Origin of the sequence: Jiangella gansuensis DSM 44835 (genome assembly GCF_000515395.1) — a bacterium.
Lineage (GTDB): Bacteria > Actinomycetota > Actinomycetes > Jiangellales > Jiangellaceae > Jiangella > Jiangella gansuensis.
Window position 1 is genome coordinate 1,507,013 of sequence record NZ_KI911782.1, and the last position, 57,198, is coordinate 1,564,210.

Below are 57,198 nucleotides of genomic sequence, written 5' to 3' on the forward strand. Positions count from 1 at the left end.
GGCCGACCTCGAACCGCACCAGTGGCGGCAACGGCTGGCCTGGGTGCCGCAGCGCCCGCACCTGTTCGCCCGGACCGTCGCCGAGAACATCCGCCTCGGCCACCCGGACGCAACGGCCGCCGCCGTCGCCGAGGCCGCCCGCCTGGCACACGCCGACGAGTTCATCGCCACCCTGCCACGGGGCTACGACACCCCGCTGGGTGAGCGCGGCGCCGGGCTGTCCGCCGGGCAACGCCAGCGCATCGCCCTGGCCCGGGCGTTCCTCCGCGATGCCCCCCTGCTGCTGCTCGACGAGCCGACCGCCGGCCTCGACGCCGGCAGCGAGGCCACCGTCGTCGACGCCACCGCGCGGCTGATGACCGGCCGGACCGTCGTCGTGGTCGCGCACCGCCCGGCCATGGTGCTCGACGCCGACCGGGTGGTGCGGCTGGAACGCGGGCACATCGTCGGCGGCTCGGACCGCGCCGCGGTGGGTGTCGGCTGATGACGGCGACGCACGGCCCGATCCGGCGGATGCTCGGCATGCTGCGGGCCCACCTCGGCCGGCTCCTGCTCGCGGTGTCCGCGTCGGTCGTCACCGAGCTCGCCGCGCTGGCGCTGATGGGGACGGCCGCCTGGCTGCTGGCTCGCGCCGCCCAGCAGCCGCCGCTCGCCGCGCTGTCCCTGGCCATCGTCGGTGTTCGGGCGTTCGCCACCGCGCGCGGCGTGTTCCGTTACGGCGAGCGGCTGGCCAGCCACGACGCCGCGCTCCGGGCGCTGGCCACGCTGCGCGGCCGGGTCTACGACGCGCTCGTGCCGCTGGCGCCGTCCGGGCTGCCCGCCTACCGCAGCGCGGACCTGCTCAGCCGCATGGTCTCCGACGTCGAAGCCGTCCAGGACCTCGTGGTCCGGGTGCTGGTGCCGGTGAGCACGGCCGTCGTCGTGGCCGGCGTAGCGGTCGGCGTCACCGCGCTCGTGCTGCCGTCGGCTGCGGTCGTGCTGGCCGTCGGGCTGGCGCTGGCCGGCATCGTCGTGCCCCTGCTCATGGTCCGTGCGGCTCGGCGCACCGCCCGCCGGCTCGCCCCGGCCCGTGCCGAGCTGGCCGCCCGGCACACCGACCTGCTGCACGGCAGCGCCGACCTCGCGGTCTTCGGCGCGACGGAGCAGGCCCTCGCAGACGCCGACCGTGCCGGCGACCACCTGGCCCGGCTGGAACGCCGCACCGCGCTGAGCACCGCGCTCGGCGGCGCGGGCGCCATGCTCGTGCAGGGCGCCACCACCGTCGCGGTCACCGTCCTGGCGCTGAATGCCGGGTCCCTGGCGGCGGTCATGGTCCCCGTGGTGGCACTGGTCGCGCTCATCTCGTTCGAACCGGTGCTGCCGCTCGTGCCGGCCGTCCAGCGGCTCCTGGAGGCGCAGGCGTCCATGCGGCGCGTGCTGGCGGTGCTCGACGCGAAGGCGCCGGTGGCCGAACCGCCGTCGCCGCTGCCGGCCCCGGGGCGAGACGTCACGATCGAGCTGCGCGACGTGTCGGTGCGCTACCCGGGCGCCGAACACGACGCCGTCGACGGCGTGTCGCTACGGCTCGCCGCCGGCCGGCGGGTGGCCGTCGTCGGCGCCAGCGGGTCCGGCAAGAGCACGCTGCTGGCCTGCCTGATGCGGTTCATCGAACCGTCCGCCGGCACCGTCCTGCTGGGCGGCCACGATGTGCGCGACTACGACGGCGACGACGTGCGCGGCGTGATCACCGGCGTCACCCAGGACGCCCACCTGTTCCACACCACCATCCGCGAGAACCTCCGGCTGGCCCGGCCGTCCGCCACCGACGACGACCTGCTGGCGGCGCTGGAGCTGGCCCGGCTGCGCGACTGGGTGTCGTCGCTGCCGGACGGCCTGGACACCGAGGTCGGCGAGGGCGGCGGCCAGGTCTCCGGCGGTCAGCGGCAACGGCTGGCGCTGGCCCGGGCGCTGCTGGCCGACCCGCCGGTGATCCTGCTCGACGAGCCCACCGAGGGCCTGGACCCGCAGACCGCCGACGAACTCGTCGCCGATCTGCTCGACACCACCCGCGGCCGCACCACGGTGCTGGTGACGCACCGGCTGGCCGGCCTCGACGGCGTCGACGAGATCGTGGTGCTGCACGCCGGCCGGGTCGTCCAGCAGGGCACCCACGCCGACCTGGTCGCCGTCGCCGGCCCCTACCAGGACCTCTGGTGGGCCTCCCACCCCGCCGCCACCTCGAAATGATCACGTCCCGTTGGGGTGTTCCCGCTTCACCATGATTGCTTGCCCCGGGCGGCGGGAGAACGCCTGGGGCGGGCGCCCGCTCCGGACGCCGGACCCGTCACGCGGACGCGGCCTCCAAGGCCCCGGCGAGGTCCGCCCAGAGATCGTCGGCGTCCTCGATCCCGACCGACAGCCGCAGCAGCGACTCGTCGACGGTTGGGCTCTCGGTCGGCCAGCGGCGCCGGCGCTCCAGCGACGACTCCACCCCGCCGAGGCTGGTCGAGTGCACCCACAGCCGCACCCCGGCGACGACCTTGTCCGTGGCCGCCGCGCCGCCGGCCACCTCGATCGAGCACATGGTGCCGAAGCCGGGGTAGCGGACCTTCGTGACGGCGGGATGCCCGGCCAGCCGGGACGCCAACAGCGCCGCCGTGGTCTGCGCCTTCTCGAGCCGGACCGACAACGTCCGGAGCCCGCGCAGAGCAAGGTAGGCCTCCATGGGACCCGGGATGGACCCGTGCAGCCGGCGGTGTGCGTCCAGCCGCTGGTACAGGTCGTCCGATCCCGCGACGACGGCGCCGAGGACGAGGTCCGAATGGCCGGCCAGCAGCTTCGTGACGCTGTGCACCACGAGGTCGGCACCCAGCTCCAAGGGCCGCTGCAGGAGGGGAGTGGCGAAGGTGTTGTCGACGACGGTGACCGCGCCGGCCGCGCGCGCCGCGGTGGCAGCGGCCGCGATGTCGGTGACGTCGAGGTTCGGGTTGGTCGGCGACTCCAGCCACACCATGGTGGCTCCGTCCGCGGCGGCGGCCACGGCAGCGGCGTCGTCCACCGGGACCTGCCGCAGTGTCGCCCGGCCCTGGGCGGCGCGCTCCCGCAGCTGGTCGAGAACCCCCAGGTAGGCGCAGTCGGGGGCAACGACGACGGCGTCCTCCGGCAACAGGGACAGCACCGCGCTGGAGGCCGCCAGCCCGGAGGCGAAGGCGAGCGCCCGGCCGCCTTCGAGGTCGCCGAGCACGGTCTCCAGCGCCGTCCACGACGGGTTGCCGTAGCGGCCGTAGCCGACCTCGCCGCCGGCGTGGTACGTGGAGGCGAACGTGACCGGCTCGTTCAGCGGTGCGTCCGCGGCCCGGTCCGGCCGGCCGGCGGTGACGACACGCGTGGCCGGGGAATCAGTGGAGGACATGAGAGCAGTATGCCCCTCCCCATGATCATCAAGACTTGACCCGGTCATAGGCGGGTCAAGTCTTGATGATCATGGGGAGGCGGCGAGCGTCAGCGCCACCGAGGACGTCCGGCTCTGCCCCGGGTCGATGGTGATCTGCGTTCCGGTGGTGGCGCGCACGGTGGCGATCCCGCGACCCGGCCAGCTCGTGGCGGGCTCCAGCGCCAGCACGTAGGCGTCGGAGTACCACGGGAACCCCGTCCGGCCGCCTGCCTCCAGCCAGTACCAGGCGTACGGCATCAGGCTCGTGTCCCAGCTCAGGTCGGCGCGCAGGCCGAGCTCGTCGTTGACGACGCCCGCCCGGCCTTCGGCGAAGTCGGCCAGGTAGGCGAGCCGGCTGATGCCGGAGCGCTCCTCCGGCAGGCGCGCGAGGTCGGTTCCGTCCGGCAGCATCGGCCATGGCGCGCTGGTGCCCGGGGCGACGTGGGCGGTGCGCGCGTCGGTCTCGACCCGCGCACCCGGCCCGACCAGCGGCGCCCCGAACGCGGGATGCTGGCTCCACATGACCTCGATCGGCTCGGCCGCCTCGTTCGTCACGGTCTCGGTGACGGTGACAGTCGGCCCGGTGACGGCGATCCGCTTCACCACGGAGAACGGGCTGCGCACCAGGTGGGTGCGCAGTTCGATGGATGCCGGGCCGTTGGCGTGCCAGTCGTAGGAGGCCAGCCACGCCTCGCCGTGCATGCCCCACTCGACGCCGTGCTCGGTCGTGGCGTCGCCGCCGTTGGGGAACACCGTCTGCCAGCCGCCGGGGTAGGCGTGCATGAGCATCGCCTCGCTGGAGCCGACCGTGCCGGTCTCGCCGCGGGCACGCAGACCCCAGCGGGTGCGCCACATGACGTCGACTCCGAGCGGCCGCCAGCGCACCGAGGTCACGTCGCCGCCCTTGCCGGGCAGGACGTCGACGTCCAGCTCGTCGGAGCCCAGGTGGACGACCTCCCAGCCACGGGACGTCGAGACGCGGATGTCGGGCACGTGGTACCTCCTCGGTTCGCGGGGTCGCGGGCTCGGCCGTAGCGCGCTGCTCCGGTGCTGCCCACCCCAGGCGTGCTCCCGCCGCACCAGGTAAGCATTCGTGGTGGAGCGGGAGGAGCCCAACGTAACGTGATCATTTCAGGGGGTGGGATCCAGGGCGTCGTAGCGAGCGAAGCGGCGCTGGGTGAGCGCGAGCGCCACCACCACCGCGATGCACAGCAGGCCACCGGCCACGGCGGCCAGCGCCTCGGAGCTGATCTCCGCCATGGAGCCGAGCACCAGGTCGCCCAGCCGCGGCCCGCCCGCGACCACCACGATGAACACGCCCTGCAGCCGCCCGCGCATCTCGTCGGGCGTGGCGGCCTGCAGGATGGTCATCCGGAACACGGCGCTGACGGTGTCGGCGGCGCCGGCCAGCGCCATGCAGAACACCGCCGGCCACAACGCCCAGTGCGCCGCGCCGCCGTCGCCGGAGACCGCGCCGTCCGTCGGCGTCAGCAACAGCACCACCCCGAACGCCGTGACCGCCAGCCCCCAGCCCACCACCGCCACCAGCACCGCCCGGCCCTGCCGGCGCACGTGGCCCAGCGGCCCCGAGAACAGCCCGGCCAGGACGGACCCGGTGGCCATCCCGGCCACCAGGATGCCCACCGTCGTCGACCCGCCGCCCAGCAACGTGGCCGCGATGGCGGGGAAGAGCACCCGGGGCATCGCGAGGATCATCGCGGCCATGTCGACGAGGAACGTCATGCGCACGTTGGGCCGGGTGCGCAGGTAGGACAGGCCCTCCAGGACCGAGGTCAGCCCGGCGCGGCGGATCCGGCCCTCCGGCGGCAGCGGCGGCAGCGACACGAGCGTCGTGAACGCCACGACCAGCAGCACGGCCTCGATGCTGTAGGTCCAGCCGTAGCCGACCTGGTCGATGAGGACGCCGGCCAGCAGCGGCCCGATGGTGAGGCCCAGATTCGTCGACATGCTGGCCAGCGCGTTGGCGGCCGGCAACAGGTGGGTCGGCAGCAGCCGCGGGATGATCGCCGTCCGGGCGGGGGAGTTGACCGCGAAGAACCCGTTCTGTGCCGCCACCAGGACGTACAGGAGCCACACCTGGCCGGCGTCGGACCACGCCTGGACGGCGAACGCGACGGCGACCGCGAGCAGCCCGCTGGACGTGACGAGGACCACGCGCCGCCGGTCGTGCGCGTCGACGATCGAGCCGCCGTACAGCCCGAGCACCACCAGCGGGCCGAGCGCGAACAGTCCGACCAGCCCGACGTTGAAGGTCGATCCGGTGAGGTCGTAGACCTGCAGGCCGACGGCGACGGTGGTGAGGTGGGTGCCGATCCCCGAGAGCGAGATGCCGATCCACAACCGGCGGTACGGGACGCTGACCCTGAGCGGCGTAAGGTCCAAAAGCAGTCGGCGCACCTGCACATCTTGGCAGTGCTGTTTCCTCATCGGGCCGACGGGTGGCAAGGTGTCCGTCATGAGGTCGGACCACAGCGCTGAGTGGGGTGCCGTCGACGACGGCGTGGTCGAGAAACTGCGTGGCATCGTCGGGCCGGAGCACGTCAAGACCGACGACGGCGCCGTGGCCGCGTTCTCCCGCGACGCCACACCGCTGTTTGCGGCACGGCCGGACGTCGTGGTGCTGCCGGGGTCGACGGCGGAGGTGGCCGCGGTCCTGCGGCTGGCCACCGAGCGGCGCATCCCGGTGACACCCCGTGGCGCGGGCTCGAACCTGGCCGCCGGCACGCTGGCGCAGGACGGCGGCATCGTGCTGGTGCTCACCCGGCTGGACCGGATCCTGGAGGTCGACGCCGACGAACTGCTCGCCGTCGTACAGACCGGGGTGACGACGACGGAGCTGGCGGCGGTCGCGGCGCAGCAGGGCCTGCTCTACGTGCCGGACCCGGGCAGCAAGACGGTGTCCACCGTCGGCGGCAACGTCGCCACCTGCGCCGGCGGCCTGCGCGGGCTGAAGTACGGCGTCACCCGCAATTACGTCCTCGGCCTGGAGGCGGTGCTGCCGACCGGTGAGATCATCCGGACCGGGGGGCGGCTGTGGAAGGACGTCGCCGGTTACGACCTCACCCGGTTGTTGACGGGCTCGGAGGGCACGCTCGCAGTGGTGACGGAGGTGACGGTCGCCCTGGTGCCGGCGCCGGCGGACTCCCGTACCGGGGTCGCCTACTTCCCGGCGCTGGCCGACGCCGGCCGTGCCGTCGCGCGGGTCATCGCCGACGGCGTCGTCCCGGCCACGCTGGAGTTCCTGGACACCAAGTGCATCAACGCAGTCGAGGACTTCGCCGGCCTGGGCCTGGACCGCACCGCCGGCGCGCTGCTGCTCTTCGGCGACGACGGCGATCCGGACACCGTCGCGCGCAACCTGGAGCGGATGGCGCAATCGTGCGCCAAGGAAGGCGCGACCGGGGTGACCCTGGCCCAGGACGTCGCCGCGTCCGAGGCGCTGCTGACGGCGCGGCGGTGCTCGCTGCCGGCGCTGGCGCGGCTGGCACCGGTGACGGTTTTGGAGGACGTCGGGGTGCCGCGGCCGCGGATCGCCGAGATGGTCGGGCGCATCGACGAGATCGCCGACCGGCACGGAATCAGCGTCGCCACGTTCGGGCACGCCGGGGACGGCAACCTGCACCCGACCGCCGTCGTCGATCCCTCGGACGACGGAGCCATCGAGCGGACGAAGGCCGCCATCGGCGACATCTTCTCCGCGGCGCTGGAGCTCGGCGGCACCATCACCGGCGAGCACGGGGTGGGCGCGGCGAAGTTGCCGTGGCTGGCCGACCGGCTCGGCGCGGACCAGGTGGCGCTGCTGTCCCGGATCAAGGCAGCGTTCGACCCGGCCGGCATCCTCAACCCCGGGAAGACCGGCTCACCCTTCCCATGATCATGTCCTGTCGCGGTCGCCCACAGGCCGCCAGGGAACATGATCACGGGGACGACACGGAGGAGTGTGCGTGACCGAACTGCCGATCGTGCCGCGTGAGCCGGGCGCCGTCGACGAGGGCGACCACGGCGTCCACGCTCGCGGCATCTTCGACGCCGGCCTGTTGGACCGGTGCATCTCGTGCGGGTTCTGCCTGCCCGTGTGTCCCACCTATGCCTTGGAGAAGGACGAGCAGTCCTCGCCGCGCGGACGCATCACGCTGATGCGCGCCCTCGAGGCCGGCCGGTTGGAACCAGACGACCCGACGCTGCAGCACGAGGCCTCGTTCTGCCTGGGCTGCCGGGCGTGCGAGACGGTCTGTCCGGCAGGTGTCGAGTACGGGCCCATGCTCGAGCAGTGGCGCGATCACCAGTGGCGTCCCGGGCACGGCCCGGCGCCGGCGCGCTGGCTGCGCTGGGGAGTGGCCCGACGGGGTCTGCTGCGGCTCGCTGGGTTGGTGCGGCGGGCGGCCCGAACCCGTCGCGGCGGGCGTGCCGTCGACGCCACCACCCCGCACGTGATGCTCGGCTGTGCCGAGCGGGTGCTGTTCCCCAAGGTCAGCCGGGCCGCGGCGGCGTTGGTCGACGGCGCCGATGCACCCGACGCGCAGGGCTGTTGCGGTGCGCTGCACGCACACAACGGCGACTCCGAGGGCGGCCGGGCGCTGGCCGAACGGCTGGGAGAGGACCTGCCCGGCACCATCGTCACCACCTCCGGCGGCTGTGCGGCGCACATGTCCGACGTGCTGGGCCGCGACCGGGTCGTCGAGATCAGCGACTACCTGGTCCGCACCGGTTGGACGCCGGGGGCGAAGCTCATGACGCGGGGTGCCGACGGCCGGCCGCGGCCGATCCGGGTGACCCTGCAGGACTCCTGCCACCTGCGCAACGGCCTCGGCGTCTTCGCCCAGCCGCGGGTGTTGCTGAAGCAGATCGCCGACTACGTGGAGCTGCCGTCGGCGGCCTCGTGCTGCGGCGCGGCCGGGTCCTACTCGGTGCTGCGGCCCCGTGACAGCCGGCGGGTGCTGGCACCGAAGCTGGCCGAGATCGAGGCACTGGACGTCGACTACGTCGTAGCGGTCAATCCCGGCTGCCTGCTCCAGCTCAAGCAGGGGTTGCTCCGCTCGAAGGTGAAGGCCGTGCACTTGGTGGAGTTGCTCGCCGAGGTCGAGGCCGCCCGGCCATGAGCTCGCACTGATCTGAGCCAGCGAATGGTAGAACTCTGCCATGAAAACTGCCATCGACTCTGGTGGCCGCGTCGTCATCCCGAAGGCGCTACGTGATGCCCTCGGTCTCACGGCCGGTCAGTCGTTGGACGTGGTGGAGCGTGACGGCCACCTGGAGCTGGTGCCGTCGCCGACACCGATGCGGCTGGTCGACGACGGTGACGGAGTGGTCGCCGTGGCCGATGTCGAGATGCCGGAACTGACGGCTGACATGGTCCGTGATGCCCTGGAGAAGACACGGCGATGATCGTCGTCGACTCCAATGTCGTCATCGCGGGATTCGCCAGCTGGCACGAACACCACGCGGTCGTCGTGAAGGCGCTGGCCAGGCGGCCGCGGCTGGTCGCCCAGGCAGCTGTCGAAGCGTATTCGGTACTCACCCGGCTGCCACCACCGCACCGCGCCCAGCCGGAGATCGTCAACGCGTTCCTCACGCCTCCGGAGGGCAGGCGTATGACGTGCTCATCGCCTTCACCGCCGCCGAGCACAGCGCCACCTTGCTGAGCCTCGACCGGCGCGCCGCGACGATCTATGAGGCCATGGGTGCCGCCGCGGAACTGCTCGCCTGAACGGTGTCAGCGGTCCAGGTCGGTGCCGCGCGAGACGGACTCCCAGGCGGCGAACTCGACCCGGTGCCTCTCCAGGCTCGCGCTCACCGCGTCGGCGGCGTCGGCGCCCAGGAGGAGCCGCAGCGGAGGGTCGTCCGCCGCCAGAGCGGTGCGGATGGCCGCTGCCGCCTTGGCCGGGTCGCCGGGCTGAGTGCCGTCGAAGCCGGCCTGCATGGCCCGCACCGGTCCGACCACGTCGTCGTAGGCCGGGTTGACGGTGGTCATCCGTAGTGCGCCGCCGTGCAGGCCGGTGCGGAACGCGCCCGGTTCGACGATGAGCACCCGGACGCCGAACGGCGCCACCTCGGCTGCCAGGGCCTCCGAGTAGCCCTCCAGCGCGAACTTGGTGGCCGAGTACGCCGACACCCCGGCGAACGCCATCCGGCCGCCCATGCTGCTGATCTGCACGATCACCCCGGAGCGCTGTGCTCGCAGCACCGGCAGCGCTGCCCGCACCAGCGCCGCCGGCCCGAAGAAGTGCAGGTCCATGAGGTCACGCAGCTCGGTGTCGGTGGTCTCCTCGGCCGCCCCGATGAGCGCCCGGCCCGCGCTGTTGACGAGGACGTCGATCCGGCCGAACCGCTCGACGGCGGCCGCGACGGCGCCCGGTGCCGCGGAGGTGTCGGTGACGTCCAGTTCGATCGTGGCCAGCCGATCCGGGTGCCGCTTCACCAGGTCGTCCATCGCGCCGGGCCGGCGCACGGCGGCGGCCACGGCGTCACCGGCGGCGAGCACGGCCTCGGTGATCGCCAGGCCCAGGCCGGAGGAGGCTCCGGTGATCAGCCAGACGCGCGGTGCCGTGGAATCGTCGATGCTCATGCTCGTGTCGTCTCCAGGAGTTCGGGAGCGGATGGTCCCGACCCTAGGAGGCGCTCACCGTGCGGGGATGTACGTTCTTGCTGTGCCGGCCAGCCGCGCGTAGGTGCCCGGCGGCACCCCGACGAAGCGCTTGAAGTGGCGGGTGAAGTGGCTCAGATCGAAGAAGCCGGCCTCGTGCGCGGCGTCGCTGACCGCCCATCCGGCCAGCAACAGCCGCTTCGCGTGGTCGACCCGCAGCTGTAACTGGTAGGCGTGCGGTGGCATGCCGACGGCGGCGGTGAAGAGCCGCGTGAGGTGATAGGGGCTCAGGTCGCAGGCCCGGGCGAGGTCGGCCAGTGACACGGTGCCGCTGCGGTGCGCGTGCAGGAAGTCGCGGGCGAGCCGCACCGCCCGGTGGGCCGCACGGGCGGGTCGTTCACTCACGCTGGCGTGCCGGCGCAGTATGCCGGCCAGCAGCGTGAGCAGCTCGACGTCGCGCTCCAGTGCCTCGGACGACGCCGCCAGCGCCGCGTGCGCGGTGGCGAACCGGCAGACGGTGTCATGGTCGGCGATGGCGACCTCGCGGAAGAACGGGGTCCCGGACGGCGAACCGGACACCTCCGCGGTGACCGCGTCGATCGCATCGGCGTCGACGTAGAGAACGAGATGCCGGGAATCGCGGTCGCGCTCGCCCGGGTCGATGGGTGTGTGCGCTTCGCCGGGCATGACGATGGTCAGGGACTCAGCGGGCACGACGTGGTAGGCGCCGCGGTACCGGACGCCGCCGGGGAGATCCAAGTTGAGGTTGAGCTGGTAGGTCTCGTGAGTGTGGCGCGGGATGGTGACCGGGGGACCGGGCGGGTACTCGTACCACTCCAGCAGGACGCCGCGGTGCAGCAGGCCCGCGGCGTCGGGCGCGGTGATCACGGCTCCAGCCTAGAGCGGGGCGACCTCCGGACGTACCAGTCGAGATGACCGCGCGGCAGGAGCTGCGGCGCGCCGTCACTCTCAGTCACGGCCGTCGTGTGGAGCCGGCGGCGGAGAAATCGGACAATTCGCTACATCACGATCAGGTAACCATTGAGCGAGGCGCTTCGAAAGGACAGTCCGACCTGACTGGTGAAACGACTGTGGCCCCGATCCCGCGAGGCGGAACCGGGGCCACAGTGTCGAGCTAGGTGGTGCTCATGCCTTCATCAGGCGGTGGAGCCGCTGCGACGGGCCCGGATGGCGATGGCAGCGCCACCGGCCACCAGCAGCGCGATGCCGCCGACGATCATCCAGGTGGTGCCGGACGAACCCGTGTCGGGCAGGTCCTCGTCGCCGTTCTCGGAGCCGCCGGCGTCGCCGCTGTCGTCGCCGTCGTCCTCGTTCGCGACGGTGAAGGTGGCAACCGCCTCGGAGTCGGACAGTTCGGGGTCGCCGCCCTCGAGGGTGGCCGTGGCGGTGATGGTGTACTCACCCTCGGCCAGGTCCTCCGCCGGGTCGAACGTCCAGTTGCCCGCTTCGTCGATCTCGAACTCGCCGGCCCACTCCTCGACGTCGTCCTGGCCCTCGGCCCGGATGCCCAGGCGCGGCTCGGCGGCGTCGTCGGCCGCCGTGGCGCCCTCGAGCAGCAGCCCGATGGTGGCGTCCGCGAACGAGGTGCCCTGGAAGACCACGTCGCCGGCGACGGTGGAGCCGTCCTCCGGAGCCGTGATGGTGACATCCGCGGCGTTGATGCCGAGGCCGGCCACGGTGACGTCCTGGGTCTCGCCCTCGGCGGACTGGGTGACGACGGCGTCGAACCGCACGCCGACCGGCAGGTCGCTGCCCGGCGTGATGCTCCAGGTGCCGTCCTCGGCGACCTCGACCTCACCGTAGGCGGTCTCGCCCACGGTCAGGGCCACGGTGCCGCCGGGGTGGCCGGTACCGGTGAAGGTCGGACGAGCGTTGTCGGTGGTCTGGCCCTCGGTCGGCGACTCGACGGTCAGGTCCTCGACCTCCGGGCCCTCCTCGACCACGAAGCTGCCGGTGGTCTCGCCGGAGGTGGTGGCCTCCGACGCGCCGTTGGCGGTGTGCGAGGCGGTAGCGGTGTAGCTGTACTCGCCCGGCTCCAGCGTCTCGGTGACCTCGGCGCTCCAGCTGCCGTCGCCGGCGACGGTGCCCTCGACGGTCGGGCCGTCCTGGATCTCGACCGTGACCGTGGCGCCGGCAGCGGCCTGGACCGTGCCGGAGATGGTCGGGGTCTGGCCCGTGGTGGCGCCGTCCTCGGGAGCGGTGACAGCCGGGGTGCCGACGTGGATGGCCAGGCTGAAGTCGTCACCGAACAGGGTTTCGGCGTTGATCGAGCCGCCGGTCACGGCGAAGCCGCCACCGATGTTGCTGCCCCGGTCGATGAAGCCGCCCTCTTCGTAGGTCTGCGAGGGAACCCAGTTGCTCGAGTCGCAGGTCTCAGTGGTGGCCGCATTGGAGAACGAGTCCACACCCAGCGCGTAGTTGCCCGAGACGATCGAGCCGCCGCTGTCGCCGGACAGCATGCAGGCGTTGAAGATGAACGCCGTCACCGCGGCCGTCTCGTCGCCGCCGACGCCGATCTCGAGGGTGTCCTCCTCGAACAGCACCTCACCACAGGTCCAGCCGGAGGTGGCGCCGGACTTGCAGGCGGGCTGACCGACAATCGGGTCGGTGGAGTCGTAGACGTTCACGGCGGTGCCGTCGTCCGGGGCGCCCGTGCCGCCGCCCCAGGTGACGACCTGCGGCGGAGTGGTCCAGCCGGACTCGGTGATGTTCAGTAGGCCGCCGTCGGCGCCGTCACCGAGGTGCATCGGACCGTTCTGGCCCAGCGGGCGGGTCAGCAGGTCAGGACCGGCCCAGTCTTCGCTGTCGAACAGAGGGGCGTCCGTCTGCAGGTGGAACCACGGGTGACCCTCGGGGAAGTCCGAGCCGCAGTGGCCGGCGGTGTAGTTCACCGGGTCGCCGTTGGCGGCGAAGCCGTTGAAGCCTGCCGAGCAGCGGTTGGCGGCTTCCGGATCCTCGACGTTGTCGACCGTGGCGTAGCCGTAGCCGCCCTTGAAGTCGTCCTGCGCGTAGTAGTCGGGACGCTCGAGCGAGCCGGTGTCGGTGCTCTCGGGCTCGCCGACCACGACGGTGGCGCCCACCGACTCGACCAGCGGGACGTCGGCCTCGGCGTCGACGTAAACCGTCAACTCCTGGCCGTTGATGATGGAGGCGTTGATGTCCACGCCGCCGGCCTTGAGCTCGGCGACGACGTCAGCGGCGACCTTGGCGGCCGCCGCGTTGGCGAGGTACTCGGCAGCGGACAGGCCGAGGTCGCGCTCGAGGGCTTCGACCAGGCCGGAGGGGAGCTCGTCGGCCTGGGCGGCGAACGCCTCCGCGGCGAACGTCTGCAGGGACGCCGGAGCGGCCTCCTCCTCGGCGAAAGCCGCCGTGGTGGAGGCGATGACGCCAGTGCCGGTGAGGGCGCAGGCAGTCAGCACACCGGTGACCCGTGCAGCGCCACGACGGCGCAGCAGGGCTGTGCTCACAGTTACTCCAAAATAAATGTCATCGACATGGAATGACTCCGGCGCTTCGTGGGTGGGGGGCCACCCATGAGGCTCCGGAACCGTGAGTCACCCTACAGCACCGTTCGGACGCATATTCAAGCACTCGCCACCTATCAGGATGAATGTCACTCATGGGCCGACGTGTCCAGATATTTGAATCCTGAACGGCCAAAACGTGAGAAGTGGACACTCTGCGTGACATTGCCTCGACGTAGGGATGTCGGCCGAGGTCAGCGGAAGATCATCGAGGCTGTTCAGGTCATCGCGGGGGCGAGGTGAACAGCCGCGGGTAGCCCGTAGGGGACTTCGCGGGGGTCGTCGGTGGCGTGTCGCGCAGCTGCGCGTCAGCGCTGCAGGCCGCGGCGCCAGCCGGCGGCGGCAGCGCCACCCGCGACCAGCAGGAGTCCACCGGCGAGCAGCAGCCAGCTGGAAGCACCGGTCTCGGCCAGGTCGGCATCATCGTCGTCGCGGCGGCCGCCGCCGAGGTCGCCTCCGGTGCGGGCCTGGGGCTTGGTCACCTCGAACGCGACCGACCGCGACGGTTGCGACCGGACGTCGTCGACGGTCTGGGTGGCGACGACGACCTGCTGGCCGGCGGGCAGCGGCCCGTCGAGCTGGATCTCCCAGACGCCCTCGTCGTCGGCCTGCGCGGAGACGGTGGACGCGGTGGTGGTGCTCACGCCGCGGTCGTCGTCGGCGCCGCTGACGCGCAGCGAGACCGTGGCGCCGGCGACGCCGACCCCGGTGAAGGTGTGCTCCATGCCGACATCGTCGCCGGACTGCGGGCTGGTGATGACCGGCGGCCCCGGCGCGACGCCGACCTCGCCGACCGTGACCGAGCTGGCGGTTGCGCCGGCCTCCTGGGTGAGGATGGCGTCGAAGCGGCCGGCGCCGAGTTCACCGTCGGGGGTCAGGGTCCAGGTGCCGTCGTCCTGGACGGTGGCGGTGCCGCGGACCTCGTCGCCGACGGACAGCGTGACCGTGGCTCCGGGCTCACCGGTGCCCTCGAACGTGGGCCGGTCGGTGCTGCTGACGTGCCCGGCCGACGGCCAGCCGACGCTCAGGCCGGCCTCCTCGGCCACTTCGAACGAACCGCTGACCGGCTCGGAGGTCGTCGTGGTGGCGCTCGTGGCGGTGCCGTGGGAGACCGTCACCTCGTAGTCGTGGGTGCCGGCTTCCAGGGGTTCGTCGGCGGTGGCGCTCCACCGGCCGGCCGGGCCGACCGTGGTCTCCAACGTGGGGCCGTCGTCGATGGACACGGTGACGGTGGCGCCGGCGGCGGCCTGTGCGGTGCCGGTGATGGTGGGCGTCGCGCTGACGGTGGCGCCGTCGGCCGGCGACGTCACGACCGGGGCGCCGACGTGGATGAGCAGTTCCCACTGGTCGCCGTAGAGCGCCTCGGCGTTCTCGGTGCCGCTGGAGACGGCGTAACCCAGGCTGACGTCGGTGCCGCCGGAGGCTGAGCCGTCCGCGCAGGTGGGGCCCTGCCAGGTGGAGCCGGAGTTGACCCCCAGCGCGTAGTTGCCGGCGAGGACGGCGCCGCCGCTGTCGCCGGGAAGCACGCAGGCGTCCAACATGAAGCCGGTGACCTCTTCGCCGCTGACCGGCACGGTGGTCTGCGCGTCGAGGATGCGGCCGCACGTCCAGCCCGACGTGACGCCTGCGGAGCAGGCCACGCCGCCCGCGATCGCGTCGATCGAGTCGTAGACCCGCAGCGGCTGCTGGTCGGCGTCGTCGGCCGGGCTCCAGGAGGCGACCTCGGCGGCGACATCGGCGTCGTCGGCGGTGAGTTCGATGAGACCGGCGTCGCGGCCGCCGCCGAAGACGAAGCTGTCCGCGGCGTACTCGCCGACCTCGGGTCCGATGAGCCCGACCCAGCCGCCGTCGGCCTCAGCGCCGAGCGGTGCCGGCGGTGCGAGCTCCTTCACCGGTGAGGTGAACAGCCCTTCCGCGCCCGCGCCGCAGTGTCCGGCGGTGAGCAGAAGCGGCTCCCCGTCGGCGCCGGTGCCGGTGAACCCGGTGGAACAGAAGTAGTCGTTGAGCAGGTCGGCGACGGCAAAACCGGAACCACCCTGGTGCTGGCCGTCCTGCGTGAACAGCCGCAACTGGCTGACCGGCTCGCCCTCGACGGCGGCCTCGACCGGCACCACTCGCTCGGCGGCGCGGTCGATGTAGGCGACTTTGGCCTGTGCCCGGGCCGCGGCCAGGGCGTCGGCCAGCGGGTCGCCGACCCGGGCCTCGGCGCCGGCAGCGCGGGCGGCGGGCAGGTCGGCCCGGTCGGCGACGGTGACGTGGAGCGTCTGGCCTTCCAGCCAGGCCGAGCGGACGGTGTCGCCCAGTGAGTCGACCACGAGTCCGGCGTGACGGGCGGCGGCGGCACTGGCCAGATACTCCGCCGCGGACAGGTCGAGGTCACGCCGGACCGCCTCGACCAGTCCGGTCGGCAGCTGGGCGGCGGCGTCGGTGAAGGCGGAGGGGTCGAAGGTCTGCATGCGCACGGCCGGCTGGGGCGGCAGGCTGCCGATGTCGAGGCCGGTGGCCGGGAGCGTGCCGACGATGCCGAGGCCGGCCGCGGAGACCAGGGCCAGAACGGCACGACGCCCGAACAGTGGTGCGCTCACGGACGTCTCCCGGTCCCCTTCTGTCGTTTACAGCCTCGTGACGGCACGGAGAGCCGTCCCGCTGCGCGAGTCTACCCAGGCGCGCGGCGGGCCGAACGTTGACGTGTCAAAGGTCACCCGTATGGCCGGGTGGCATCGGCCGTCCGTCCCCATGATCATCAGCGATCCACCACACCATGGCGGGGCGGATCGCCGACGATCATGGGTCAGTGATGCGACGGCGCCGGCGGTGCTCCCTCGACCTCGAACGCCAACTCGTCCTGATAGCACCACCACCAGTTCTCGCCCGGTTCGAACGACCGGATGAGCGGATGGTCGGCGTTGTCGTGCCAGTGCGCGGTGGCGTGCCTGCCGGGGGAGTCGTTGCAGCAGCCGACGTGCCCGCAGCTCATGCAGATGCGCAGGTGCACCCAGCGCCCGCCGTCGCGCAGGCATTCCACGCAGCCGTCACCGGACGGATCGACATCGTGGGCGGCGCCGAGGTGCTCACAGGTCTGGGCCATGGGGCGTGGCTCCTCCTCGCGATGCGGGCGTGACACGCGTCACGATAGCCGCAGCCGATGACTTCTGGCCGGACGCGTGGTCCATCCATCGGCAGCTACCCGGAGGAGTTGGCATGCGGAAGATCTTCGCGTTCCTGATGGTCACGATGGACGGCTACGACGAGGGCCCGGCTCAGGAGTTCGACTTCTGGAACCTGGGGCCGGAGTTCTACGCGTTCTCCGTCGAGCAGCTCGACGAGGCCGACACATTGCTGTTCGGGCGGGCCACGTATGCGGGGATGGCCGAGTACTGGCCGACGCCGGCGGCCCGGCAGGATCTGCCCGGCATCGCGGAACGGATGAACGACTACCCGAAGCTGGTGATGTCGCGCACGCTGCAGCGGGCCGACTGGCCGGAGACGACGATCCTGCGCGACCCGGGCGAGCTGGCGGAGCTGAAGCGGGGACCCGGGGGAGACATCGTGGTGATGGGCAGCTCGGCCCTCACCTCGAGCCTGATGGAGTCGGACCTGCTGGACGAGCTGCGGATCATGGTGAACCCGGTCACGCTCGGCGCCGGTCGGTCGGTGCTGGCCGGCGGCGGCCACCACCGGTTCCGCCTGCTGCGCACCCGGGTGTTCGACTCCGGCAACGTGCTGCTTACCTACCAGCCGCTGCCGGACGCGGTGGGCTAGGACCGCACGGCGTCCGGCCACCCGGCACCGGGAGCTGGTGATCAGGTGACTCTCCGGCGCTGATCGGCGCGTCGAGGTCGTCTGATCGTTTCGTGTCCACATGTTGGCGACGATCAGATGTACGACGCGCACTGGTGCCGGCGCCCCGGTCCCCTGATCGTCCGCACCACGGCGATCAGGTGAGGCAACGGCGATCAAGTGTGGCAACGACGATCAGGTGGCGCATCCGGCGCCGGACGCCCCCTGGGAACGACCTGTCCCGCGCGGGCTCTCAGTCACGCAGCGCGAGTCCCGCCAGGCCGTCGCCGGCCAGTTCGCCGCGGGCGAAGCCGAGCCAGTGCGACCGCTCGCGCTCGTCGGGTCCATCGAGGACCGCGGTGGCCAGCTGGGCGATGTCGTCCAGGGCCCGGATCCCGCGGTAGTAGGACAACAGCTCCTGGTCGAGGTCGGCCGGCCCGTACCCGGCGAAGAACCACTCCTGCTCGCGTTCGCCGACCGGCGCGAACCCCGGCAGCCCGCCGACGACGAACATCAGGTCGCGTTCGCGCGGCGCCACCGCGGCGTCGTCCCAGTCGATCAGCCACACGTCGCCGCCGTCACCGACCAGGACGTTGCCCAGGTGTGCGTCGGTGTGGCAGACGACGGCGGGCCGGCCGGGCCGCTCCCGCACCGTCTGCTCGAGTGTCGTGACGCGGCCGCGCAGCTGCGTCAGCAGGTCGGTTCCGGCCCGCCAGGCGAGGCCCAGCTCCCGGACCAGGTCGTCGTCGCGGTGGCCGTCGCCGCCTCCGTCCAGCCGATGGCTGACCGCGTCGACCGCGGCGATCACGGTGGCGGCGGACTCGGACGTCGCGGACGCGGCGACGGCGTCGGTGCCCGCGTGCGCCATCGTGTCGTCCACCCAGGTATCGCGCACCCTCGCGTCGTGCACCGCGGCCAGCAGCCGCCCGAACGACTCCCAGTGCACACGGGTCATGCGCCCGTCCAGGCCGTCGTCGTCGGACACCCACGGCAGCAGCGATAGCCGCCGGCCGTCGTGCTCGGTCCACAGCTCGCCGGTGCGGGTGGGCAGGGGCGCGGCGACTCCGGGGACGCCCAGGGCGGCCAGCCGGGCGGGCACGCGGAGGCCCTCCGGTGACCCGCCGCCGGTCCACTTCACCGCGTAGCGCGCTCCGTCGGCCGCGGTGCCGCGCCACACCGCCGCGGCGATGTCGGCGCCGGCATCGACACCGTCCAGCGCGACCAGGTCGATGCCGAAGTCGTCGCGGATCCAGGACCGCAAGAGCTCATGGGCGGTCACACCCGCGACCCTAGGCGGGAACCAGCGGTTCAGGCCCGAACCCGCACCACGGGTTCGTGCCGGACCGGTGTGCGCACCGAGGACGCGATGAAGCACAGCTGATGCGCCTTCTCGTGCAGCGCCGTGGCCTGGTCGACCATGGCGGCATCGGTCACCGTCACCTCCGGGCGGAGCAGCACGCCGGTGAAGGAGCCACCGCCGTCGGGGGTGACCTGCATGGTGCCGCGGGCCGTGTCCTCGTAGCCCACCACGACGATGCCCGCGGCGGCGCACAGGTGCAGGTACTGGAGCATGTGGCATTCCGACAGGGCCGCCACGAACAGCAACTCGGGGTTCCAGCGGTCCGGTTCACCGCGGAACATCGGATCGGCACTGGCCGCCAGCGCCGGCCGGCCGGACGTGAGCACGTCATGCGACCGGGAGTAGCCGCGGTAGCTCGCGGTACCGGTGCCCTGGTCGCCGGTCCACCGGACCGTGGTGACGTAGCTGTGCTCGGCCATCCGTCCTCCTGTCGAATCGCTGTGAGTACGCTGCCAGGATGACAGGCTCCCGGGTCGTCGCTGTCGGTCACCACCAGCCCGAACGCGTCCTCACGAATGACGAGTTGGCGAGCATGGTGGACACCAGCGACGAGTGGATCCGGTCGCGGGTGGGCATCGAGACCCGGCGGATCGCCGGCCCGGACGAGTCCGTCGCCGAGCTGGCCGCTCGGGCTGCGGAGAAGGCGCTGGCGAACGCCGGGTTGACGCCGTCCGACGTCGACTACGTCTCGGTCGCCACCTGCACCGCGATCGACCGCTCGCCGAACACGGCCGCGCGAGTGGCCGACCGGCTGGGCATGGGCACCCCGGCCGCCCTCGACGTCAACACCGCCTGCTCGGGCTTCACCCATGCCCTGGCCACCGCCGACCACGCCATCCGTGCCGGTGCTGCCCGATGCGCGGTGGTGGTCGGCGCCGAGAAGCTGAGCGACTTCACCGACTGGACCGACCGCTCCACGTCCGTCCTCATCGGCGACGGTGCCGGAGCGGTGGTGCTGGTGGCCGCTGACGAGCCCGAGGTCGGCCCGGTGACGTGGGGGTCGGTGCCGGAGATGTCCGACGCGGTGCGCATCGAGGGTCGGTCCGGCACGTTCGCTCAGGAGGGCCAGGCGGTGTTCCGCTGGGCCACCACCGAGCTGCCGAGGATCGCCCGGCTCACGTGCGAACGCAGCGGCATCGCACCGGACGAGCTGGGCGCCATCGTGCTGCACCAGGCGAACCTGCGCATCATCGAGCCGCTGGCGCAGCGCATCGGCGCCACCGGGGCGGTGGTGGCCCGCGACGTCGTCGAGTCCGGCAACACGTCAGCCGCCAGCATCCCGATCGCGCTGTCGAAATTGGTGGAGCGGCGGGAGATCCCGGCCGGAGCGCCGGTGCTGCTGTTCGGGTTCGGCGGCGGCCTCTCCTACGCCGGCCTGATCGTCCGTTCCCCATGATCATCAAGAGTTGATCCGGCCATGACCGGGTCAACCCTTGATGATCATGGGGCGGTGGGCTCCGCGGCCAGTGGTACTGCCGCCGGCCGCTCGGCCGGGTTGGCGATCTCGCGGGCCGCGCCGTCCCCGGCCGATTCCAGGACCGACTCCATGATGTCCAACACGTGCAGGGCGAGCCGGCCGCCGGCCCGCGCTTCGGCCGCCGACGGTGCTGTCATCAGCTCCGCGACGCCGAGGCCGCGGCCGCCGGTGGTGTATCCGGCCGCGACGGGCAGCGTCCCCCAGTCGGTGCTCCCCAGCCGCCGGTGATGCACGTCGCCGTCGAACCGGTTCGGGTCCGGGACGGCGAGCGAGCCTTCGAGGCCGTGGACCTCGATCGGCGGAGCCAGGGTGGCGGTGGCGTCGAAGCTCATCGTGATGGTCGACAACGCGCCCGAGGCGTGGGTGAGGATCCCGGTGACGTGCGTCAGGACGTGGACCGGGACCTGCTCGCCGGCCCGGGGCCCGCTGCCGATGGTGCGGGCGGGCCGTGAGGTGCTGCCCCGGCCGACCACCGAGACGACCGGCCCGAGCAGTGTCACGAGGGTGCTGACGTAGTACGGGCCCATGTCAAGCAAGGGCCCGCCGCCGGGCGCGTAGTAGAAGTCCGGGTTCGGATGCCAGCGTTCGTGACCGGCGGACAGGAAAGTCGCGGTGGCTGCGGTCGGTGTCCCGATGAGCCCGGCGTCGATGGCGTGCCGCGCGGTCTGCACTCCGGTGCCGAGCACGGTGTCCGGTGCGCCGCCGACGCGCACCTCGGCCCGCTCGGCGGCCCGCAGGATCTCGCGTCCGTCGGCGACGGTGGCGGCCAGCGGCTTCTCGTTGTAGACGGCCTTGCCGGCAGCGACGGCCGCGAGCGCGACCGGAGCGTGCGCGGCCGGCGTGGTGAGGTTGACGACGACGTCGATGCCCGGGTGGGCGAGGAGGTCGTCGGCGGCACAAGCCAGCACGCCGTCGTGCTCGGCGGCGACGGCCCGGGCACGCTCAGCGTCGAGGTCGGCGACGGCGACCAGCCGCAGCGTCGTCAGCTCGTCCAGAGCGCGCAGGTACTGCCCGGAGATGGCGCCCAGACCGACGATGCCTACTCCTACCGGCTCGCCCACAGCAGTCCTCGCTCGACGATGGTGCGCACGGCAGGGTGTTCCAACACCGACGGCTGGTGTCCCGGCGTGGCCACGAACACCCGGCCCTGGCCCCAGTCGCGGGTCCACACCGCCGGGCAGGTGACCTCGCGGTGCCACGGCTGGTCGTCGCGGGCGGGATGGGTGGTGGTGGCGAGGACGTCGTTGTACTCGTCGGTGAGCACCCAGTACTGCTCGGTCACCAGGTCGAAGTCGTCGAGCCCCGCCACGATCGGGTGGTCGGCGCGTTCGGGCCGGATGGTGATCCGGTGCGGGAGGAAGTTGTTCTCCGCCGCGCCGGGTGTGCACTCGGCCGCTGGCTTGCCGGGGTGCGCGGCGAACTGTCCGCCCACCAGGTGCAGGTAGTCCGATGAGGCGCGGAAGGCGTCGGCGATGCCGCCGTGCCAGCCGGCCAGGCCGGTACCGGCACGCACCGCCGCGGTGAGCCCGGCCAGCTGCTCCTGGCTGATGCTGCCCATGGTCCAGCACTGGACGACGAGGTCGGTGCCTGCCATCACGGCGGCGTCGGTGAGGACGTCCAGGGATTCCTCGACCCGGACGTCGTAGCCGGACGTGCTCAGGAACGGCACGAACAGGTCGGTGGCGGCGACGGGCGAATGCCCCTCCCAGCCGCCCCGGATCACCAGCGCGTGGCGGGGGGTGGAGCTCATCGTGGTCCTCACTGGGCGACGGTGGCTCGGCCGGTTCGGGACCGGAGCCGGCCTGGTCCGTCGGACCCGACCGGACAGCGATCCTCACCCGCGCCGGACGGCGGGGTCAAGCCACCCCGGCTCAGTCCGAGCGGACCACCGCCACCGGACGGCTCGCGTGCTGCAGGACCGAGCGGCTGACCGAGCCCAGGACCACGCTGCGAAACTCGCCGCGGCCACGCGACCCGACCACCGTCAACGCGGCGTCACGGCCGGCCTCGACCAGCACCGTGGCGGGGTGCCCGGCTTCGACGCGGGTGGTGACCGTCACGTCCGAGCCGGTGTCGCGCACTGCCTGGTCGACCGTCGCCTGGACCGTGGCGACGGCCTTCTCGTGCTCGGCTTCGGAGATGCGGGTGAGGGCGGTGGGGTCGAAGACCGGCATCAGGGCGGCGGCGGGCCTCGGCGGCGGCCCAGTCCAGGGCGATGCCGCTGGCGGCCGAGCCGTCGACACCGACGGCGATGGAGGTGGGCACGGATTGGCTCCGATCCGGTGATGGGCATGCGTCGTGTAGCAAGGATCGGCCCGGACGGCCCACTCCGCCAGGGCCGAACGACCGGAGATCGTACGAACGTGCTGGACCTGCACCCCTACACCGACCCCGAACTTCCGCCCGGCGACAATCGCGGCTGACCTGCCGCGCCAGGGCACACCTCCTGCGCCGCGCGGACGCACCGCGCCCGTTCCGGCCGATCCTGCGGCCGCCGCGCGAGTGAGGTGCCCCGACGCGCAGGACGTCACGAGAACCCACGCACCTCGAAGCCCGGGGTGGCGATCGCGCCGACCACGTCCGGGTCGAACAGGATGTAGGGCTGGTACAGCTCCGGCGGGCCCACGTAGTCGGTGCGCAGCCGGCACAGCGAGGCGTTCAGCGAGCTCAGTAGGTTCTTGCGGCCGTTGCCGGTGGCGTTGGGGTTGCCGGGCTCAATGGCGCCGGTGAACTTCGTGGCCAGCACCACCCGGTCTCGCGAGTTGGTCTCCTCGACGAACGTCCCGAGCAGCTCCTCGCTGCGGCCGTCGGCATAGCCGTCGGCGGTGTTGACGAAGTTGCCGCCGGAGTCGAGATAGTGACGGAAGAGGACCCGGGCGGATCCCGCGGTCTTGCACATCCTTGCCAGCCCGGTGATCGACAAGGCGCTGACATCCCTGGACGGGTAGAGACCGCCTGTCGATCGCGGGACGGTCAGCGGGCGGCCTCGCGGCGGTAGGTCAGCGGCGTGACGCCGAAGCGGCGGCGGAACGCCGTGGTCAGATGGCTCTGACTGGACAGCCCGACGTGGCCGGCGATCTCGCCGATGGGCGGGCCGTCGGGGGCGCGCAGCAGCCGCGCGGCCCGTTCCAGCCGGCGCTCGGTCACGTACCGGTGTGGTGGCAGGCCGGTCCCGGCCACGAACGCCCGGCTGATGTGCCGCGGAGACACCCGGGCGACCTCGGCGAGCGTGCGGATGCGCAGGTCGTCGCCGAGGTGGGCATCGATGTAGTCCAGCAGCCGGCGAAGCGCCGGGCCGGTCAGGGGCTGGGCCCGTCCGCGGTCGGGGCGGACCAGGTTCGAGTACCTGTGCGCCAGGTGCACGCTCAGGGTGGTGGCGATGCTGTCCCCGTACAGCCGGCCGGTCGCGCCGCCGCTGCGCAGCTCGTCGCGCAGCGCCGCCGACAGCGCGTGGACGACGGGGTCCGGCCGGTGGGTGAAGCCGCGGAACTCCAGCCGGCCCGGTTCGGAGCCGAGCACGGATGCGACCTCGTGCGGGCACAGCCTCAGCGCGACGTATTCGGTGAGGCCGCCGCCGTAGTAGGAGCGGCGCCGGTGCCGGGCCGGGACGAACGTGACCGCCCCGGGGTGGTCGCTGCCGTCGTAGCGGCCGTCGTCGGTGGTCGCGATCGTGCGGCCGGCGCTCCCGGAGAGGGTCACGAACAGCAGGTGGTCGGCGCGCTCGGTGACCCCGGTGGTCCCCTCGGCTGCCCGCCAGCGGACGAGGTCCACGTCGAGCCCGGGCCACGACCGGCCGGTGCGGGCCAGGTCACGGCCGCCGAACGCATGCACCGCGGTCATGCCGGCAGTGTCGCCGGCGGATCTCACAGACTCCTCAGAACGTCAGCGCCGGGGCGGCGCCGACGTTCCGAACGACCTTGCTTATGCGCATTGACACCTCGCTGTGAATTGCTAGGTTATGGGCATAAGCAGTCGGCGACGCCGTCGTGGCCAGCTCGAGGAGGAGCATTGCGGTCGAAGGACCAGAAGGGCCGGGCCCGGCCTCGGCAGGCCGACATCGCCAAGGCCGCCGGCGTGTCCCAGGCGACCGTCTCGATGGTCCTGTCCAACCGCACGACGACCCGGATCTCCGAGGAGACCCGGCGCAAGATCCTGGAGCTGAGCGGCGATTTCGGCTACTCGGCCAACCCGGCGGCCCGCCGGCTGGCCGGGGGCAAGAACCGGATCCTGGGGGTCTTCACCTACGAGCCCACGTTCCCGATCGCCGGGCTGGACCAGTACTACCCGTTCCTCCTGGGCATCGAGGCGGAGGCGGAGCAGCTGCAGCAGAACCTGCTGCTGTTCACGAGCGCCAGCGGCGAGGGGCGGTCGCGCAGCATCTACGCCGACGGCGTCAACCAGCTCGGGATCGCCGACGGCAGCATCCTCCTCGGCCGGGGGGAGAAGCGGGACGAGGTCGCGCGTCTCGCCCGGGAGGGGTATCCCTTCGTCTACATCGGTCGCCGTGAGATCCACGGCGCCGACATCTCCTGGGTCACGGCGGACTACGAGAGCGCCACCTACGACGTCACCCGGCGCCTCCACGATCTGGGGCACCGCCAGCTGCTGTACATCGGCGTGGAGCGACCGGAGGAACCCAACCTCGATCGCTTCGCCGGGTGGGAGACCGCCCGGGCCGAGCTGTCTCTCGACGGGTCCGTGCGCAGGCCGGCCGCGGATGCCGACCTCGGGCCGCTCATCGCCGAACAGGTGAGTAGCGGCGTCACGGCGTTGGTCATCGAGACGCCTGACGACGCGCCCCGGGTGTTCCGGTCGGTGAAGGAGCTCGGCCTGAACGTGCCGGGCGATCTGTCCATCGCCGTGCTCGGCGACATGTCGCTGCCCCGTGCCCGCAAGCGCTCCTGGTCGGGTTTCGGCATGCCCTACCAGGAGATCGGCGTGGCGGCGGTCCGCCTTCTCGTCGAGCTGATCAGCGACCCCTCGGTCGCGCCGCAAACCCTGAAACTGCCGTGTCACGTCAACGTCGGCAAGACCGTCGCTGCGCCGAACACCTCCGAGAACGCGCCGGCGGCGAGCCCTTCGCGGCCCCTCTGAACCCCACGCATGCAACCGACCGGGTTGCGAAAGGAGCACCGTGCCTCAGTCCGTCGCTCTTCACCTCGACGCCCCCGTGCGTGCCAGCGTCGACGTCCTCGTCGTCGGCAGTGGCCCGTCCGGCCTGGCCGCCGCCATCAGCGCCGCCCGCAGCGGGGCCACGACCATGCTGGTCGAACGGTTCGGCTACGTCGGCGGGAACCTCACCGCCGGGCTCGTCGGCCCGTGCATGACGTCGTACAGCCTGGACGGCAGCACTCAGCTCATCCGCGGGGTCTTCGAGGAGATGATCCTGCGGATGGAGGAACAGGGCCAGGCGATCCACCCGTCCAAGGTTCCCGCGAACAGCCCGTACTGCGGGTACATCACCTACGGCCACGACAAGGTCACCCCGTTCGAGCCCGAGGCCGTCAAGGTCACGGGCCTGCAGATGCTGCGCGAGGCCGGGGCCGAGGTCCTGCTCCACACCACCGTGATCGAGTCGCGGGTCGAGGGCAACGCCGTCACGGGTGTCTTCATCGCGAGCAAGTCCGGGGTCGAGGCGATCGACGCCACGGTCGTCGTCGACTGCTCGGCGGACGCGGACGTGGTGGCGCGGGCCGGCGGCGAGACGGTGTACGGCCGCGACGAGGACGGACTCGCCCAGCCGATGACGTTGTTCTTCCGGGTGGCGGGTGTCGACGACGCCGCAGTCGACGACTACGTCACCACCGCCCAGGAGCGTCGCCCGTTCGCCTCGATCGTCGAGGAGGCACGTCGTGCCGGCGAGTTCACCATCCCGCGCAAGGGGATCGGCCTGTACAAGACGCTGCGGCCGGGGGTCTGGCGCATCAACACCACCCGCGTCCTCGGGGTGAGCGGCGTCGACGTGGCCGACCTGACCACGGCGGAGATCGAGGGGCGGGAGCAGGTCCACGACCTCATGGCGTTCCTGCGCCGCCGTATCCCCGGGTTCGCCGAGGCGACGTTGCTCGACACCGCCGCGACCATCGGTGTGCGCGAGACGCGCCGCATCGTCGGTGAATACACGCTGACCGCCGACGATCTCGAGACCGGCCGCCATTTCGACGACGTCATCGGCACCTGCGGCTACCCGATCGACATCCACAGCCCGGTCGACGCCGGCGGAAGGCTCGAGGAGGACCCCACCGCCAACGTGTACGAAATGCCATACCGGAGTCTGGTGCCGAAGGACCTCGACGGGGTGCTGGTGGCCGGCCGCAGCGTGTCCGCCACGCACGAGGCGCTGGCCGCGATCAGGGTGATGCCACCCTCCTTCGCGATGGGCCAGGCCGCGGGGACGGCGGCGGCGCTGGCGGTGAAGGCCGGCGTGCAGCCGCGGCACGTTGACATCGCGGCGCTGCAGCGCCAGCTGCTCGAGGACAACGCCTATCTGGGGCCGCACAAGGTCCCGGAGACAGTCGGCTGATCATGGGGCCGCTCGTCCTTCGGCGCATCGGGCAGGCCGTGCTCGTGTTGTGGGGAGCACTCACGATCATCTTCCTGGTCGTCCGGTTGGTCCCGGGTGATCCGGCCGCACTGCTTCTCGGACCCACCGCCTCGGCGGAGCAGGTCGAGGCACTGAGCCGCGACCTCGGGTACGACGAGCCGCTGATGGTCCAGTACGTGACCTACCTGGCGGACGCGGTCCGGATGGACTTCGGAGAATCCGTCCGGCTGCACGTGCCGGCCATGGAGGCCGCCGTCGACCGGCTCCCGGCGACGATGACCCTGGCCATCACCGCGATGCTCCTCACCATCGCCATCGGGTTCCCGCTGGGCGTGGTCTCCGCACGCCGGCCCCGGAGCCTGGCCGGCCGGGCCATCAGCACGGTCTCCCTCGCCTTCCAGGGGATGCCGCAGTTCTGGGTCGGGATCGTACTGGTGATCATCTTCTCGGCGTCCTTCCGGCTGCTTCCGTCGTCCGGGTTCACGTCGCCGCAGAGCTTGATCATGCCGGCGGTGGCGTTGGCGCTGCCGTACGTGGGGTGGCTCACCCGCTCGGTGCGCAACTCGGTGATGGAAGAGCTGGACCGTCACTACGTGCGCACCGCCAAGGCGAACGGCTTGCCGAGCCGTCGCATCTTCTACGGCCACGTGGTCCGCAACACGTTGATCCCGGTGATCACCGTGATCGGGCTTCTGCTCGGAGTCTTCATCGGTAGCGCTGTCATCGTCGAGCAGGTGTTCGCCTGGCCCGGCGTGGGACGACTGATGATCGAGGCCATCACCTACCGCGACTACTCCGTCGTCCAGGCCGCGGTCCTCGTCATCACGGCTCTGTACGTCGTGATGAACCTGGTGGTCGACCTCCTTTACAGCTACCTGGACCCGCGCGTCCGGTTCAAGAACCCCTGAGGAGGCCCAGTGTCCGCACAACCGCTGCCCGCGACGGCGAACCGGGTTCGCCGTCGCCGGGTACCGAGCGCGAAATGGTTCGCCTGGGGTGTCATCGGGGCGTACGTCCTGATCGCGCTGGTAGGGCCGCTGTTGGTTCCCTACGACTCGACGTCGACCAGCACGATCGACAGGCTCCAGCCTCCGGGGTCGACGCTGAGCGACGGTTCGGTGAGCTGGCTCGGGACCGACCAGGTGGGGCGTTCCATCGCCGCGCAGGTCATCGCCGGCTCGCGGATCTCGATGCTCATCGCCGCCACGACCATCCTGGTGGCCGGGGCAATAGGGCTCGTCCTCGGGCTCATCGCCGGGTACTACGGCCGCTGGGGCGACTCGGTGATCATGCGGCTGGGCGACATCCAGCTCGCCTTCCCGAGCATCCTGCTCGCGATCCTCATCGCCGGCGTCCTCGGTCCCAGCGTCACCAACGTGATCCTGACCCTGGCGATCACCCGGTGGGTGATCTTCGCCCGCGTGGTGCGAGCCTCCGCCCTCGTCGCGAGCAGGAGCGAAGCGGTCGACGGCGCGCGGGTGCTCGGTGTCTCCGACCTCTCGATCATCACCCGTTACGTGCTCCCTCGGGTGCTCGGCCCGGTCGCGGTGGCCGCGACGGTTCAGGTGGGACTGATGATCATCGCCGAGGCCTCGCTGAGCTTCCTCGGGCTCGGGGTGCCGCTGGACCAGGCCTCCTGGGGTTCGATCATCGCCAACGGGCGCGACTACCTGTCCTCGGCGTGGTGGATCGCCGCCATCCCCGGAATCGCGCTGGTGTGTCTCGTCATCGCCACCGGCATGGCCACGGACAACGGCAAGAGGGCAGACCAGACCATGTGAGGCACCGCGCAGGTGCCCTAAACCAGACGCCGCTCGCTCGAAGGAGAGAGAGATGCCTACGGATAACCGCGCGGGGCCACCGCTGCGCCGGGTGACCAGACGACGATTCCTCGCCCTCGTCGGCGCGGGCACCGGCTCCCTGGTCCTCGGATCGTGCGGGATGCAGCGGGCCGGTGGGGGTGACGGCGAGTCCGTCATCAGGGCCGCGTTCGACCGTCCGATCCTCGACCTGAACCCGTTCGGCTCCGCGAACGTCGAGCAGGCCACGCTGATGGCCGCGAAGCTGATCTTCGACACGCTCGTCGTGCACGACGGGGAGGGGATCCGGCCGAGTCTGGCGACCGAATGGTCCCAGCCCGACGAGCACACCTGGGTCTTCTCGCTGGGCGACGTCGCCTTCCACGACGGCAGCCCGGTGACTGCCGCGGACGTCAAGGCCAGCATCGAGAGCATCGCGGCGGGCGAGACCCCGCAGGCGGCGCTGTGGGGTGCGCTGGAGAGCGTCGAGGCCACCGATGACAAGACCGTGACCATCAGAACCACCACCCCGCTGGGCACCATGCTGGCGAACCTCTCCCTGCTCGCCATCGCCCCAGCCGACAAGATCGGCGACGAGAGCTTCTTCGCCGCCCCGGTCGGCAGCGGCCCGTTCGAGGTGGAGTCCTTCACAGCTTCGGACCACCTGCACCTGCGCGCCGTGGAGGGGTACTGGGGAGGCACACCGGCTTCCTCGCGGCTGGAACTGCCCTTCATCCCCGAGAGCTCCACCCGCCTCACCGCCCTGCGGACCGGCGAGGTGGACCTCACGTGGTCCATTCCGCCGGACCAGATCGAGGAGATGTACGACCCCACCATCGACGTCGTCTCGGTGCCGAGCTTCATCAACTACTTCAACTGGTTCAACGCCAGCAGGGAGCCGTTCGGCGACGCACGGGTGCGGCGCGCGATGTGGATGGCCATCGACATCGAGCAGATGGTGGGCGACCTGTTCGGCGACAGTGCCGAGGTGGCGACCGCGCCGATCACGTCGTCGGTCTTCGGTTACGCGCCGCAGGAGCCCTACCCGTACGACCCCGATGAAGCGCGCCGGCTCCTGGCCGACGCAGGACTACCGGACGGGTTCTCCACGCACGTGATGTGGGCGCAGGGAGTCGCCCCGCAGGCGCGAGCGATGGCCGAGACCTTCGCCTCCTATTGGAACGAGATCGGGGTGTCGGTCGAGCTGCAGGAACTGGAACAGGCGCAGTGGCTCGACCGGCTCCTCGCCCTGGACTGGGACATGAACCTTCAGAACGCCGCGACCGCCACCGGCGACGCCGACTACAGCCTCGGGCGCCTGTACACGACGGACGCCAACCGGATCGGCTACTCCAACCCGGAGCTCGACACGGTCCTCGAGCAGGCTCGGGCTGTGACCGACCAGGATCAGCGCGCCGAGCTCTACGCCCAGGCATGCAAAATCATCTGGGATGACGCGGTGGGGATCTTCCCGCTCCAGATGCTCGCCACCTACGGCGTCCGCGACGACATCCGGGGGCTCGAGCCCGCGGCGAACAACCAGCCGGACTTCGTGCCGGTCGGGCGGGAAGCATGAGTACGCGCTCGGAACGGTCCCGGACACCGGTCGCCGCGGTCGAGGACGAGGTCGCCGCCCTCGAGGTGAGCAACCTCGAGGTCGCCTACCGCAGCGGAGGGAAGCTGGTTCAGGCGGTGCGCGACGTCTCCTTCGACGTCGGGCGAGGGGAGACGGTCGCGCTCGTCGGCGAGTCGGGAAGCGGCAAGAGCACCATCGGCTTCGCGCTGATGGGTCTGCTCCCGGACGGCGTGGGTGAGGTCACCGGGGGGACCGTGCGGTTCCTCGGCGCACCCCTCGACGTGACGGACGACAATGCGCTCGGGCCGATTCGCGGCCGGAAGATGTCGATGGTCTTCCAGGACCCGCTGACCGCCCTGAACCCGGTCCTCACGATCGGCAAGCAGCTCGCCGAGCTGTTCGTCCACCATCAAGGGCTCTCCGGCCGCGAGGCGCGGCGCAAGGCCGTCGACTTGCTGAAGATGGTCAAGATCCCGGACCCCGAGCGTCGCGCGCGGCAGTATCCGCAGCAGCTGTCGGGCGGTATGCGCCAGCGCGTCGTCATCGCGATGGCGCTCGCGCTCAACCCGAAGCTCGTGCTCGCGGACGAGCCCACCACCGCCCTGGACGTGACAGTCCAGGCGCACGTGATGGAGCTGCTGGACCGCCTGGCCAGCGAAACGGGCGCGGGGACCCTGCTCATCAGCCACGACCTGGCGGTGGTGGCCTCCTACGCGCGGCGGGTATACATCCTCTACGCCGGCCAGGTGATGGAGCGTGGCCCGATCCGGCCGATCTACGAGCGCCCCGCCCACCCCTACACCGTCGGCCTGCTGCGCTCGGTGCCCCGGGTGGCCCAGGACCAGCGCGACCTGCAGCCCATCCCGGGCAGTCCGCCGCACCCGGCCGAGCCGGTGTCAGGGTGCCCGTTCCATCCCCGCTGCCCGCTGGCCACCGAACGCTGCAGCGAGGAGAAGCCGGTCATGCACGAGGTCGGAGAAGGACGCGCCGCGGCATGCCACTACGCGGAGGAGGTGCACGACGGTGTCCACCGAGAGATCCTTGGCACTACGCGCGACTGACGTGGTCTGTACGTACCGCCTGCCGGGGCGGCTGTTCCGGCGCGGGCGGCCGGAGGTGCACGCGGTGGACGGCGTCACCCTCGACGTCGGTGCCGGCGAGGCCGTCGGCCTCGTCGGAGAGTCCGGCTGCGGGAAATCCACCATGGCGCGGGCCGTGGTGGGGCTCGAGCGGATCGCATCGGGGACGGTGGAGGTCTGCGGGCAGAGCGTGGCCGGCCTGCCCCGCAAGGCCAGGCGAGACGCTCGGCAGCAGGCCCAGCTGATCTTCCAGGACCCGTACTCGTCGCTGAACGACCAGATGACGGTGCGTGAGCTGCTCAGCGAGGGATGGCGGGCCCATCCCTCGCTGCTCGACCGCAGCCGGTGGAACGAGCGGATCGCCGAACTGCTGACGATGGTCGGCCTCGATCCCCGACATGCCGAGCGCAAGCCGTCGGAGTTCTCCGGCGGACAGCTCCAGCGCATCAGCATCGCCCGGGCGCTGAGCGTCGAGCCTCGGCTGCTGATCGCCGACGAGGCGGTCTCCGCCCTCGACGTCTCCGTCCAGGCACAGGTGCTGAACCTGCTCGACGACCTCCGGCGCCGACTCGGCCTCGGGATCCTCTTCATCTCCCACGATCTGTCGGTGGTACGTCATCTATGCGAGCGCGTCGCGGTGATGTACCTCGGCAAGATCGTCGAGTCCGGGCCGACGGCGCAGGTGTTCGCGCGCCCGACGCACCCGTACACGCAGATGCTGCTGGACTCGGTACCCGATCTGTTCCCCTGGGAGAGCGGCGGGACGGCGCGGCTACCGGAGTCGGGCGAACCGCCGTCGCCGATCGACCCGCCGCCGGGATGCCGCTTCCACACGCGCTGCCCGCTGGCGGCAGAAGTGTGCTCTCAGGACGAGCCCGTTCTCGAGCCGTCGTCGCTGCCGCAGCACCACGTCGCCTGCCACTTCGCGGACCGCGCCGTGCACGGCGCCTGGTCGGGTACCCCGGTCTCCCCATGATCATCAAGAGTTGCCCCGGTCATAGCCGTGTCAACTCTCGATGATCATGGGGACTGGGTGACCTCAGGCGGCGAGCATCATCCCGTGGGCCCGCTGGCAGAGCCGTTGAAGAGATCGTCGCCCAAGTAATGGGCCTCGATGCCCTCCGCAGACGCGGGATGGTGCGGGTGAGAGGGCGGGCGTAGGCGGGCGGTGCCGCGGGGGTTCAGCTTGGCGACGCCGAGGACCGTGTCACCACGGCGGAACTCCACGAGCCCGGTCGGAACCGCCTGGCTGGTGCCCAGCGGTTCGACCGTGGCGGAGACATGGGTGACCCTGTTGCCGCGGGTCTCGACCGACAGGGACGTCTCCGTGGTGCGGAAGACGACGCGCTTCAGGAAATCCTCGAGGAGCGGACGGGCGGCAACCCAGGTATGGGTGCCGTCCACGTTGTGTTCCACGACGTCCAGGCCATGGCTCCGCAAGGTCGCCGCCCGCGCTATCGAGTTCGGGCCGATGTTGCCGACGAAGTCCTGCAGACCCGTGCCCATGTGGATACCGCCGCGCACACCTCTCATGTTCTCGACCTGAGTCGCGTCGGGATTGCCGCCCCCAGCGGCTGCCCACAGGCCGTAGTAATGGAAGGCGGGTGTGTAGTTGTACAGCAGGGCGATGCCTCGCTGCCCACCCATCGACTGCCCGCCGAACGCCCTGTCCTCCGGGAGCGTGGACACGTTGTACTCCCGCTCGATGAACGGGATGACGTTCTCGATCAGGTCCCGCGCATAGCCTGCGTCGCCCTCAGGGATCCCGTTGAAGTTGGTCGTGACGATGACCATCGGCTGCACCTGGCCGCCGGCGACGAGGTTCTCCATGATGTAGTTGGCGAGAGCCTGCACGAAGAAGTGAGATTCGTTGCCCCCGAAGCCGTGGCTCAGATAGAGCGTGGGATAGGGCACTGGACGGTTGGCGTCGTAACCGGCAGGCAAGTACGCGACGAGGTGGTGCGTGCCCGGCGGATTCGTCGACGTCGGCGAGACGTACTCGCGATGCTCGAACGTCCCCGTGAGCTCTGGCGGCGTCGGTGCATGGTTGCGGTTGTCGTAGGTCGGGAAGTCCGGGTGCTCCGGCACGAAGACGGTGCTGAGTGTCTGGGCGCCCGTGGGGGTCAGCCCAGCCGACCACGGCGGATTCGCCGGATCGTAGTGATACGTGCAGCCGTCGATCCCCGCAGGCCCCCCGCAGTCATGGACGAAGCGGTAGGAGTGCATCCCGGACGGCAGCGGCGTCGTCCAGGTCCAGACGCCGTCCTCGCCCAGCGCCATGTCCGACGCCGGGAACGCGGGAAAGAACCCGGGACCGGCAGCGGCCACAGTGTCGCCCGGCCGCCAGTCCCATCCCATGCGGCCGTCTGAGGTGCCGGTGTTGACGAGGGACTCGACGCTGGAGAACTGCCATTCTCCCCAGATCCGCACCTGCTCGACATCGTCGGGTGCCTTGTATCGGAACGTGACGGAGTACCCGGTCGGTCCCTCGTCCGTTCGTGTCACCTGAGGGCCGAGGTCAAGGTCGTCGGTGGTGTCCGCGGCGGCTGGGGCGACGGCTCCGGCCAGGAGAAGACTGCAGCCGACTGCGACCGCCGCAACACACTGCGCGCGACGGTTGCCGGCTCTCACCCTTCCCCCACCAGGGCGCTTCCGTGCAGTGGAGGTGCGGGCCGACTCGATACGAGCGACCAGCCTCGTGATGATGCTCCGACGTTCCATGAGTCCCTCTCTTTCTGGACGGACCTGACGGGCTTCGATGAGTCCACGTGCCGGGAGTGACCTGGCCGCTTCATGCACCGTGAGCCTGCTGACCTGAAGCTGATCGGCGAGCTCGGATTCGGAATGACCAGCGTCGCGCTTCGCCGAGGATCGGCCGCTCGAACTCACCCACGGCACATCGATGCGCGAAACATATCAGATAGGTTGCTCACCTCCGAGCTCATCGGTGATGGCGCCACGCCAGCTCAAGTCGGCGTGACGGGCCGGTTGTCTCGACGGAAACCGCAAGCTAGTGCCACAAGCGTAACGAAGGGGTAACAAGACTTATCAGATGTCTTGACCGTGACGTACGTCACGGCTAGCTTCGACCTGTCCGACGGATCGGATGGCATCCGTGTCGTCGGACGGAGGTCGTGCAGCTTCCCTCCGCAGCGAACTGCGCTCCCGGTCAGACCAGACTCAACGTCGAGAGGATCGAGCATGTTAGCGATCACAAACATCGGTCGCCCTCGGTTTCGATGGGGGGCAGTCCTGATCGCCGGACTGCTCGTTGCCGCAGGCTGTGGGTCAGGTGACGACGGCTCCGCCGCCGACGGAGGCGGTGGGGCGCCCGGCGGCGGGCCCCAGGACGTCGAGCTCGAGTTCTGGACGTTCGTGGACGCTCATACCGACTTCATGCAGGCGCGGGCGGACGAGTTCAACGAGCAGAACGACGAGTACAACATCATCCTGAACGCCTCGACCGCCGACTTCGAGGACATGCACGACCGGCTGCTGGTGGCCCTCCAATCCGGCGCCGGCGCTCCGGACATCGTCGACATCGAGATTCAGCGCTTCGCGACGTTCCTGCGCGGAGAAGTCCCGCTGCACCCGCTGACCGACATCATCGACAACCACCGCAGCGAGCTGGTCGAGGAACGGACCGCACCGTATCGGGCCGATGGCGTCGAGTACGGCATCGACTATCACCTCGGCGCGTGGGTCATGTACTACAACTCCGAGATCCTCGGCGAGGCTGGCGTCGACGTCGACTCGATCGTGACCTGGGACGACTACATCGCGGCCGGGCAGCAGGTCGTCGAGAACACCGATTCCTGGATGGCGTCGATCGAGACGACCGACCGCTTCTCCGTGCTCGGCCCCATGTTGCAGAACGGCGGTGGGACCTACGACGAGAACAACGAACTCATCCTGGACAGCGCGGAGAACATCGAGGCGCTGCAACTCATCTCCGACATGGTGCACGAGCACGAGATCGCCACGGCCAGCGCCGGCGGCCAGCACCACAGCGAGGCCTACTACCAAGCATTGAACGACGGCGAGTACGCCTCGGTGTGGATGCCCTTGTGGTACGTGACGCGCTTCAAGGACTTCATGCCCGAAACCGAGGGCAAGATCCTCATCCGGCCGCTGCCGGAGTTCAGCTCGGACGGGTTCATCAGCACGATGGGCGGCGGCACCGGGACCGCGATCACCCAGCAGATCGACGAGGACAAGCTCGACGCGGCCAAGGCGTTCCTCGAGTTCGCCAAGCTCACCTATGACGCCCAGGTGTCGTTGTACACGGACCTCGGCTTCGACCCGTTCCGCAATGACGTCTACACCGACGACGCCCTGACCGCGCCCGACCCGTGGTTCGGCAACGAGCCGGTGATGACCAACGTGCAGGCGATGTTCGACCGTCTGGCGCCGGAGTTCACCGGGCCTCGGTACCCGGAGTCCGTGCTCCAGTTGCGCGACGTCGTCGCCTATCAGGTCGTCGAGGAAGGCGCTGATCCGGCCGAGGCGCTTCGCCGAGCAGCTGACGAGATCCGCTCGCTCGATTAGCGGCGGACGACGCTGCACGACCTCCATGTCCGTCCGTGGCTCGTGGCCAGGCCGCGAGCCACGAGCGCGGACGGCATCAGCGGGACGGAAGGAAGCAGTCGATGGCGACAGACACCGCACACGCCGATGCGCGATCCGGCGCACCTGCGCGCAAGCGCAAGAGCAAGCCGAAGAGGCCGTTCCTGCACCGTCCGGCGGTCGTGGCGATGGTGTTCCTCCTGCCGTTCCTCGTGCTCTATGTCGTCTTTCGCGTCTACGCGGTCGGCTACGCGGTGGTCCTGAGCTTCCAGGAGATCCAGGGAATCGGCGGCTCGGCTGAGTGGACGGGCGTGGACAACTACCGGCGCCTGCTGACGGACCGGACAGGCTTCACGGCACTGCGGAACACCATGCTGTACACGGTCGGCACGCTGTTGGTGCTGATCCCGGTGCCGTTCGTCCTCGCTGCGATCCTGCGCTCGCGCTGGGTGGCACGACAGTCGATGTTCCGTTCCATCCTGTTCCTGCCCGTACTCACCTCGCTCGTCGTGGTGGGCGTGGTGTTCTCCCTGCTGCTTTCCACGAACGGCTTGCTGAACAGCTTCCTCGGACTGTTCGGAGTGCCCGCGCAGGCATGGCTGGAAACCCAGCATCTGGCAATCCCAGCGATGATCATCATGGCCACGTGGCGGTGGACCGGGATCAACATCATCTACTTCACCACCGGCCTGTCCAACATCCCGAACGAGCTCTACGAGTCAGCTGCTGTCGACGGTGCCGGACCGATCCGGCAGTTCTGGCATCTGTCGGTGCCGCTGTCGAAACCGATCATCCTGTTCGTCACGGTCCTGACGATCTTCGGCGGATTCCAGCTCTTCGTGGAGCCGCTGATCCTCTGGGGCTCAGGCGGCGGGCCGGGCCAAGGTGGGCTGAGCGCTGTGGTGCACCTCTACCGCACGGCGTTCACATCCTTCGATCTCGGATACGCGTCCGCGATCGGGGTCGTCCTGGCCGCGATCATCATGGTGTTCTCGTTGATCGTGCTGAAGGCGTTCGGCTTCTTCGCAAAGGACGACGAACGATGACCGTTGCCCAGCGCAAACCTCTCGCCCGCAGCGGTACACCTCGTCGCCCGACGGCGAAGAAGATCGCCATGACGTCGGTGGTCGCGGTGGTCGCGATAGCGTTCCTGATCCCGTTCTACTGGCTTCTGGTCAGTTCGCTGCGCGAGCCGCAGCGCATCTTCGCCGACGCAGGTGAGTTCTTTCCGTCGTCGCTCACGCTGCAGAACTTCCGGACCGTGTTCAACGAGACGCCCGTCGTCTCGTGGTTCGCGAACTCGGTGATCCTCACCGTGGGGTCGACAGTCGGCTCCCTGATCGTGGTCACGATGGCCGCCTATGCGCTGGCGCAGATCAGGTTCCCGTTCCGCAACACGATCTTCGTGTCCATCCTCGCCTCGCAGATGTTGCCGTTCCATCTGTTGCTGATTCCGTTGTTCCTGCTGATGATCCAGCTCAACCTGATCGACACGCATCTCGGGGTCATCGTGCCGATGCTGGCGCATCCGTTCGGACTGTTCTACATGCGCCAGTACATGCTCGGCCTGCCGCAGGCGGTGTTCGACGCGGCGCGGGTGGACGGAGCGTCCGACTACCGGATCTTCTTCCGGATCGTGCTCCCGATGGTGAAGCCGGCGCTGGCAACGCTCGCGATCATCTTCTCGCTCGAGCAGTGGAACGATCTGCTCTGGCCGCTCATCGTCATGCGATCCGAGGGCAACTACCCGCTGGCTGTGGGCATGACCACGCTCGTCGGCCTGTACCGGCCGCGATGGGACCTGGTGATCGCGGTCGCGGTGATCGCCGTAGTGCCGATCATGATCATGTTCGTGCTCCTGCGAAAGCAGTTCATCAACGGGCTCGGGCAGTTCGGCACCGGCAGCAAGTGACCCTCCCCCCACAGAAGGAGCCCAGTACGGCCCGGCGCGACCTGCCTGCGGCGCTGGCTGCCCTTCTCCGGCCGCCACGATCCAGCCCGAACGACGAGGAGTGACGCTCAGTGCACAGCGCGATCCTGACCATCGATCCGGAGTTCCGCATCGCCGAGGTGCCGCCGCGATTGTTCGGCTCGTTCGTGGAACATCTGGGCCGGTGTGTGTACACCGGGATCTTCGAACCTTCGCACCCGTCTGCCGACGACGACGGGTTCCGTACCGACGTGCTGGACCTGACCCGCGAGCTCGGGGTGTCCGTGGTGCGGTACCCAGGTGGCAACTTCGTGTCCGGCTACCGCTGGGAGGACGGCGTCGGCCCGCGGGAGGCCCGGCCGCAGCGGTTGGACCCGGCATGGCGTTCTACCGAGACGAACGCCTTCGGGCTCGGCGAGTTCGCCGCGTGGAGCCGTCGAGCGGGGATCGAGCCGATGATGGCTTTGAACCTCGGAACCCGCGGCATCCAGGACGCTTGCGATCTGCTGGAGTATTGCAACCACCCGGGGGGCACGTACTGGTCCGACCTGCGTACCGCGCACGGCCAGGCGAAGCCGTTCGACATCCGCCTGTGGTGCCTCGGCAACGAGATGGACGGGCCGTGGCAGATCGGCCACAAGACAGCCGCCGAGTACGGCCGGCTGGCGGCGGAGACCGGCCGCGCGATGCGGATGATCGATCCGTCGCTGGAGCTGGTCGCATGCGGGAGCTCCCATTCGGGCATGCCGACCTTCGGCGAGTGGGAGGCCACGGTTCTGGAAGAGGCCTACGACCAGGTCGACTACATCTCGCTGCACGCGTACTACCACCTGCAGGACGGCGACCTGGCCAGTTTCCTGGCGTCGGCTGTCGACATGGAGGCGTTCATCGACGACGTGGTCTCCACCGCCGACCATGTGCGTGCCAAGCGACGGGCGACCAAGCGCATCAACCTGTCGTTCGACGAGTGGAACGTGTGGGACCAGACCGACTGGCGTGAACAAGGGCCTCCGGAGGGCTGGCCCGAGGCGCCACCGTTGATCGAGGACACCTACACGGTGGCGGACGCTGTCGTGGTCGGCAGCCTGCTGATCGCGCTGCTGCGACGCTGCGACCGAGTGACGGTCGCCTGCCTGGCCCAACTCGTCAATGCGATCGCGCCGATCCGTACCGAGCCGGGCGGACCGGCATGGCGACAAGCGAGCTTCCACCCGTTCGCGCTCACCGCCCGGCTGGCCCGTGGCCGCGTCCTGCGCGTCGACCCGGTGGCACCTGTCATCGCGACCGCCCGATACGGCGACGTGCCGGCGGTCCACGCCGTCGCCACCTACGACGACGACTCCGGCGACGTGGCGATCTTCGCTGTGAACCGGAACCCGACCGAACCGGTCGAGCTCACGGTACGGCACCACGCATTCGCGCAACACCGGATCACCCAGCACACCGTGCTGTCCGATGACGACCTCGGAGCAACCAACAGCAGCACCAGTCCGGACCGCGTGATCCCCGTGTCCATGCCCGTGGATACGTCCGGCCACGGATCCGGACGGGTCTACCTGAAGCCCGCGAGCTGGAACGTCATCCGGCTCACCGATCCAGACCGGCCGCGTGACCGAGAGGAGTGAGCTGAGCGTCAGAGACAAGGCCATGTACGCGCTGGGCTGCCGTTGAACGCATGACGAATGACCGGGCAGGCCAACGCGGCAGATCAGGGAGGTAGCTGGTAATGCTGGCAGAACACGATACTGCGGGACCGCGCCGGCGGTGGCACACCCAGGCCGCGGCGATCCTGGCGGCGGCCGCGATCCCGGCGGCGCTGCTCACCCAGACCGCGACAGCCGCGGAACCGCCGAAGGCGACGGCCGAGGCGTCACCGGCGGACCAGGCCGGCGATCTGATCGATGAGTCACGGGGCCAGATCCCGTTGACCGGGTCCACCTCGCTGCACGACCCGACCTTGTGGAAGGACGACGACACCTACTACGTGTCGGCAACCGGAGGCCTGGTGCGCAGCGCCCCGAGCCTCGAGGGGCCCTGGACCAACCTCGGCAGCGTGCCTGCGGCGGGCTGGGCACCTCACGTCCAGCGCATCGAAGACACCTATTACTACTACTACTCGAGTTCGTCGTTCGGCACGAACAACTCGTCGATCAGGCTCAAGACCACGAAGACGCCCGAAGACCCGTCGAGTTATGTCGAACGCGGCACGGTGATCAGATCTGGTTCACAGGACCCCGACCACGCGACCTTCAATGCGATCGACGGTGCGATCTGGCCTGATGAGAACGGTGACTGGTGGATCGTATGGGGCTCACACTTCGACGGCATCATGATCCAGCAACTGGGCGAGGACATGGCATCGGTCGTGGGTGAGCGCCACCTGGTCGCTCATCGGGAGAGCGAGCTGTTCCCCATTCTCGAGCCGGGGTGCCCGTATCCTCTGGCGAGCTGCCCGAACTTCAACCGCATCGAGGGGCCGTCCATCTTCGAAAAGGACGGCTACTTCTACCTGATGGCCGCGTGGGACTGGTGCTGCCGTGCGAACGGAAACGACAACACATACAAGATCGTCGTCGGACGGTCCGAGAACATCTACGGACCGTACCTCGACAAGAACGGTGTGGACCTCGCCGAAGGCGGCGGCAGCATCATCCTCAACAGCAGGACGGCTGCGTCCGGTGTGAGCCCGTCGGGGTTGTACCGGGCGCCCGGAGGACCGGACATCTTCGTGGAGGACGACGTGTACCACCTCGTCTACCACGCTTACCGGCCGCAGAACACGCTGGGTATCTGGCCGATGAGCTGGCACGACGGCTGGCCCTACCTGAACGAGACGGACGGCGGTCCGTACGACCTGGAAGACGGCGCCCACTACCGGCTGGTCAACCAGGACGGAATCATCAGCGACCCGGACAGCTTGCAGAATCCAGTGGCCAGTGATCGGTGCCTCACGGCTGACGACGGCGCGGTGATCCAGGCGCGGTGCGACGACTCCTCGCCGCAACAGATCTGGGAGATGCACGCTGCCCCTGACGGCACGTGGCGCTTGCGGGGAATGGGCGCCGGCGGCGAGTTCTGCCTCGCCATGGCGGACGACTCGGGCGCAATCGGCACGGAGGTGGTGACTGCACCGTGCGACGAGTCGACAGATCTGCAGAGGTGGAACCTCGACGACACGGGCCACGGCTTCCACAGAGCCGTGTCCGAGGGAACCAACCTCGCCGTCGAGGTCGAGAACCACTGCGACCCGGCCGCGTCGTACAACTGCGACGGCGTGATCGGCACCGATGTCGTCGGCGGCATCCGGCGCGACGGCGACCACACCGCGGGCAACCTCACCCAGGCGGCGAAGTGGCCGCCGCAGCAATGGCGGTTCTCCCGGGTCGACGAGCTCCCGTGCTTCGATGTCGTGACCGGACGCCATGCCGGCCCGGTCACCATCACCCACGGCGTGACCTGCCTCGACGGCGCGACGGTCCACGGACCGGTTACCGTCACGGCGGGCGCGGGACTACGCTCCGTGGACTCCCGCGTGTCCGGACCGGTCCGCGCCACCGGTGCGCTCGAGATCGAGTTCTGCGGTTCACGGATCACCGGGCCGGTCACTATCGCGGGCGGAGCCCGCGCAGCGCTCGGGAGTCCCCAGGACGGCTGCGACGGCAACATGGTCACCGGCCCGGTCAGCGTCGCCGGGGTCCGTGGTGTCACCGTCATCGCCGACAATCGGATACTCGGCCCACTGGCGTGTTCGGACAACGAGCCGGCGCCTGTCGACCAAGGCTTCGTCAACGTCGTCCGGGGCCCGACGAGCGGACAGTGTGACGACCTGTGACAGCCGGCGACGAGTGATAGGCGAGAGTTGACGGGTGGGGACCCCGTCGGCGGATCGGCCGGCCGCGGTGTGTGTACGCACATGCGGCCGGCCGATCGTGGCCGGTTGACCGTACCGGCCAGCGATACGCGTGGTGCGTGGGGGCTGACGGGCCACCTGGGCGAAAGGCGGTGAGGATGACTGGACCAGGACGTGAGGTGCCCGCAGTCGCGCGGGCGCTGGATCTGCTGGGTCTCTTCCTCGACGGGCAGGGACCGCGATCGGTCCCGGAGATGACGGCGGCGCTGGGGCTGCCGCGTAGTACGGCCTACGAGCTCGTGCAGACTCTCGTGGCTCGCAACTGCCTTCGCCCGACGGACTCGACCGGGCGCCGATTCGACCTCGGGTTGCGTCTGTTCGAGCTCGGAAGTGCCTACGCCGATGGGGTCGACCTGACCGAGCAGGGCCAGCAGGTGGCGCACGACGTCGTGCGGCAATGCGATGAGACCGTCCACATCGCCGTCCTCGACGGCACCGAGGTGATCTATCTCGTCAAGGTCGACAGCCCGCACACGGTGCGCATGGTGTCGGCCGTGGGCAAGCGTCTTCCAGCCCATTGCACCGCGGTGGGCAAGGCGATGCTCGCCGGCTTGAGCGACAGCGACGTGGCGGCGCGCTACGCCGACCCGTTCGAGTGGGTTCAGATGACCCCGCACACCATCACCGGGCTCGACTCCCTGCTGGCCGAACTGGCCAAGATCCGCCAGCGCGGCCTCGCCTACGACGACTGCGAGTCCAATCTCGATGTGCGCTGCGTCGCCGCCGCGGTCCGGGATGCCACCGGAGCGGTCGTGGCCGGATTGAGCATTTCCGTCCCGGTGCACCGGTCCGAGCCGCTGGAGACCGCGCTGGGGCAGTACGCCGCCGTCGCGGCCGAGGACCTGTCGAGGCGGCTCGGACACCGGGCAGCTGTCGGGCGCCACTGATGGCGACCACCTCGGGGTCGAGCAGTGGCTGCTCGACCCGCTCGTTCGTGGACGTGAGTCGAGCGTCGATGACATCGGACGTCATCAGCTCCGGCCGGACGCCCGACCCGGCGGCGGACCCGCCTCTGCCTGGCGGTGGCTGACGCGCACCATTCGCGCCGCGTCAGAGGCGGACGTTCTCTGGCCGGACCAATTCTGTCGTCTCCAAGAGACGTCAACCTATCAGATGTGTTTGTGCCCATGCCCTGGGGAGTGGCCGCCAATTGCCTGCGCCCATCATGGCCTCGGTGTGGCTAATCGAGGCGGCAATCCCGGCTCCGCCAATGGCCATGGTGCGTACAACCCTGCGGGCGACGGCTCGAAAATCTCGACCGAGACTTGGATGCTCATCAGATATCTGTCATAGTGACTGCGTGGCTGACGCAGCGACGAACAGTGAGAACGGCGAGGGCCGAGCCGAGCCGTTGACCGACCGAGCGGTCCGGCACCTCGAGGACCTGATCTTCGCCGGGCAGGTCCAGCCGGGTTCCGCGCTGCCCTCGGAGGCCGAGCTCGCGTCCGAGCTGGGCATCAGCCGGCTGACTGTCCGCGAGGCGGTGCGCAACCTCAGCGCCCGGGGCCTGCTGGAGGTCCGCCAGGGCCGGCGTCCGACGGTGGCCTTCCCCAACGCCGCGCCCGTCAGCGGGTTCTTCACTGCCGCGCTGCGCCGCGACCCGCGGGCCCTGCTCGACCTGCTCGAGGTACGGATGGCCATCGAGGTGCACGCGGCGCAGCTGGCCGCCACCCAGGCCAGCCGTACCGATCTGACCGCCCTCGAGCTGAGCCTGGAGTCGATGTACCGGGCCGAGGGCGAGGAGGCGCTGAACCTCGCCGACGTCCGCTTCCACGCGGCGGTCGCGGCGGCCAGCGGCAACCAGATGCTGAGCTTCCTCGTCGAGGGCATGGAGGAGCCGCTGCACAGCAGCCGGCTGGAGAGCCTGCGTGGCTACCTCGTGCGTGGCAAGGCCATCGACGCCCTGCTGGCCGAGCATCGCGCCGTCTTCGACGCCATCAGCTCGCGCGATCCGGATGCGGCCGCCGCAGCCATGCGCTCGCACCTCGTGCACACCCGGCACGACCTGCGTACGGCGATCTCCCGGCCGATCGACCTCACGACGCCGAACTCCACCTCCACCGGCAGGGAGCCCTCGTGAAGATCACTGATGTCCGCACCACCGTCGTCGGCACACCGTGGCGTGAGTTGACGTTCGTCGAGGTCCTGACGGACGACGGTCGCGTCGGCCTCGGCGAGGCGCGGATGCTCAACAAGACCGACACGCTGCTGGCCTGCATCGCCGAGCTGTCCCAGCGCCACCTCATCGGCTCCGACCCGTTCGACGTCGAGCGGCTGGCGTGGAAGGTGTCGTGGGAGGAGTACGGGCGGGTCGGCGAGGTCACCGCCACCACGCTGGCCATGCTGGACATTGCCTGCCACGACCTGATGGGCCAGGCGCTGGGGGTGCCGGTCCACCGGCTGCTGGGCGGCACCATGCGCGAGCGGATCCCGGCGTACGCGAACGGCTGGTACCAGGGCGGCCGAGACCCCGAGCAGATCGCCGCACTGGCCGCCGGAGTGATCGCACGCGGTTACCGCGGGTTGAAGATCGACCCGTTCGGTGCCGCGACGGCCGAGCTGTCTGCCGCCGAGCTGCGCCGCGCGATCGACATCGTCGGCGCCGTACGCGACACCGTCGGCCCGGATGTCTCGATCATGGTCGAGATGCACGGCCGCTTCACCGGTGCGACGGCGGCCCGGGTCGCCCGCGAGCTGACGCCGTTGAGCCCGGAGTGGCTGGAGGAGCCGGTCCCTCCGCACGACGTCGACGGATTGCGGCTGGTGCGCGCGGCCACCGACACGCCGATCGCCACCGGCGAGCGTGTGCACACCGTGCCGGAGTTCCGCGAGCTCATCTCCCGCGGGCTGGTCGACGTCATCCAGGCCGACCTCACCCACATCGGCGGTTTCACCGGGCTGCGCAAGCTGGCCGGCTGGGCCGAGGCCTACAACCTGCTGCTCGCGCCGCACAACGTGTGTGGGCCGGTCGGCACCGCCGCGAACGTCCACTTCGCCACCAGTGCGCCCGGGCTGAAGGTGCTGGAACACTTCAACGACTTCGCCGACCCGTGGGTGGCCGGCCTGGTGACCGCCGCCCCGGTGGTCGACGCCGCCGACGGCGCGTTCGCCGTCCCGACGGCGCCCGGCCTCGGACTGCGGCTCGACCACGACGCGTGCACCGAGCGCCCGCGCACCCACGTGCACTTCAACCTGGTCCGTGAAGGCTGGGAGCGGCGCGACTCCCTCGCCGGAGCGCGGTCGTGACAGCGTTGACGCAGCTCGCGCCCGCCGACCTGCTGGCGCGGACCGGGCTGCCCGGAACGGACGCCTACGACCTGCCGGCTTCGGCGCTGCGGTTCGCCGACGGGGCCGAGTACCGGGTCGAGATCCCAAGCGTCGAGGGTCCGGCGTGCCTCGACGCCGTCCTCGAAGCGGCACGTGAGCTCGAGGTTCCGGTCACCCGAGTGTCGCAGGGCACCGGGGTCGGGCTGATGACCGACGCGGAGCTGGACCGGATGGCCGCCACTGCCGCGGCGGCCGACATCGAGGTCAGCCTGTTCGCCCGGCCGTGTGCCGGCTGGGACACGTCGGCCATGGCGCGATCCTCGGCCGGTTCGGTGCTCGCGCCGACCACCCGCGGGCAGGACCAGCTCGCCGCCGTCGTCGACGAGATCGTCCGCGCCGCCGAGCACGGCATCCGCAGTGTCCTCATCGCCGACATCGGCGCACTCGACGTCTTCGGGCGGCTACGCGCGGCCGGCGATCTACCGGCGGACATGCAGGCGAAGACGTCGGTGATGCTGCCGGCGTCGAATGCGGCGACCGCCCGCGTCCTGGAAGACCTCGGCGCGAACACCATCAACGTCCCGACCGACCTGACACTGCCGCAGTTGGCCGCGATCCGCGCCGCCGTCGCCGTCCCGCTCGACGTCTACGTGGAAGCACCGGACAACGTCGGTGGTTTCGTACGGCACTACGAGATCGCCCGCATCGTCGAGATCGCCGCACCCGTGCACGTGAAGTTCGGCCTGCGCAACGCCCCTGACGTGTACCCGGCCGGCACCCACCTGGAGGCGACGACGGTGGCGCTGAGCCGGGAGAGAGTGCGCCGGGCCCGGCTCGGCCTCGACCTGTTGGCCCGGCATCGCCCGACGTCGGTGGGGTCCCGCCCGGGAGCGACCGGTCTCGCGATCCCGATCATCCCATGACGGGGGATCATCAAGAGTTGCCCCGGTCATAGCCGTATCAACTCTTGACGATCATGGGCCTTGGCATGTGCTTGGCGGTCATCGCGATGAGCGCAGCCCAGATCAGGCAGTAGGCGCCGAACACCGCGCCGCCGACGTCGCTGGTCATCGCGCGGGCGATCATGCCGTTCCCGCCGGCCAGGGCGAGGAGTGCGAAGACTATGAAAGGCGTCAGCACGACCCAGCGGGGGAGCCGTCTCGACACGGGGAGCAGGGGCACGGCCAAGAGAACGACGCCCAGGAGGCCGACGGCTGCGTTGCTCCACTGAGCGGCGGCGACGTCGCCGGCTCCGTACGTGTCGTAGCTTGCCGGGTCGACCTCCGGGCCGCCGGTGACGCCGAGTCTGCCGTGGATGGCGTGACCGACCATGGAGGCGACGTAGAGCATCGTCCATATCACCGCCCGGCGCAGACCCGCGGAGCCTCCGGTCGAGGAGCGAGCCCCTTCCGACGACCGTGCGCATTCAACGTTCAGGCTTGCGAGCGAGCACCCAGGTGTAGGGAATCTCCGTCGCTCGCTCGAGCTGCGTCTCGACGGCGGTTCGCTCGATCAGGAAGCCAGCGTCCGTGACCAACCGCCGGGTGGTGGCCGCGTCGAACATGCTGAAGTGCATGTCAACACCAAGCCACTCGACGGTCTGCCCTGGTTCGTCGGCGTCCTCGATGCTGAGCAGGAACCAGCCGCCCGGGCGTAGCCACCGGTGTGCGCGGCCGAGTAGTTCTCGGTGCTCAGCGCGTGGCACGTGGTCGAAGGTGTAGAGCGAGACGACGGCGTCGAACGTGCTAGGGGCGAAGTCCACGGTGCGTAGGTCCGCGCAAATGGTCATTTGGGTGTTGCTGGTCGGGTCCGACCGGGCCGAGGCGACGATGTTCCCGGGGCGGCGGTGACGCCAGTGCCGACAGTTGGCGTCCTCGTCACCTGGGCTGTCGACGACGACCGGTCCCAGCCCTGGTTGTGCGCTGTGGCCGGCTCATGGTCACAGCTGCATCGTTCACGGGTAGGCGCATGACCAGGCGGGTAGGTCGTCACTGCGACGTGCCCAGGGGCCGCGGACCTGATTGTCCGAACGGGTTCAGATGATCCACATGCCCATTGACTTGCTGGTGCCCGCGGTAGGAATCGAACCTACGGCCTTCTGCTCCGGAGGCAGACGCTCTATCCCCTGAGCTACGCGGGCCCGGGCTCGCCAAAGGCTATCAGGATGGCTGGCGCGGGTGCGAACCGGCCGGTCAGGGCCGGTTCAGCCTGCTCCAGCGCTCAGCCGACGTCCAGTGCCAGGAGGTCGTCCTCGGTCTCGCGGCGCATGATGAGCCGGGCGGCGCCGTCGCGGACGGCGACGACGGCCGAGCGCGGCACGTGGTTGTACGTGTTGGCCATGCTGCGGCAGTACGCGCCGGTGCCGGGGACGGCGATGAGGTCGCCGGGTGCGACGTCGCCGGGGAGGAACTCGTCCTTGACGACGATGTCGCCGCTCTCGCAGTGCTTGCCGACGACGCGGGACAGCACCGGCACCGCGTCGGAGGCCCGGGACGCCAGCGTGCACGAGTAGTCCGCGTCGTAGAGTGCGGTGCGGATGTTGTCGCTCATGCCGCCGTCGACGGCGACGTACCGGCGGGAGGCACCGCCGTCGAGCGGCACCGACTTCACGGTTCCGACCTCGTAGAGCGTGAACGCGGAGGGCCCGGCTATGGCCCGGCCCGGCTCCACGCTCAGCCGGGGCAGCGCCAGCCCGTAGCCGGCGCACTCGTGTGCCACGATCTCGGCCATCCCGGCCGCGAGCTCGGCCGGCGGCTGGGGGTCGTCCTGGCTGGTGTAGGCGATGCCGAAGCCGCCGCCGAGGTCGAGCTCGGGCGGCTCGACGCCGTGTTCGTCGCGGATGTCGGCCTGCAGCCGCAGCACGCGGCGGGCGGCCACCTCGAAGCCGGCGGTGTCGTAGATCTGCGAGCCGATGTGCGAGTGCAGGCCCAGTAGCTCGACGTTCGGCGCCGCCAGCACCTGTCGGATCGCCTCGGCCGCTTCGCCGCTGGCGATGGAGAAGCCGAACTTCTGGTCCTCGTGCGCGGTCGCGATGTACTCGTGGGTGTGCGCCTCGACGCCGACTTTGGTGCGCACCATGACCCGCGCGGTCACGCCGCGCTCGGCTGCCAGCTGCGAGACCCGGCCGATCTCGTCGAAGGAGTCGACGATGATGCGACCGACGCCGGCGTCCAGCGCCCGGGCCAGCTCAGGCACCGACTTGTTGTTGCCGTGCAACCCGATCCGTCCGGCCGGGAAGCCTGCCCGCAGTGCCACCGCCAGCTCACCGCCGGAGCAGACGTCGAGGTTGAGGCCCTCCTCGGCGACCCACCGGGCGACGGCGACGCTGAGGAACGCCTTGCCGGCGTAGTACACCTCGGCGCCGCCCAGCACCGCGCCGAACGCGTCCCGGAAGGCGCGCGCCCGGGCCCGGAAGTCGTCCTCGTCGATGACGTACAGCGGCGTACCGAACTCCTCGGCGAGCGTTCCGACGTCGACGCCGGCCACCCGCAGCACGCCGTCGTCGCCCCGGGACACGGCCTGGGCCCACAGCCCCGGGTAGAGGTCATTGACGTCGTCGGGGGTGCGCAGCCAGGACGGCCCGCGGTGGCCGGCTTCCGCGTGCAGCGCGCCGGCTTCGTGTGCGTGCATGGGCTACATCCGATCCGGTGCGACGACGCCGAGCATGCCCAGGCCGTTGGCCAGGACCACCTTGGTGGCCTCGACCAGCCAGAGCCGGGCGCGGTGGACATCGGTGACGTCCTCGTCGCCCATGGGGAGGACGCGGCAGGTGTCGTAGAACTTGTGGAACGTGCTCGCCGTGTCTTCCAGAAAGCGCGCGACCCGGTGCGGCTCACGCAGTTCCGCCGCCGTCGCCACCACCCTCGGGAACTCCGCCAGTGCGCCCAGCAGCACCGATTCGCGTTCGTGGTCGAGCAGCTCCGGGCGCAGCTCGGACTTGTCGACGCCCAGGTCCGCGGCGTTGCGCAGGATGGAGTCCAGGCGTGCATGCGCGTACTGCACGTAGAACACCGGGTTGTCCGACGTCTGCTTGGTGATCTGGGCGACGTCGAGTGTCAGCGGCGAGTCGGCCGGGTAGCGGCACAGCGAGTAGCGCAACGCGTCGACGCCGGCGGCCTCGACCACCTGTCCGAGCGTCAGCATGGTGCCGGCGCGCTTGGACAGCCGCAGCTCCTGGCCGTCCTTGACGATCTTGACCAGCTGGCCGATCGGGATCTCGATGTTGCGGTCGGGGTCGTCGCCGGCGCACGCGGCCAGCGCCTTGAGCCTGCCGATGTAACCGTGGTGGTCCGCGCCCAGCAGGTAGATGCAGATGTCGAAGCCGCGTTCACGCTTGTCGACGTAGTACGCGGCGTCGGCGGCGAAGTACGTGTATTCGCCGTTGCCGCGGCGCAGGACGCGGTCCTTGTCGTCGCCGAAGTCGGTGGTGCGCATCCACAGCGCGCCGTCGGCCTCGAACAGGTGCCCCTGCTTGTGCAGCACGTCCAGGGCGTGCTCGACCCGGCCGTTGTCGTGCAGGCTGCGCTCGGAGTACCAGACGTCGAAGCGGGTGCGGAACTCCTCGAGCTGGCGCTGCTGTTCGGCGAGCTGCAGCCGGTACCCCTCCTCGCGGAAGGTGACCAGCTGCTGGTCGCGCGGCTGGTTCAGGACATCGGGTTCGGCGTCGACGACGGCCCGCGCGAGTTCGGCGACGTACTCGCCGTGGTAGCCGTCCTCGGGCACGGGCTCGCCGTGGGCACGCGCCATGATGGACGCGCCGAACTTGTCCATCTGGCCGCCGCGGTCGTTGATGTAGAACTCGCGAGTGACGGTGGCGCCGGCCGCCTCCAGCACGCGGGCCAGGGCGTCGCCGACGGCGGCCCACCGGACGTGGCCGAGGTGCAGCGGGCCGGTGGGGTTGGCGGAGATGAACTCGACGTCGATGGTGATGCCGGCCAGCGCGTCACCGCGGCCATAGGCGTCACCAGCCTCGACGATGGTGCGGGCCAGCTCGCCCTGGGCGGCGGCGGACACCGTGATGTTCAGGAACCCCGGCCCGGCGATGTCGACCGCCTCGACCCCGGCGACCTCGCGCAGCCGGGCCGCCAGCAGTTCGGCCAGGGCGCGCGGGTTGGTGCCGGCCTTCTTGGCCAGCTGCAGGGCGACGTTGGTGGCGTAGTCACCGTGGTCGCGGTTACGCGGTCGCTCGATCGTCACCTGGGTGGGCACGCCGTCGGGCAGGGCGATCTCACCTGCGTCGACGGCGGCGGTGAGGACGTCACGGACCGCGGTGGAGAGTTGCTCGGGAGTCACCGGCCAAGGGTAGCCATTTCCCGCGCCTCGATGCCGCCGGCGTCCGTCACCTGGCCGGCCAGCCCGGACAGCAGGCCGTCGAGGGAGAGGCCGAGCACGTCCGCGACGGCGACCACGGTGAAGAACGCGGGCGTGGGAATGCGGCCGCGTTCGATCTTGCGCAGCGTCTCCGGGGAGATGCCGGCCTGAGCGGCGACGTCGACGATGCTGCGTTCGCCGCGCGCCTCGCGCAGCGCCCGGCCCAGCTGCTCGCCGCGTTCGCGTTCGGACATGGTCAACGGGACTCGCACCATGGCTGCAATACTAATACCGGTATAGTTATCGCGTCACGTCGAGCCTACTGAGGACGCTCCATGATCGAACTGAAGACGCCTGCCGAGATCGAGGTCATGCGTGAGGCCGGCCGGGTGGTCGCCGCCGTCCACGCCGAAGCGCGTGCCCACGCCGCCGTCGGGGTCACCCTGCAGGAATTGGACGAGGTGGCGCGCAAGGTCATCGACGGTGCCGGCGCCGGCTCGTCGTTCCTCGGCTACCACCCGCGCTTCGGCGCCACCCCGTACCCCGGCGTCATCTGCACGTCGGTCAACGACGTCATGCTGCACGGTCTGCCCACGCCCTACCGGCTGCGCGACGGCGACGTCGTCAGCATCGACTGTGGCGCCTTCGTCGACGGCTGGCACGCCGACGCCGCCGTCAGCTTCGTCGTCGGCGAACCGCGGCCGGAAGACCTGCGCATGATCGAGGTGGCCGAGCAGACGCTGGCGGCAGGCATCGCGGCCGCCCAACCGGGCGGGCGCATGGGCGACATCGGCGCCGCCATGTCCGCCGTCGGCCGGGGCGCCGGGTACGGCATGCAGAACGACTTCGGCGGCCACGGCATCGGCCGGGCCATGCACGAGGAGCCGTTCGTCCCCAACGAGGGCCGGGCCGGTCGCGGACTGACGCTGCTGCCCGGTCTGGTGATCGCGATCGAGCCGAGCCTGATGGCCGGCGGCGGCGACAAGTACTACATGGCCGACGACGGATGGTCGTTGTGCACCAAGGACGGCAGCCGCAGCGTCCACGTGGAGCACACCGTGGCCATCACCGAGGACGGCCCGCGCATCCTGACCCTGCCCTGACACGCCGCTAGCACAGTGCTGGCAGTGCGACTAGACTTGTCGCATGGCAACGCTCTACGTGCGCGACCTCTCCGACGAGGCGGTTGACGAACTGAAGGTGCGGGCTGCGCGCAACCGGCAGTCGCTGCAGGCGTACGCCCGTGAGCTCCTGGAACGCGAAGCCCGCACGCCGACGCTGGCCGATGTCGTCGAACGCATCGAACAGCGCGCCACCGCGCGACTGTCCACCGACGAGGTGCAGGCCGACCTAGATGCGGGCCGGCGCCGCGATTGATCGTCGTCGATGCCGGCGCTCTCGTCATGCTGCTGGCCGATCACGGGCCGGTCGGCCAGGCGCTACGGCGGCGGGTGCGAGACGAGCGCCTGATCGTGCCGCATCTCGTCGACGTCGAGGTGGCATCCGCATTGCTGGGGCGGCACCGAGGCGGCAAACTGACCGACCGCGAGCTGGAGGATGCGTGGGCGTCGTTCGCCGACGTGCCCCTTCAACGAGTCGAGCACGCGCCCTTGCTGCCGCGGGTTCGCGAACTGTTCGCCAACCTGTCCGCGTACGACGCCACCTATGTCGCGCTGGCCGAGGCGTACGACGTTCCGCTCGTGACCACCGACGGACGGATCGCCCGGTCAGGACGGCCGCGCCGCCTGGTGGAACTCGTCAACGAGGCGACGGTGGCCGGCGCAGAGTGAGCGACTGGAACCGATAACGGTCCCGCTCGCCCTGCACATGGAAGTCGACGACGTCGAAGTACTGGCTCGCGATATCCCGGATCTGCGCGTCCGTGCGCCAGGAGAAGAAGCGCTTCGGCTCGTGCGTGTCCCATTCGGCGACGCCCTCCGAGCCGTCGCCGCCGTAGACGCCGGCATAGAACAGCCCGCCGGGACGCAGCAGCCCGCGGATCGACCGCAGGGCGGTCGGCAGGTCCGCGTCCGGCACGTGCAGCAGGCAGTTCATCGCGTAGGCCGCGTCGAACGACTCCGCCGGCAGACCGGGGTCGAGCAGGTTCATGACCTGGGCGGTCAGGCCCTTGGCCGCGCACGCCTCCACCATGGCGGGGGTGAGGTCGGTGGCCAGCACGTCCAGCCCGTGGTCCTGGAAGTAGCGGCTGTCCTGCCCGGTGCCGGCGCCGATCTCGATCAGGCTGCGGGCGCCGGCGGCGCGCAGCCGGTCGAGGAACGTGGCCCGCTCGGTCAGTTTCCAGTCCGTCTTGCCCTCGCGGTCGCGACGTTCGACGCCGCCGGTGTATGCGGCGCGGAGGTCGTCGGCGACATCGTCGAAGCGCGTCATCACGGTGACCATCCTCCTGGGTGGTGCCCCGGGGTTGCGCTGTGGGCGTACACGGGGATGCGTGGCCCGGTCCGGGGCGTTGGTCATGACGTTCCGGGCTGGGAGGTGCGCCATGACCGCTGACGAGAATCCTCTCGACGCGTACTCGCGGGTGGTCAGCGGGGTCGCTCGGACGTTGCTGCCGTCGGTGGCGAGCCTCGTGGTCACCGGTGAGCGGCGCGGCCGAGCCGGCATCGTCGGCGCCGGGTCCGCCGTCGTCTTCACCGGTGACGGGTTCCTGCTCACCAACGCGCACGTGGTGGGCTCGACGTCGCGGGGGACGGCGTCGTTCTCCGACGGCACCGAGGTGGGGTACACCGTCATCGGCCGCGACCGGCTTTCCGACCTGGCCGTCGTCCGTGCCGACGGGTCCACGCCGCCGCCCGCGCTGCTGGGGGACGCCGACCAGCTCACCGTCGGGCAGTTGGTGGTCGCGGTCGGAAGCCCGCTCGGCCTGTCCGGCTCGGTGACGGCGGGCGTGGTCAGCGGGCTGGGCCGGTCCATCCCTGCTCAGAGCGGCCGCACGGTGCGCATCATCGAGGACGTCATCCAGACCGACGCCGCACTCAACCCCGGTAACTCCGGCGGCGCGCTGGCCGACGCGAACGCCCGCGTGGTGGGCATCAACACCGCGGTCGCCGGCGTCGGGCTCGGCCTCGCGGTGCCCATCAACGCCACCACCAGCCGCATCGTGTCCACGCTGCTGCGCGACGGCCGGGTGCGGCGGGCCTTCCTCGGAGTGGCCACCTCGCCTGCGCCGGTGCCGTCCACGCTGGCGGAGAAGATCGGCCGCACCCGGGGAGTGCGCATCGTGCACGTCGAACCGGGCAGTCCCGCCGACGTGGCCGGGTTGCGCACCGGCGACCTCGTCGTCACGGTCGGCGGCGAGCCGGTCGTCGACGCCCAGGCGCTGCAGCGGCGCATGTTCGCCGAGGCCATCGACGTGCCGCTGCCCATCACCACGTTCCGGAACGGGGCGATGGTCGACGTCATCGCCCGCCCGGTGGAACTGGCCGACCAGTCCTGAGGCCGGCAGCCCGTGACCGCGGCCCGAATGCCCCCAAACATCCCGTTGATCTTGGAGAACTGGCGGAATCCATCGGACATATCGGCCAGGGTTTGCTCCATTTCTCCAAGATCAACGGGATGCGGGCCGGGTGCCGGTCCGGCGCGACGGCCGCGGTGGAGGTCTTGCGGCATTCGCCGCGTATGGTGAGACGGATGTCTCGCATCATGGATGGATTGCGCGAGATCGTCCGGAACTCGAACAGACTTGTCGTCGTCCACTGGCTTCGGCGCGTCGAAAGAAGGTGACTTGGTGGCCAGTCTGCGCGTGGCACTCCTGGGGTGTGGTGTGGTCGGCACGGAAGTCGCCCGCCTGCTCGACGAGCACGCTGACGACCTCGCCGCCCGCGTCGGCGCCCGGCTCGAGCTGGCCGGTGTCGCGGTACGCCGGCTCGGCCGCGACCGTACCCCGTCCGGCCTCGACCCCGCTCTGTTCACCACGGACGCGCAGGGCCTGGTCGCCCGCGAGGACGTCGACCTCGTGGTCGAGGTCATCGGCGGCATCGAGCCCGCGCGCGGGCTCATCCTGACCGCCATGGAGCGCGGGGCCTCCGTCGTCACCGCCAACAAGGCGCTACTGGCCGAGGACGGCGTCACCCTGCACACCGCCGCGGAGAAGCACGGCGTCGACCTCTATTACGAGGCGGCCGTGGCCGGTGCCATCCCGCTGCTGCGGCCGCTGCGCGAATCGCTGGCCGGCGACCGCATCCGGCGCGTGCTCGGCATCGTCAACGGCACCACCAACTACATCCTCGACCAGATGGACACCCTCGGCAGCAGCTTCGCCGAGGCGCTGGAGGAGGCGCAAGCGCTCGGGTACGCCGAGGCCGACCCCACCGCCGACATCGAGGGCTACGACGCCGCCGCGAAGGCCGCCATCCTGGCCGGCATCGCCTTTCACTCGCCGGTCGGCTCCGGCGACGTCCACCGCGAAGGCATCACCGACGTCACCGCCGCCGACGTCGCCTCGGCGAAGGCGATGAGCGCCGTGGTGAAGTTGCTGGCCATCTGCGAGCTGTCGCCCGACGGCGGCAGCGTCGGCGTGCGCGTGCACCCCGCCATGCTGCCGCGCACCCATCCGCTGGCCAGCGTCCGCGGCGCCTACAACGCGGTGTTCGTGGAGGCCGAGGCGGCCGGTCAGCTCATGTTCTACGGCCCCGGCGCCGGCGGCGCGCCCACCGCGAGCGCGGTGCTCGGCGACCTGGTCACCGCGGCGCGCAACCGGCTCGGCGAGTCCGTCGGGCCGCGTGGCTCCTGGTACGCCGACCGCCCGGTGCGGCCGATGGGCGAGACCGTCACGCGCTACCACATCAGCCTCGACGTCGACGACCGGCCGGGCGTGCTGGCCGCCGTCGCCGCCGTCTTCGCCGAGCACGACGTGTCCATCGAGACCGTCCGGCAGCGGGCCGAACGTGAAGGCGACGCCGAACTCGTCGTCGTCACGCACCAGGCCACCGACGACGCACTGGCCGCGACCGTCGCGGGACTCACGCGACTCGATACGGTTCGTGATGTCCTGTCGGTGATGCGTGTAGAGGGGGAGTGATGATGATGGCCGCGGCGTCCGTCGTCACCGGGTCTCGGTTGTGGCGTGGTGTGATCGAGGAGTATCGCGACCGGTTGCCGGTCACACCGCAGACACCCGTCGTCACGTTGCGCGAAGGCGGCACACCCCTGCTGCCCGCGCCGTGGTTGTCCGAGCAGACCTCCTGCGACGTGTGGCTGAAGGTCGAGGGCGTCAACCCGACCGGGTCGTTCAAGGACCGCGGCATGACGGTGGCCATCTCCAAGGCGGCCGAGCAGGGTGCCGAGGCCGTCGTCTGCGCGTCCACCGGCAACACCAGCGCGTCGATGGCCGCCTACGCCGTGCGGGCCGGCATGCGCCCGGTGGTGCTGATCCCGGACGGCAAGATCTCCGGACCGAAGCTGGCCCAGGCCGTGGTGCACGGCGGCGTCATCGCGTCGGTGCAGGGCAACTTCGACGACTGCCTGCGGCTGGCCCGCGAGCTTGCCGACACCTACCCCGTCGCACTGGTCAACTCCGTCAACCCCTACCGGCTGGCCGGGCAGAAGACGGCCGCGTTCGAGGTGGTCGACGACCTCGGTGACGCACCCGACCTGCACGTCCTGCCGGTCGGCAACGCGGGGAACATCTCCGCCTACTGGCTCGGCTACTCCGAGTACCAGGAGAACGGCCCGGCCAAGCGCCGTCCGCGGATGTGGGGCTTCCAGGCCGCCGGCGCCGCGCCGTTCGTGCACGGCGGTCCGGTCAGCGCACCGGAGACGGTCGCGAGCGCCATCCGCATCGGCAACCCGGCGTCGTGGGACCTGGCCATCGCCGCGCGCGACGACTCCGGCGGTCTCATCGACGCCGTCACCGACGAGCAGATCCTCGCCGCGCAGCAGGAACTGTCCGGCCGTGAGGGCCTGTTCGTCGAGCCGGCCTCTGCCGCCGGCGTCGCCGGCCTGCTGCACTACAGCCGCACCGGCCGCCTCGACGCCGGCCAGCGCGTGGTCATCACCGTCACCGGGCACGGGCTCAAGGACGTCGACACCGCGAGCGCCTTCTACGGCGAGATCCGCCCGTACGTGGTACCCGCCGACCCTGCCGCGGCGGCGTCCGCGCTGGGCCTGGCGTGACCACGACGGCATCCGTCCGAGTCCGCACACCCGCGACCAGCGCCAACCTCGGACCCGGGTTCGACGCTCTCGGCCTGGCGCTGTCGCTGCACGACGAGGTCGAGGTGACCGCCTCGTTCGGTGGCACCGGCTCGTCGCTGCAGGTGGGCGTCGAGGGCGCCGGCGCCGACGACGTCCCACGCGACGAGCGGCATCTCGTGGTTCGCGCGTTGCGTGCGGGCTTCGACGCGGCCGGGCGGCAGCCGGCGCAGCTGCGGCTGACCTGCCGCAACGCCCTGCCGCACGGTCGAGGGCTGGGCTCGTCGGCGGCGGCCATCGTCGCCGGCGTCGTCGCGGCGCGAGTGCTGGTGGAAACCGCCACCGGGGCGGGTGCCGGGGTCGTGCCGACAGCGGCGGACCTCGAGCTCGCCAAGCGGCTGGAGGGGCACCCTGACAACGTCGCCGCATGCCTGTTCGGCGGGCTCACCATCGCCTGGCTGGACGGAGCCGGCCAGGCCCGGGCCGCGCGGGTGGACGTCCACCCGGAGGTGGTGCCCGTGGTGTGCGTCCCGGCGGTGGAGGTGTCGACGGAGAAGGCGCGTGGCCTGCTCCCGGACACCGTGGCGCACGGTGCGGCGGCCGCGACGGCTGGCCGGGCGGCACTGCTGGTGGAGGCACTCGCACGGCGCCCTGACCTGCTCCTCGACGCCACCGAGGACCGGCTGCACCAGGACTTTCGGGAACCGGCCATGCCCGACACGCTGGCGCTTGTGCGCGCGCTGCGGGCCGACGGCCTGCCGGCGGTGGTGTCCGGTGCCGGTCCGTCGGTGCTGGTGCTGGACGCAGCTGGGCGGGCCGACCGGGTGCGTGAGCTGGCGGCCGGCTGGGACGTCCGGGTCCTGCCGGTCGACCCCGGCGGTGCCCGCGT

The 57,198-nt window shown here is 70.6% G+C and carries 52 protein-coding genes and 1 tRNA gene (2 of these 53 only partly in view); 30 read left to right on the forward strand and 23 right to left on the reverse strand.

Features of this window, described 5'->3' with window-relative positions; all coding sequences use genetic code 11:
- Window positions 1-484, forward strand: the 3' end of a protein-coding gene (gene cydD / locus JIAGA_RS28180; RefSeq protein WP_211239556.1) for a thiol reductant ABC exporter subunit CydD. 1,289 nt of this gene lie to the left of the window's left edge; 484 of the gene's 1,773 nt are visible here — the last part of the coding sequence; its start codon lies beyond the left edge, outside the window; its stop codon occupies window positions 482-484.
- Window positions 484-2,226, forward strand: a complete 1,743-nt coding sequence (cydC, locus tag JIAGA_RS0107380; RefSeq protein WP_211239557.1) for a thiol reductant ABC exporter subunit CydC — start codon at window positions 484-486, stop codon at window positions 2,224-2,226. Before cydD ends, cydC begins: the two co-directional genes overlap by 1 nt.
- Before the next feature lie 97 nt (window positions 2,227-2,323).
- Here the strand turns inward: cydC and JIAGA_RS0107385 are convergent, their stop codons facing one another.
- The 3 genes from JIAGA_RS0107385 to JIAGA_RS0107395 form a co-directional block, all read right to left on the reverse strand.
- Window positions 2,324-3,391, reverse strand: a complete 1,068-nt coding sequence (locus JIAGA_RS0107385) for a trans-sulfuration enzyme family protein (protein WP_026875169.1) — start codon at window positions 3,389-3,391, stop codon at window positions 2,324-2,326.
- A 69-nt stretch (window positions 3,392-3,460) separates the two neighbouring features.
- On the reverse strand, window positions 3,461-4,405 hold the full coding sequence (locus JIAGA_RS0107390; RefSeq protein ID WP_026875170.1) for a DUF4432 family protein: 945 nt from the start codon (window positions 4,403-4,405) through the stop codon (window positions 3,461-3,463).
- A gap of 138 nt (window positions 4,406-4,543) precedes the next feature.
- Window positions 4,544-5,830, reverse strand: a complete 1,287-nt coding sequence (locus JIAGA_RS0107395; RefSeq protein WP_026875171.1) for an MFS transporter — start codon at window positions 5,828-5,830, stop codon at window positions 4,544-4,546.
- Window positions 5,831-5,888: 58 nt separating this feature from the next.
- Between JIAGA_RS0107395 and JIAGA_RS0107400 the strand changes: the two genes are divergently transcribed.
- From JIAGA_RS0107400 to JIAGA_RS0107410, 3 genes are all read left to right on the forward strand, one after another.
- On the forward strand, window positions 5,889-7,307 hold the full coding sequence (locus JIAGA_RS0107400; protein WP_035812223.1) for an FAD-binding oxidoreductase: 1,419 nt from the start codon (window positions 5,889-5,891) through the stop codon (window positions 7,305-7,307).
- Between the two features lie 70 nt (window positions 7,308-7,377).
- Window positions 7,378-8,532, forward strand: a complete 1,155-nt coding sequence (locus JIAGA_RS0107405; protein WP_211239558.1) for a (Fe-S)-binding protein — start codon at window positions 7,378-7,380, stop codon at window positions 8,530-8,532.
- 40 nt (window positions 8,533-8,572) lie between these two features.
- A complete protein-coding gene (locus tag JIAGA_RS0107410) occupies window positions 8,573-8,818 on the forward strand; it encodes an AbrB/MazE/SpoVT family DNA-binding domain-containing protein (protein WP_026875174.1) in 246 nt (81 codons plus the stop codon).
- Between the two features lie 328 nt (window positions 8,819-9,146).
- Here JIAGA_RS0107410 and JIAGA_RS0107420 read toward each other — a convergent pair whose 3' ends face one another.
- From JIAGA_RS0107420 to JIAGA_RS0107440, 5 genes are all read right to left on the reverse strand, one after another.
- Window positions 9,147-9,998 carry an oxidoreductase gene (locus JIAGA_RS0107420; protein ID WP_026875175.1) on the reverse strand — a complete coding sequence of 284 codons (852 nt, stop codon included), beginning with the start codon at window positions 9,996-9,998 and terminating at the stop codon, window positions 9,147-9,149.
- A gap of 54 nt (window positions 9,999-10,052) precedes the next feature.
- Complete coding sequence (locus JIAGA_RS28185; RefSeq protein WP_051425824.1) at window positions 10,053-10,904, reverse strand: helix-turn-helix transcriptional regulator; 852 nt, start codon at window positions 10,902-10,904, stop codon at window positions 10,053-10,055.
- A gap of 269 nt (window positions 10,905-11,173) precedes the next feature.
- Window positions 11,174-13,504, reverse strand: a complete 2,331-nt coding sequence (locus JIAGA_RS32880) for an Ig-like domain-containing protein (RefSeq protein WP_051425825.1) — start codon at window positions 13,502-13,504, stop codon at window positions 11,174-11,176.
- 365 nt (window positions 13,505-13,869) lie between these two features.
- Entirely contained in the window at window positions 13,870-16,146 is a 2,277-nt protein-coding gene (locus tag JIAGA_RS32885; protein WP_051425826.1) for an Ig-like domain-containing protein, read from the reverse strand.
- 206 nt (window positions 16,147-16,352) lie between these two features.
- Complete coding sequence (locus JIAGA_RS0107440) at window positions 16,353-16,649, reverse strand: UBP-type zinc finger domain-containing protein (RefSeq protein ID WP_026875176.1); 297 nt, start codon at window positions 16,647-16,649, stop codon at window positions 16,353-16,355.
- A 113-nt stretch (window positions 16,650-16,762) separates the two neighbouring features.
- On the opposite strand from JIAGA_RS0107440, the gene JIAGA_RS0107445 reads away from it, so the two are divergent.
- A complete protein-coding gene (locus JIAGA_RS0107445; protein ID WP_035812225.1) occupies window positions 16,763-17,323 on the forward strand; it encodes a dihydrofolate reductase family protein in 561 nt (186 codons plus the stop codon).
- Between the two features lie 271 nt (window positions 17,324-17,594).
- On the opposite strand, the gene JIAGA_RS0107450 is transcribed toward JIAGA_RS0107445, so the two are convergent.
- Complete coding sequence (locus tag JIAGA_RS0107450; protein WP_026875178.1) at window positions 17,595-18,620, reverse strand: phosphotransferase; 1,026 nt, start codon at window positions 18,618-18,620, stop codon at window positions 17,595-17,597.
- Between the two features lie 29 nt (window positions 18,621-18,649).
- A complete protein-coding gene (locus JIAGA_RS0107455) occupies window positions 18,650-19,120 on the reverse strand; it encodes an OsmC family protein (protein ID WP_026875179.1) in 471 nt (156 codons plus the stop codon).
- 38 nt (window positions 19,121-19,158) lie between these two features.
- Here JIAGA_RS0107455 and JIAGA_RS0107460 point away from each other — a divergent pair, with 38 nt between their 5' ends.
- The gene (locus tag JIAGA_RS0107460) at window positions 19,159-20,097 is read left to right on the forward strand and encodes a beta-ketoacyl-ACP synthase III (RefSeq protein WP_026875180.1); all 939 of its coding nucleotides are present in this window, start codon (window positions 19,159-19,161) and stop codon (window positions 20,095-20,097) included.
- 44 nt (window positions 20,098-20,141) lie between these two features.
- On the opposite strand, the gene JIAGA_RS0107465 is transcribed toward JIAGA_RS0107460, so the two are convergent.
- The 5 genes from JIAGA_RS0107465 to JIAGA_RS35895 all read right to left on the reverse strand — a co-directional run bounded on the left by JIAGA_RS0107465 (window position 20,142) and on the right by JIAGA_RS35895 (window position 24,018).
- Window positions 20,142-21,239, reverse strand: a complete 1,098-nt coding sequence (locus JIAGA_RS0107465) for a Gfo/Idh/MocA family protein (protein ID WP_026875181.1) — start codon at window positions 21,237-21,239, stop codon at window positions 20,142-20,144.
- Window positions 21,224-21,928, reverse strand: a complete 705-nt coding sequence (locus JIAGA_RS0107470) for a ThuA domain-containing protein (protein ID WP_035812227.1) — start codon at window positions 21,926-21,928, stop codon at window positions 21,224-21,226. The genes JIAGA_RS0107465 and JIAGA_RS0107470 overlap by 16 nt, the downstream gene beginning before the upstream one ends.
- Window positions 21,929-22,049: 121 nt before the next feature.
- Window positions 22,050-22,352 (reverse strand): universal stress protein, encoded by a 303-nt coding sequence (locus JIAGA_RS28200; RefSeq protein WP_051425827.1) that lies wholly within the window; start codon window positions 22,350-22,352, stop codon window positions 22,050-22,052.
- Window positions 22,353-22,705: 353 nt separating this feature from the next.
- Window positions 22,706-23,077 (reverse strand): aldo/keto reductase, encoded by a 372-nt coding sequence (locus JIAGA_RS0107480; protein ID WP_026875183.1) that lies wholly within the window; start codon window positions 23,075-23,077, stop codon window positions 22,706-22,708.
- A gap of 74 nt (window positions 23,078-23,151) precedes the next feature.
- Window positions 23,152-24,018, reverse strand: a complete 867-nt coding sequence (locus JIAGA_RS35895) for a helix-turn-helix domain-containing protein (protein ID WP_051425828.1) — start codon at window positions 24,016-24,018, stop codon at window positions 23,152-23,154.
- A gap of 168 nt (window positions 24,019-24,186) precedes the next feature.
- On the opposite strand from JIAGA_RS35895, the gene JIAGA_RS0107490 reads away from it, so the two are divergent.
- From JIAGA_RS0107490 to JIAGA_RS0107520, 7 genes are read left to right on the forward strand one after another with little or no spacing between them, the layout of a single operon-like run.
- A complete protein-coding gene (locus JIAGA_RS0107490; RefSeq protein ID WP_026875184.1) occupies window positions 24,187-25,272 on the forward strand; it encodes a LacI family DNA-binding transcriptional regulator in 1,086 nt (361 codons plus the stop codon).
- 40 nt (window positions 25,273-25,312) lie between these two features.
- Window positions 25,313-26,701: an FAD-dependent oxidoreductase gene (locus JIAGA_RS0107495; protein WP_051425829.1), complete on the forward strand. Its 1,389-nt coding sequence runs from the start codon at window positions 25,313-25,315 to the stop codon at window positions 26,699-26,701.
- A 2-nt stretch (window positions 26,702-26,703) separates the two neighbouring features.
- Window positions 26,704-27,630: an ABC transporter permease gene (locus JIAGA_RS0107500; RefSeq protein WP_026875186.1), complete on the forward strand. Its 927-nt coding sequence runs from the start codon at window positions 26,704-26,706 to the stop codon at window positions 27,628-27,630.
- 9 nt (window positions 27,631-27,639) lie between these two features.
- Window positions 27,640-28,503 carry an ABC transporter permease gene (locus JIAGA_RS0107505; protein WP_026875187.1) on the forward strand — a complete coding sequence of 288 codons (864 nt, stop codon included), beginning with the start codon at window positions 27,640-27,642 and terminating at the stop codon, window positions 28,501-28,503.
- 52 nt (window positions 28,504-28,555) lie between these two features.
- On the forward strand, window positions 28,556-30,097 hold the full coding sequence (locus tag JIAGA_RS0107510) for an ABC transporter substrate-binding protein (protein ID WP_026875188.1): 1,542 nt from the start codon (window positions 28,556-28,558) through the stop codon (window positions 30,095-30,097).
- Window positions 30,094-31,158 (forward strand): ABC transporter ATP-binding protein, encoded by a 1,065-nt coding sequence (locus JIAGA_RS0107515; RefSeq protein WP_026875189.1) that lies wholly within the window; start codon window positions 30,094-30,096, stop codon window positions 31,156-31,158. Before JIAGA_RS0107510 ends, JIAGA_RS0107515 begins: the two co-directional genes overlap by 4 nt.
- Window positions 31,121-32,152, forward strand: a complete 1,032-nt coding sequence (locus JIAGA_RS0107520) for an ABC transporter ATP-binding protein (protein WP_051425831.1) — start codon at window positions 31,121-31,123, stop codon at window positions 32,150-32,152. The genes JIAGA_RS0107515 and JIAGA_RS0107520 overlap by 38 nt, the downstream gene beginning before the upstream one ends.
- A gap of 77 nt (window positions 32,153-32,229) precedes the next feature.
- Here the strand turns inward: JIAGA_RS0107520 and JIAGA_RS0107525 are convergent, their stop codons facing one another.
- Complete coding sequence (locus JIAGA_RS0107525; protein WP_026875191.1) at window positions 32,230-33,681, reverse strand: Ig-like domain repeat protein; 1,452 nt, start codon at window positions 33,679-33,681, stop codon at window positions 32,230-32,232.
- A gap of 891 nt (window positions 33,682-34,572) precedes the next feature.
- Between JIAGA_RS0107525 and JIAGA_RS0107530 the strand changes: the two genes are divergently transcribed.
- The 9 genes from JIAGA_RS0107530 to JIAGA_RS0107570 all read left to right on the forward strand — a co-directional run bounded on the left by JIAGA_RS0107530 (window position 34,573) and on the right by JIAGA_RS0107570 (window position 45,772).
- Entirely contained in the window at window positions 34,573-35,724 is a 1,152-nt protein-coding gene (locus tag JIAGA_RS0107530) for an ABC transporter substrate-binding protein (RefSeq protein ID WP_051425832.1), read from the forward strand.
- A gap of 101 nt (window positions 35,725-35,825) precedes the next feature.
- Window positions 35,826-36,788 (forward strand): carbohydrate ABC transporter permease, encoded by a 963-nt coding sequence (locus JIAGA_RS0107535; RefSeq protein WP_051425833.1) that lies wholly within the window; start codon window positions 35,826-35,828, stop codon window positions 36,786-36,788.
- Complete coding sequence (locus tag JIAGA_RS0107540; protein ID WP_084469540.1) at window positions 36,785-37,654, forward strand: carbohydrate ABC transporter permease; 870 nt, start codon at window positions 36,785-36,787, stop codon at window positions 37,652-37,654. The genes JIAGA_RS0107535 and JIAGA_RS0107540 overlap by 4 nt, the downstream gene beginning before the upstream one ends.
- Before the next feature lie 110 nt (window positions 37,655-37,764).
- A complete protein-coding gene (arfA, locus tag JIAGA_RS0107545) occupies window positions 37,765-39,297 on the forward strand; it encodes an arabinosylfuranosidase ArfA (RefSeq protein ID WP_026875195.1) in 1,533 nt (510 codons plus the stop codon).
- Window positions 39,298-39,398: 101 nt separating this feature from the next.
- Complete coding sequence (locus JIAGA_RS32895) at window positions 39,399-41,504, forward strand: family 43 glycosylhydrolase (RefSeq protein ID WP_051425834.1); 2,106 nt, start codon at window positions 39,399-39,401, stop codon at window positions 41,502-41,504.
- A gap of 176 nt (window positions 41,505-41,680) precedes the next feature.
- Window positions 41,681-42,469, forward strand: coding sequence for an IclR family transcriptional regulator domain-containing protein (locus tag JIAGA_RS0107555; RefSeq protein WP_026875196.1), 789 nt, complete (start codon window positions 41,681-41,683; stop codon window positions 42,467-42,469).
- A 413-nt stretch (window positions 42,470-42,882) separates the two neighbouring features.
- The gene (locus JIAGA_RS28215; protein ID WP_051425835.1) at window positions 42,883-43,662 is read left to right on the forward strand and encodes a FadR/GntR family transcriptional regulator; all 780 of its coding nucleotides are present in this window, start codon (window positions 42,883-42,885) and stop codon (window positions 43,660-43,662) included.
- Window positions 43,659-44,828, forward strand: a complete 1,170-nt coding sequence (locus JIAGA_RS0107565) for a mandelate racemase/muconate lactonizing enzyme family protein (protein WP_026875197.1) — start codon at window positions 43,659-43,661, stop codon at window positions 44,826-44,828. Before JIAGA_RS28215 ends, JIAGA_RS0107565 begins: the two co-directional genes overlap by 4 nt.
- A gap of 5 nt (window positions 44,829-44,833) precedes the next feature.
- Window positions 44,834-45,772, forward strand: a complete 939-nt coding sequence (locus JIAGA_RS0107570; RefSeq protein WP_425402780.1) for a U32 family peptidase — start codon at window positions 44,834-44,836, stop codon at window positions 45,770-45,772.
- A gap of 37 nt (window positions 45,773-45,809) precedes the next feature.
- Here the strand turns inward: JIAGA_RS0107570 and JIAGA_RS32900 are convergent, their stop codons facing one another.
- The 6 genes from JIAGA_RS32900 to JIAGA_RS28230 all read right to left on the reverse strand — a co-directional run bounded on the left by JIAGA_RS32900 (window position 45,810) and on the right by JIAGA_RS28230 (window position 50,434).
- Window positions 45,810-46,199: a hypothetical protein gene (locus tag JIAGA_RS32900; protein WP_157552843.1), complete on the reverse strand. Its 390-nt coding sequence runs from the start codon at window positions 46,197-46,199 to the stop codon at window positions 45,810-45,812.
- Window positions 46,200-46,275: 76 nt separating this feature from the next.
- The gene (locus JIAGA_RS28225; protein ID WP_084469542.1) at window positions 46,276-46,638 is read right to left on the reverse strand and encodes a class I SAM-dependent methyltransferase; all 363 of its coding nucleotides are present in this window, start codon (window positions 46,636-46,638) and stop codon (window positions 46,276-46,278) included.
- 275 nt (window positions 46,639-46,913) lie between these two features.
- A tRNA-Arg gene (locus tag JIAGA_RS0107590) sits at window positions 46,914-46,989 on the reverse strand.
- An 80-nt stretch (window positions 46,990-47,069) separates the two neighbouring features.
- Window positions 47,070-48,479, reverse strand: a complete 1,410-nt coding sequence (gene lysA / locus JIAGA_RS0107595; protein ID WP_026875199.1) for a diaminopimelate decarboxylase — start codon at window positions 48,477-48,479, stop codon at window positions 47,070-47,072.
- A 3-nt stretch (window positions 48,480-48,482) separates the two neighbouring features.
- The gene (gene argS / locus JIAGA_RS0107600; RefSeq protein WP_026875200.1) at window positions 48,483-50,141 is read right to left on the reverse strand and encodes an arginine--tRNA ligase; all 1,659 of its coding nucleotides are present in this window, start codon (window positions 50,139-50,141) and stop codon (window positions 48,483-48,485) included.
- Window positions 50,138-50,434 carry a helix-turn-helix domain-containing protein gene (locus JIAGA_RS28230; RefSeq protein ID WP_051425838.1) on the reverse strand — a complete coding sequence of 99 codons (297 nt, stop codon included), beginning with the start codon at window positions 50,432-50,434 and terminating at the stop codon, window positions 50,138-50,140. The genes argS and JIAGA_RS28230 overlap by 4 nt, the downstream gene beginning before the upstream one ends.
- Before the next feature lie 60 nt (window positions 50,435-50,494).
- Between JIAGA_RS28230 and map the strand changes: the two genes are divergently transcribed.
- From map to JIAGA_RS0107620, 3 genes are read left to right on the forward strand one after another with little or no spacing between them, the layout of a single operon-like run.
- On the forward strand, window positions 50,495-51,262 hold the full coding sequence (gene map, locus JIAGA_RS0107610; RefSeq protein ID WP_026875201.1) for a type I methionyl aminopeptidase: 768 nt from the start codon (window positions 50,495-50,497) through the stop codon (window positions 51,260-51,262).
- 43 nt (window positions 51,263-51,305) lie between these two features.
- Entirely contained in the window at window positions 51,306-51,536 is a 231-nt protein-coding gene (locus JIAGA_RS0107615) for a FitA-like ribbon-helix-helix domain-containing protein (RefSeq protein WP_026875202.1), read from the forward strand.
- Window positions 51,533-51,949, forward strand: coding sequence for a type II toxin-antitoxin system VapC family toxin (locus JIAGA_RS0107620; RefSeq protein ID WP_026875203.1), 417 nt, complete (start codon window positions 51,533-51,535; stop codon window positions 51,947-51,949). Before JIAGA_RS0107615 ends, JIAGA_RS0107620 begins: the two co-directional genes overlap by 4 nt.
- Here JIAGA_RS0107620 and JIAGA_RS0107625 read toward each other — a convergent pair.
- On the reverse strand, window positions 51,918-52,559 hold the full coding sequence (locus tag JIAGA_RS0107625) for a methyltransferase domain-containing protein (protein ID WP_026875204.1): 642 nt from the start codon (window positions 52,557-52,559) through the stop codon (window positions 51,918-51,920). The two genes, JIAGA_RS0107620 and JIAGA_RS0107625, sit on opposite strands and share 32 nt — an antisense overlap.
- A 100-nt stretch (window positions 52,560-52,659) precedes the next feature.
- On the opposite strand from JIAGA_RS0107625, the gene JIAGA_RS0107630 reads away from it, so the two are divergent.
- The 4 genes from JIAGA_RS0107630 to thrB form a co-directional block, all read left to right on the forward strand.
- Entirely contained in the window at window positions 52,660-53,613 is a 954-nt protein-coding gene (locus tag JIAGA_RS0107630) for a S1C family serine protease (RefSeq protein ID WP_026875205.1), read from the forward strand.
- A 291-nt stretch (window positions 53,614-53,904) separates the two neighbouring features.
- Window positions 53,905-55,197 carry a homoserine dehydrogenase gene (locus JIAGA_RS0107635; RefSeq protein ID WP_245597126.1) on the forward strand — a complete coding sequence of 431 codons (1,293 nt, stop codon included), beginning with the start codon at window positions 53,905-53,907 and terminating at the stop codon, window positions 55,195-55,197.
- Window positions 55,197-56,291, forward strand: a complete 1,095-nt coding sequence (thrC, locus tag JIAGA_RS0107640) for a threonine synthase (protein WP_026875207.1) — start codon at window positions 55,197-55,199, stop codon at window positions 56,289-56,291. Before JIAGA_RS0107635 ends, thrC begins: the two co-directional genes overlap by 1 nt.
- A protein-coding gene (gene thrB, locus JIAGA_RS0107645) for a homoserine kinase (RefSeq protein ID WP_026875208.1) crosses the window boundary here: on the forward strand, window positions 56,288-57,198 show its 5' portion. 19 nt of this gene lie beyond the right edge of the window; the window shows 911 of its 930 coding nt (coding positions 1-911); it begins with the start codon at window positions 56,288-56,290; its stop codon lies off the right edge, out of view. Before thrC ends, thrB begins: the two co-directional genes overlap by 4 nt.

What these genes read in the sequence shown, in the direction of transcription:
- cydC (WP_211239557.1), top strand. Translation starts at nt 484, where the DNA reads ATGACGGCGACGCACGGCCCGATCCGGCGGATGCTCGGCATGCTGCGG.
- JIAGA_RS0107385 (WP_026875169.1), bottom strand. Translation starts at nt 3,391, where the DNA reads ATGTCCTCCACTGATTCCCCGGCCACGCGTGTCGTCACCGCCGGCCGG.
- JIAGA_RS0107400 (WP_035812223.1), top strand. Translation starts at nt 5,889, where the DNA reads ATGAGGTCGGACCACAGCGCTGAGTGGGGTGCCGTCGACGACGGCGTG.
- JIAGA_RS0107410 (WP_026875174.1), top strand. Translation starts at nt 8,573, where the DNA reads ATGAAAACTGCCATCGACTCTGGTGGCCGCGTCGTCATCCCGAAGGCG.
- JIAGA_RS0107420 (WP_026875175.1), bottom strand. Translation starts at nt 9,998, where the DNA reads ATGAGCATCGACGATTCCACGGCACCGCGCGTCTGGCTGATCACCGGA.
- JIAGA_RS0107440 (WP_026875176.1), bottom strand. Translation starts at nt 16,649, where the DNA reads ATGGCCCAGACCTGTGAGCACCTCGGCGCCGCCCACGATGTCGATCCG.
- JIAGA_RS0107445 (WP_035812225.1), top strand. Translation starts at nt 16,763, where the DNA reads ATGCGGAAGATCTTCGCGTTCCTGATGGTCACGATGGACGGCTACGAC.
- JIAGA_RS0107455 (WP_026875179.1), bottom strand. Translation starts at nt 19,120, where the DNA reads ATGGCCGAGCACAGCTACGTCACCACGGTCCGGTGGACCGGCGACCAG.
- JIAGA_RS0107460 (WP_026875180.1), top strand. Translation starts at nt 19,159, where the DNA reads ATGACAGGCTCCCGGGTCGTCGCTGTCGGTCACCACCAGCCCGAACGC.
- JIAGA_RS0107470 (WP_035812227.1), bottom strand. Translation starts at nt 21,928, where the DNA reads ATGAGCTCCACCCCCCGCCACGCGCTGGTGATCCGGGGCGGCTGGGAG.
- JIAGA_RS28200 (WP_051425827.1), bottom strand. Translation starts at nt 22,352, where the DNA reads ATGCCGGTCTTCGACCCCACCGCCCTCACCCGCATCTCCGAAGCCGAG.
- JIAGA_RS0107480 (WP_026875183.1), bottom strand. Translation starts at nt 23,077, where the DNA reads ATGTGCAAGACCGCGGGATCCGCCCGGGTCCTCTTCCGTCACTATCTC.
- JIAGA_RS35895 (WP_051425828.1), bottom strand. Translation starts at nt 24,018, where the DNA reads ATGACCGCGGTGCATGCGTTCGGCGGCCGTGACCTGGCCCGCACCGGC.
- JIAGA_RS0107500 (WP_026875186.1), top strand. Translation starts at nt 26,704, where the DNA reads ATGGGGCCGCTCGTCCTTCGGCGCATCGGGCAGGCCGTGCTCGTGTTG.
- JIAGA_RS0107510 (WP_026875188.1), top strand. Translation starts at nt 28,556, where the DNA reads ATGCCTACGGATAACCGCGCGGGGCCACCGCTGCGCCGGGTGACCAGA.
- JIAGA_RS0107515 (WP_026875189.1), top strand. Translation starts at nt 30,094, where the DNA reads ATGAGTACGCGCTCGGAACGGTCCCGGACACCGGTCGCCGCGGTCGAG.
- JIAGA_RS0107530 (WP_051425832.1), top strand. Translation starts at nt 34,573, where the DNA reads ATGCAGGCGCGGGCGGACGAGTTCAACGAGCAGAACGACGAGTACAAC.
- JIAGA_RS0107535 (WP_051425833.1), top strand. Translation starts at nt 35,826, where the DNA reads ATGGCGACAGACACCGCACACGCCGATGCGCGATCCGGCGCACCTGCG.
- JIAGA_RS0107540 (WP_084469540.1), top strand. Translation starts at nt 36,785, where the DNA reads ATGACCGTTGCCCAGCGCAAACCTCTCGCCCGCAGCGGTACACCTCGT.
- JIAGA_RS32895 (WP_051425834.1), top strand. Translation starts at nt 39,399, where the DNA reads ATGCTGGCAGAACACGATACTGCGGGACCGCGCCGGCGGTGGCACACC.
- JIAGA_RS0107555 (WP_026875196.1), top strand. Translation starts at nt 41,681, where the DNA reads ATGACTGGACCAGGACGTGAGGTGCCCGCAGTCGCGCGGGCGCTGGAT.
- JIAGA_RS32900 (WP_157552843.1), bottom strand. Translation starts at nt 46,199, where the DNA reads ATGCTCTACGTCGCCTCCATGGTCGGTCACGCCATCCACGGCAGACTC.
- JIAGA_RS28225 (WP_084469542.1), bottom strand. Translation starts at nt 46,638, where the DNA reads ATGACCATTTGCGCGGACCTACGCACCGTGGACTTCGCCCCTAGCACG.
- lysA (WP_026875199.1), bottom strand. Translation starts at nt 48,479, where the DNA reads ATGCACGCACACGAAGCCGGCGCGCTGCACGCGGAAGCCGGCCACCGC.
- JIAGA_RS28230 (WP_051425838.1), bottom strand. Translation starts at nt 50,434, where the DNA reads ATGGTGCGAGTCCCGTTGACCATGTCCGAACGCGAACGCGGCGAGCAG.
- map (WP_026875201.1), top strand. Translation starts at nt 50,495, where the DNA reads ATGATCGAACTGAAGACGCCTGCCGAGATCGAGGTCATGCGTGAGGCC.
- JIAGA_RS0107615 (WP_026875202.1), top strand. Translation starts at nt 51,306, where the DNA reads ATGGCAACGCTCTACGTGCGCGACCTCTCCGACGAGGCGGTTGACGAA.
- JIAGA_RS0107625 (WP_026875204.1), bottom strand. Translation starts at nt 52,559, where the DNA reads ATGGTCACCGTGATGACGCGCTTCGACGATGTCGCCGACGACCTCCGC.
- JIAGA_RS0107630 (WP_026875205.1), top strand. Translation starts at nt 52,660, where the DNA reads ATGACCGCTGACGAGAATCCTCTCGACGCGTACTCGCGGGTGGTCAGC.
- thrC (WP_026875207.1), top strand. Translation starts at nt 55,197, where the DNA reads ATGATGATGGCCGCGGCGTCCGTCGTCACCGGGTCTCGGTTGTGGCGT.